The organism is Acinetobacter sp. NIPH 2699 (genome assembly GCF_022549355.1).
Taxonomy (GTDB): domain Bacteria; phylum Pseudomonadota; class Gammaproteobacteria; order Pseudomonadales; family Moraxellaceae; genus Acinetobacter.
Map to the genome: position 1 here is coordinate 1 of NZ_JAKZGL010000017.1, position 57,671 is coordinate 57,671.

54 protein-coding genes (1 of these 54 running past the window's edge) are annotated in these 57,671 nt (G+C 40.6%); 25 read left to right on the forward strand and 29 right to left on the reverse strand.

What is annotated here, in order from left to right; all coding sequences use genetic code 11:
- Positions 1-612: 612 nt before the first annotated feature.
- Positions 613-2,607 carry an Ig-like domain-containing protein gene (locus MMP72_RS13790; protein WP_241318311.1) on the forward strand — a complete coding sequence of 665 codons (1,995 nt, stop codon included), beginning with the start codon at positions 613-615 and terminating at the stop codon, positions 2,605-2,607.
- 60 nt (positions 2,608-2,667) lie between these two features.
- Here the strand turns inward: MMP72_RS13790 and MMP72_RS13795 are convergent, their stop codons facing one another.
- On the reverse strand, positions 2,668-3,003 hold the full coding sequence (locus MMP72_RS13795) for a TIGR01244 family sulfur transferase (protein WP_241318189.1): 336 nt from the start codon (positions 3,001-3,003) through the stop codon (positions 2,668-2,670).
- Positions 3,004-3,126: 123 nt separating this feature from the next.
- Between MMP72_RS13795 and MMP72_RS13800 the strand changes: the two genes are divergently transcribed.
- The 4 genes from MMP72_RS13800 (at position 3,127) to MMP72_RS13815 (ending at position 5,426) form a co-directional block, all read left to right on the forward strand.
- A complete protein-coding gene (locus MMP72_RS13800; RefSeq protein ID WP_241318191.1) occupies positions 3,127-4,023 on the forward strand; it encodes an alpha/beta hydrolase in 897 nt (298 codons plus the stop codon).
- The gene (gene trxC / locus MMP72_RS13805; RefSeq protein ID WP_241318193.1) at positions 4,024-4,452 is read left to right on the forward strand and encodes a thioredoxin TrxC; all 429 of its coding nucleotides are present in this window, start codon (positions 4,024-4,026) and stop codon (positions 4,450-4,452) included. It abuts the gene before it with no gap.
- A gap of 10 nt (positions 4,453-4,462) precedes the next feature.
- Entirely contained in the window at positions 4,463-4,879 is a 417-nt protein-coding gene (locus MMP72_RS13810) for an acyl-CoA thioesterase (protein ID WP_241318194.1), read from the forward strand.
- Between the two features lie 67 nt (positions 4,880-4,946).
- Positions 4,947-5,426, forward strand: coding sequence for a GAF domain-containing protein (locus MMP72_RS13815; protein WP_241318196.1), 480 nt, complete (start codon positions 4,947-4,949; stop codon positions 5,424-5,426).
- Between the two features lie 61 nt (positions 5,427-5,487).
- On the opposite strand, the gene MMP72_RS13820 is transcribed toward MMP72_RS13815, so the two are convergent.
- Positions 5,488-5,982 (reverse strand): DUF4442 domain-containing protein, encoded by a 495-nt coding sequence (locus MMP72_RS13820; protein ID WP_005198679.1) that lies wholly within the window; start codon positions 5,980-5,982, stop codon positions 5,488-5,490.
- Between the two features lie 14 nt (positions 5,983-5,996).
- Entirely contained in the window at positions 5,997-6,485 is a 489-nt protein-coding gene (locus MMP72_RS13825; RefSeq protein ID WP_130163112.1) for a YajQ family cyclic di-GMP-binding protein, read from the reverse strand.
- A gap of 90 nt (positions 6,486-6,575) precedes the next feature.
- Between MMP72_RS13825 and MMP72_RS13830 the strand changes: the two genes are divergently transcribed.
- Complete coding sequence (locus tag MMP72_RS13830) at positions 6,576-6,890, forward strand: rhodanese-like domain-containing protein (protein ID WP_241318197.1); 315 nt, start codon at positions 6,576-6,578, stop codon at positions 6,888-6,890.
- A gap of 77 nt (positions 6,891-6,967) precedes the next feature.
- On the opposite strand, the gene mnmC is transcribed toward MMP72_RS13830, so the two are convergent.
- From mnmC to MMP72_RS13850, 4 genes are read right to left on the reverse strand one after another with little or no spacing between them, the layout of a single operon-like run.
- Positions 6,968-8,887 carry an FAD-dependent 5-carboxymethylaminomethyl-2-thiouridine(34) oxidoreductase MnmC gene (gene mnmC, locus MMP72_RS13835; RefSeq protein ID WP_241318199.1) on the reverse strand — a complete coding sequence of 640 codons (1,920 nt, stop codon included), beginning with the start codon at positions 8,885-8,887 and terminating at the stop codon, positions 6,968-6,970.
- 18 nt (positions 8,888-8,905) lie between these two features.
- Positions 8,906-9,307, reverse strand: coding sequence for a hypothetical protein (locus MMP72_RS13840; RefSeq protein ID WP_241318201.1), 402 nt, complete (start codon positions 9,305-9,307; stop codon positions 8,906-8,908).
- A 3-nt stretch (positions 9,308-9,310) separates the two neighbouring features.
- The gene (locus MMP72_RS13845) at positions 9,311-9,613 is read right to left on the reverse strand and encodes a YciI family protein (RefSeq protein WP_241318204.1); all 303 of its coding nucleotides are present in this window, start codon (positions 9,611-9,613) and stop codon (positions 9,311-9,313) included.
- A 24-nt stretch (positions 9,614-9,637) separates the two neighbouring features.
- A complete protein-coding gene (locus MMP72_RS13850; protein WP_241318206.1) occupies positions 9,638-10,249 on the reverse strand; it encodes a septation protein IspZ in 612 nt (203 codons plus the stop codon).
- Positions 10,250-10,294: 45 nt separating this feature from the next.
- Here MMP72_RS13850 and MMP72_RS13855 point away from each other — a divergent pair, with 45 nt between their 5' ends.
- Positions 10,295-11,152, forward strand: coding sequence for a PHP domain-containing protein (locus tag MMP72_RS13855; protein WP_241318208.1), 858 nt, complete (start codon positions 10,295-10,297; stop codon positions 11,150-11,152).
- Here MMP72_RS13855 and MMP72_RS13860 read toward each other — a convergent pair.
- Both MMP72_RS13860 and radC read right to left on the reverse strand, forming a co-directional pair.
- Positions 11,144-12,055: a bestrophin family protein gene (locus MMP72_RS13860; protein ID WP_241318210.1), complete on the reverse strand. Its 912-nt coding sequence runs from the start codon at positions 12,053-12,055 to the stop codon at positions 11,144-11,146. The genes MMP72_RS13855 and MMP72_RS13860 overlap by 9 nt on opposite strands.
- Before the next feature lie 44 nt (positions 12,056-12,099).
- A complete protein-coding gene (gene radC, locus MMP72_RS13865; protein ID WP_241318212.1) occupies positions 12,100-12,834 on the reverse strand; it encodes a DNA repair protein RadC in 735 nt (244 codons plus the stop codon).
- 115 nt (positions 12,835-12,949) lie between these two features.
- Between radC and coaBC the strand changes: the two genes are divergently transcribed.
- The gene (gene coaBC / locus MMP72_RS13870) at positions 12,950-14,206 is read left to right on the forward strand and encodes a bifunctional phosphopantothenoylcysteine decarboxylase/phosphopantothenate--cysteine ligase CoaBC (protein WP_241318214.1); all 1,257 of its coding nucleotides are present in this window, start codon (positions 12,950-12,952) and stop codon (positions 14,204-14,206) included.
- Between the two features lie 31 nt (positions 14,207-14,237).
- Here the strand turns inward: coaBC and MMP72_RS13875 are convergent, their stop codons facing one another.
- The gene (locus tag MMP72_RS13875; RefSeq protein WP_241318216.1) at positions 14,238-14,720 is read right to left on the reverse strand and encodes a DUF4184 family protein; all 483 of its coding nucleotides are present in this window, start codon (positions 14,718-14,720) and stop codon (positions 14,238-14,240) included.
- Between the two features lie 142 nt (positions 14,721-14,862).
- Here MMP72_RS13875 and MMP72_RS13880 point away from each other — a divergent pair, with 142 nt between their 5' ends.
- Together MMP72_RS13880 and MMP72_RS13885 are read left to right on the forward strand one after the other, a co-directional pair.
- A complete protein-coding gene (locus tag MMP72_RS13880) occupies positions 14,863-15,702 on the forward strand; it encodes a methylated-DNA--[protein]-cysteine S-methyltransferase (protein ID WP_241318218.1) in 840 nt (279 codons plus the stop codon).
- The gene (locus MMP72_RS13885; protein WP_241318220.1) at positions 15,689-16,297 is read left to right on the forward strand and encodes an alpha-ketoglutarate-dependent dioxygenase AlkB; all 609 of its coding nucleotides are present in this window, start codon (positions 15,689-15,691) and stop codon (positions 16,295-16,297) included. The genes MMP72_RS13880 and MMP72_RS13885 overlap by 14 nt, the downstream gene beginning before the upstream one ends.
- A 59-nt stretch (positions 16,298-16,356) precedes the next feature.
- On the opposite strand, the gene secB is transcribed toward MMP72_RS13885, so the two are convergent.
- The 4 genes from secB to rsgA form a co-directional block, all read right to left on the reverse strand.
- Positions 16,357-16,815 (reverse strand): protein-export chaperone SecB, encoded by a 459-nt coding sequence (secB, locus tag MMP72_RS13890; RefSeq protein WP_004672663.1) that lies wholly within the window; start codon positions 16,813-16,815, stop codon positions 16,357-16,359.
- Between the two features lie 32 nt (positions 16,816-16,847).
- A complete protein-coding gene (gene grxC, locus MMP72_RS13895; protein ID WP_121930475.1) occupies positions 16,848-17,105 on the reverse strand; it encodes a glutaredoxin 3 in 258 nt (85 codons plus the stop codon).
- Positions 17,106-17,116: 11 nt separating this feature from the next.
- Positions 17,117-17,533, reverse strand: a complete 417-nt coding sequence (locus MMP72_RS13900; RefSeq protein WP_004672665.1) for a rhodanese-like domain-containing protein — start codon at positions 17,531-17,533, stop codon at positions 17,117-17,119.
- A 94-nt stretch (positions 17,534-17,627) separates the two neighbouring features.
- On the reverse strand, positions 17,628-18,686 hold the full coding sequence (rsgA, locus tag MMP72_RS13905) for a ribosome small subunit-dependent GTPase A (protein ID WP_121930476.1): 1,059 nt from the start codon (positions 18,684-18,686) through the stop codon (positions 17,628-17,630).
- A 124-nt stretch (positions 18,687-18,810) separates the two neighbouring features.
- Here rsgA and orn point away from each other — a divergent pair, with 124 nt between their 5' ends.
- From orn to MMP72_RS13920, 3 genes are all read left to right on the forward strand, one after another.
- Positions 18,811-19,365, forward strand: a complete 555-nt coding sequence (gene orn, locus MMP72_RS13910) for an oligoribonuclease (protein ID WP_004672669.1) — start codon at positions 18,811-18,813, stop codon at positions 19,363-19,365.
- Positions 19,366-19,495: 130 nt separating this feature from the next.
- Positions 19,496-20,224 (forward strand): Bax inhibitor-1/YccA family protein, encoded by a 729-nt coding sequence (locus tag MMP72_RS13915; RefSeq protein WP_241318222.1) that lies wholly within the window; start codon positions 19,496-19,498, stop codon positions 20,222-20,224.
- A 146-nt stretch (positions 20,225-20,370) separates the two neighbouring features.
- Positions 20,371-21,174 (forward strand): enoyl-ACP reductase, encoded by an 804-nt coding sequence (locus MMP72_RS13920; RefSeq protein WP_241318313.1) that lies wholly within the window; start codon positions 20,371-20,373, stop codon positions 21,172-21,174.
- Between the two features lie 183 nt (positions 21,175-21,357).
- On the opposite strand, the gene MMP72_RS13925 is transcribed toward MMP72_RS13920, so the two are convergent.
- Positions 21,358-23,991, reverse strand: a complete 2,634-nt coding sequence (locus MMP72_RS13925) for an AAA family ATPase (protein WP_241318224.1) — start codon at positions 23,989-23,991, stop codon at positions 21,358-21,360.
- A gap of 378 nt (positions 23,992-24,369) precedes the next feature.
- Between MMP72_RS13925 and MMP72_RS13930 the strand changes: the two genes are divergently transcribed.
- The gene (locus MMP72_RS13930; protein WP_241318226.1) at positions 24,370-24,801 is read left to right on the forward strand and encodes a hypothetical protein; all 432 of its coding nucleotides are present in this window, start codon (positions 24,370-24,372) and stop codon (positions 24,799-24,801) included.
- Between the two features lie 10 nt (positions 24,802-24,811).
- On the opposite strand, the gene MMP72_RS13935 is transcribed toward MMP72_RS13930, so the two are convergent.
- The 7 genes from MMP72_RS13935 to MMP72_RS13965 form a co-directional block, all read right to left on the reverse strand.
- Complete coding sequence (locus MMP72_RS13935) at positions 24,812-26,200, reverse strand: efflux transporter outer membrane subunit (RefSeq protein WP_241318228.1); 1,389 nt, start codon at positions 26,198-26,200, stop codon at positions 24,812-24,814.
- Between the two features lie 11 nt (positions 26,201-26,211).
- Positions 26,212-28,203 (reverse strand): MacB family efflux pump subunit, encoded by a 1,992-nt coding sequence (locus tag MMP72_RS13940; protein WP_241318230.1) that lies wholly within the window; start codon positions 28,201-28,203, stop codon positions 26,212-26,214.
- A gap of 1 nt (position 28,204) precedes the next feature.
- Positions 28,205-29,524 (reverse strand): efflux RND transporter periplasmic adaptor subunit, encoded by a 1,320-nt coding sequence (locus tag MMP72_RS13945; protein ID WP_241318231.1) that lies wholly within the window; start codon positions 29,522-29,524, stop codon positions 28,205-28,207.
- A 128-nt stretch (positions 29,525-29,652) separates the two neighbouring features.
- Positions 29,653-30,648: a DNA polymerase III subunit delta gene (gene holA / locus MMP72_RS13950; RefSeq protein ID WP_241318233.1), complete on the reverse strand. Its 996-nt coding sequence runs from the start codon at positions 30,646-30,648 to the stop codon at positions 29,653-29,655.
- A 9-nt stretch (positions 30,649-30,657) separates the two neighbouring features.
- The gene (gene lptE / locus MMP72_RS13955) at positions 30,658-31,167 is read right to left on the reverse strand and encodes an LPS assembly lipoprotein LptE (RefSeq protein ID WP_241318235.1); all 510 of its coding nucleotides are present in this window, start codon (positions 31,165-31,167) and stop codon (positions 30,658-30,660) included.
- Between the two features lie 50 nt (positions 31,168-31,217).
- Positions 31,218-33,842, reverse strand: a complete 2,625-nt coding sequence (leuS, locus tag MMP72_RS13960) for a leucine--tRNA ligase (RefSeq protein WP_241318237.1) — start codon at positions 33,840-33,842, stop codon at positions 31,218-31,220.
- 160 nt (positions 33,843-34,002) lie between these two features.
- Positions 34,003-34,326: a DUF4124 domain-containing protein gene (locus tag MMP72_RS13965; protein ID WP_241318239.1), complete on the reverse strand. Its 324-nt coding sequence runs from the start codon at positions 34,324-34,326 to the stop codon at positions 34,003-34,005.
- Positions 34,327-34,830: 504 nt separating this feature from the next.
- Here MMP72_RS13965 and MMP72_RS13970 point away from each other — a divergent pair.
- The 4 genes from MMP72_RS13970 (at position 34,831) to MMP72_RS13985 (ending at position 40,692) form a co-directional block, all read left to right on the forward strand.
- Complete coding sequence (locus MMP72_RS13970; RefSeq protein ID WP_241318241.1) at positions 34,831-36,558, forward strand: acetolactate synthase 3 large subunit; 1,728 nt, start codon at positions 34,831-34,833, stop codon at positions 36,556-36,558.
- Positions 36,555-37,046, forward strand: a complete 492-nt coding sequence (ilvN, locus tag MMP72_RS13975) for an acetolactate synthase small subunit (RefSeq protein ID WP_004672684.1) — start codon at positions 36,555-36,557, stop codon at positions 37,044-37,046. Before MMP72_RS13970 ends, ilvN begins: the two co-directional genes overlap by 4 nt.
- Positions 37,047-37,125: 79 nt before the next feature.
- A complete protein-coding gene (gene ilvC, locus MMP72_RS13980) occupies positions 37,126-38,142 on the forward strand; it encodes a ketol-acid reductoisomerase (RefSeq protein ID WP_241318244.1) in 1,017 nt (338 codons plus the stop codon).
- A gap of 486 nt (positions 38,143-38,628) precedes the next feature.
- The gene (locus MMP72_RS13985; RefSeq protein WP_241318246.1) at positions 38,629-40,692 is read left to right on the forward strand and encodes an EAL domain-containing protein; all 2,064 of its coding nucleotides are present in this window, start codon (positions 38,629-38,631) and stop codon (positions 40,690-40,692) included.
- A gap of 73 nt (positions 40,693-40,765) precedes the next feature.
- On the opposite strand, the gene MMP72_RS13990 is transcribed toward MMP72_RS13985, so the two are convergent.
- The 3 genes from MMP72_RS13990 to MMP72_RS14000 all read right to left on the reverse strand — a co-directional run bounded on the left by MMP72_RS13990 (position 40,766) and on the right by MMP72_RS14000 (position 44,515).
- Positions 40,766-41,911, reverse strand: coding sequence for an alpha/beta fold hydrolase (locus tag MMP72_RS13990; RefSeq protein WP_241318248.1), 1,146 nt, complete (start codon positions 41,909-41,911; stop codon positions 40,766-40,768).
- Between the two features lie 278 nt (positions 41,912-42,189).
- Positions 42,190-43,704, reverse strand: coding sequence for a hypothetical protein (locus MMP72_RS13995; RefSeq protein ID WP_241318250.1), 1,515 nt, complete (start codon positions 43,702-43,704; stop codon positions 42,190-42,192).
- Positions 43,705-44,128: 424 nt separating this feature from the next.
- Positions 44,129-44,515: a carboxymuconolactone decarboxylase family protein gene (locus tag MMP72_RS14000; RefSeq protein ID WP_241318251.1), complete on the reverse strand. Its 387-nt coding sequence runs from the start codon at positions 44,513-44,515 to the stop codon at positions 44,129-44,131.
- A gap of 366 nt (positions 44,516-44,881) precedes the next feature.
- Between MMP72_RS14000 and MMP72_RS14005 the strand changes: the two genes are divergently transcribed.
- The 6 genes from MMP72_RS14005 to MMP72_RS14030 all read left to right on the forward strand — a co-directional run bounded on the left by MMP72_RS14005 (position 44,882) and on the right by MMP72_RS14030 (position 53,188).
- Positions 44,882-46,471 (forward strand): peptide chain release factor 3, encoded by a 1,590-nt coding sequence (locus tag MMP72_RS14005; RefSeq protein WP_241318254.1) that lies wholly within the window; start codon positions 44,882-44,884, stop codon positions 46,469-46,471.
- Positions 46,472-46,746: 275 nt separating this feature from the next.
- Positions 46,747-47,574, forward strand: a complete 828-nt coding sequence (locus MMP72_RS14010; RefSeq protein WP_241318257.1) for a hypothetical protein — start codon at positions 46,747-46,749, stop codon at positions 47,572-47,574.
- A 105-nt stretch (positions 47,575-47,679) separates the two neighbouring features.
- Positions 47,680-48,591: an RsiV family protein gene (locus MMP72_RS14015; protein ID WP_241318259.1), complete on the forward strand. Its 912-nt coding sequence runs from the start codon at positions 47,680-47,682 to the stop codon at positions 48,589-48,591.
- Positions 48,591-49,403: a TatD family hydrolase gene (locus MMP72_RS14020; protein ID WP_241318261.1), complete on the forward strand. Its 813-nt coding sequence runs from the start codon at positions 48,591-48,593 to the stop codon at positions 49,401-49,403. The genes MMP72_RS14015 and MMP72_RS14020 overlap by 1 nt, the downstream gene beginning before the upstream one ends.
- 141 nt (positions 49,404-49,544) lie before the next feature.
- A complete protein-coding gene (gene acnA / locus MMP72_RS14025; protein WP_241318263.1) occupies positions 49,545-52,301 on the forward strand; it encodes an aconitate hydratase AcnA in 2,757 nt (918 codons plus the stop codon).
- Positions 52,302-52,396: 95 nt separating this feature from the next.
- Positions 52,397-53,188, forward strand: coding sequence for a tRNA threonylcarbamoyladenosine dehydratase (locus MMP72_RS14030; protein WP_241318265.1), 792 nt, complete (start codon positions 52,397-52,399; stop codon positions 53,186-53,188).
- Between the two features lie 22 nt (positions 53,189-53,210).
- On the opposite strand, the gene MMP72_RS14035 is transcribed toward MMP72_RS14030, so the two are convergent.
- Together MMP72_RS14035 and dusA are read right to left on the reverse strand one after the other, a co-directional pair.
- Positions 53,211-53,675 (reverse strand): CHAP domain-containing protein, encoded by a 465-nt coding sequence (locus tag MMP72_RS14035; RefSeq protein ID WP_241318267.1) that lies wholly within the window; start codon positions 53,673-53,675, stop codon positions 53,211-53,213.
- A 545-nt stretch (positions 53,676-54,220) separates the two neighbouring features.
- Positions 54,221-55,237, reverse strand: a complete 1,017-nt coding sequence (gene dusA / locus MMP72_RS14040; RefSeq protein WP_241318269.1) for a tRNA dihydrouridine(20/20a) synthase DusA — start codon at positions 55,235-55,237, stop codon at positions 54,221-54,223.
- 133 nt (positions 55,238-55,370) lie between these two features.
- On the opposite strand from dusA, the gene MMP72_RS14045 reads away from it, so the two are divergent.
- Entirely contained in the window at positions 55,371-56,519 is a 1,149-nt protein-coding gene (locus tag MMP72_RS14045) for a tyrosine-type recombinase/integrase (protein ID WP_241318271.1), read from the forward strand.
- On the opposite strand, the gene MMP72_RS14050 is transcribed toward MMP72_RS14045, so the two are convergent.
- Positions 56,503-56,775, reverse strand: a complete 273-nt coding sequence (locus MMP72_RS14050) for a pyocin activator PrtN family protein (RefSeq protein ID WP_241318273.1) — start codon at positions 56,773-56,775, stop codon at positions 56,503-56,505. The genes MMP72_RS14045 and MMP72_RS14050 overlap by 17 nt on opposite strands.
- Before the next feature lie 17 nt (positions 56,776-56,792).
- A protein-coding gene (locus MMP72_RS14055; protein ID WP_241318276.1) for a hypothetical protein crosses the window boundary here: on the reverse strand, positions 56,793-57,671 show its 3' portion. 81 nt of this gene lie beyond the right edge of the window; 879 of the gene's 960 nt are visible here — the last part of the coding sequence; its start codon lies beyond the right edge, outside the window; its stop codon occupies positions 56,793-56,795.

The window sequence follows — 57,671 nt, forward strand, 5'->3', positions numbered from 1 at the left end:
TCCCTTCCCGAACTCAGAAGTGAAACCTCTTCGCGCTGATGGTAGTGTGGCACTTGCCATGTGAGAGTAAGTCATCGCCAGCTTTTAATTCTAAACACCCCAGTCTCGAGAGAGGTTGGGGTGTTTCTTTATTGTATGTGGTTTAAAATCATAGAACTTTAGAAGCTCATAACGTTGCTGAGATCACCAATTATATTTTAATATCGGATTTGAATGCCTAAAAAATCATGTCATGGGCATAATCTTGATTCGGTAAAGAATGGCTTGAATAGCGTTTCTTAAATTTTGTTTGATGATTGAATTTTACTTACTCGCTATTTTTATATAAATAAGTGCCAATAGATCCTAATATGATAAGTCTACTTGCATCAACTTTAGGTCAAGAATTTGAACTCATCAATATATTTTCTATTTTTGGGATACTTGGATAAAGATTGTAAATGTAGTTCTCTTTTTACTTTAAAATATTGATTGGATTCACTTTAATAGTTTTTACTTAAAGATAAAGTATATTTACATAAAACAGATATTATGGTTACATTAAGCATATTTTTTATAATTAAAAAATCTTACCCTATTGCGGGTTTTGATTGGGGGCATAAAGGAATGATGATGAATAAAAAACAACTTACACTTAGGTTGTCAGCAATTACTATTTCGATCTTACTTGCAAGCTGTGGTGGCGGTGGAAGTAAAGGGTACTATAATAATGATAGTGGTTCTAATCCTGGTAATGGAAATGGCGGTGGTAGCGTAGAAACACCTTTATCAGAAGTGAATATAAGTGTTCTTCAACTCCTTAATACAAATGGTGATCCTACACAAGTCATTACTGTAAATGGTGCGATTGCTAAAGTAAGGGTAACCAATGCTAAAGGTGAAGGTATTAGTGGTGCTTTAGTGACATTCTCAGGCGATGGTATTACTTTTGGAACATCAAATGCTTCTGTTTTAACTAATGCTGATGGTGAAGCGAGTATTGCTGTACAGCCTACTGATGCGAATGCAACAGGTGCATATCAAATTTCAGCTATAGCAAATTATCAAGATGGAATTGCCAGTACAGCCCCTTACAATTTCCAGTTACAGGCAGCGAATATTGATTTAGTGGGTATGGTATTAACGACTTCGTCTTTAGAGTCTGGAGCATCAACTAATGTCACACTTAAAACGCAGGATAAAGATACCAGTGTTAATCAAAATAACGTCACGGTTAATTTTACTGCTAGTTGCGGTACGTTTGAACCTGCAACAGTTGTATCTTCAAATCAAGGTGATGTAACAACTTCTTATACTGCAATTGGTACAAATGGTCGGTTGTGTGAAGATGCACATACGATTACAGCAACGATTGGTAATACAGGTGTTACTCGAACACTTCCAGTGACAATTGCAGCAGTCAAACCAAATTCGATTGTTTATACTTCTGGTGATGTAACGCTGTTAGGAATTGAAAGCAGTGGTTCAGCATCATCAGGACAGATTGAGTTTACACTTTATGCAAATGGTGTTGTGGCAGCAGATAAAGAGGTTAACATTGAGCTAATTGATGCACCAGAAGATTTAAGTTTTGTTTCTTTAGGAAATCGTGATAAGAAAACAGTAAAAAGCAATTCTTCTGGTAAGGTATTTGTAAATCTTTATCCAGGCAATAAACCAGGTCCCGTAGAAATTAGAGCAACTTTGGCATCTGATACAAATATTACGGCATTATCTAAAGGTGTTGCGGTTGCGACAGGACGAGTCACTCAAAGTGGTTTAAGTTTATCTGTATCTAAGAACTCATTGCAAAATAGAATAGATGGTGATGAAGCAACCATTACGGCTAGAATGGTAGACCGTAATGGTAACCCTGTACCTAATGGCACGGTAATTAGTTTCGTTACCGAAGGTGGTAGTATTACACCAAATTGTGCATCATCTAATGGTTCGTGTTCTGTGACTTTAACAACACAAGATCCTCGTCCCTTAGATAATCGTGTAACAGTTTTGGCTTATGTCGAGGGTGATAAGTCTTATATTGATAAAAATGGTAACAATGTCTATGATGAAGGTATTGATGAGCTTGTCAGTAATATTGGTGATTTCTTCTTAGATAAGAATGAAAATAATACATATGATGCAAATGATGGCGAATATATTTATAGACGTAATGCAGGTACAGCAGCTTGTGCCGCATCAACTTTTAAACAGCCAAATATTGCAGGTACATGTAATACTAAATTAGGTGCTACCCTTCGTGAGCAATTAGTTTTTGCTTTTGCAGAGAATACACCAACGTTTACTAATGAGAAAGCAAGTGGAAACTTATTATCTTTTAATATGTATGGAAATAGCCAGTTAAGTGTTCCAATGCCATCAGGTACAACTATTAGCGTGACAGCAGAAGACAATACAGAGAATAGTAAGTCTTGTTCAGCAGAGTTAATGACAGGTAGTTCACCTGTGGCTAGTGTATTTAATTTTTTAACCTCATCAACATTTAGAGGAAATAGCCAAACGTATTATGGTTATCGTCTTAAAGATTGTTTTGTAGGGGATGAATTCAAAATATCTGTATCTGCACCTGATGGTAAGGTTTCGACTATTTTTGTTGATTACCAATAATAAATTAAACCTATTATAAAAACAGTGCTACGGCACTGTTTTTTATATATTAATTACCGATTAATCATCTAACAAATCCATTTGCTTAGCCAATTGATATAAATTATTTGAACGATTTCCTGTACGACAAAACATTAAGATTGGTTTTGGAAGTTCATTGTAGTGGTTTGCAAAAGTGCGAACATCAAGCTCTGTAATTTGACCTGCAACTACGGGTTGATAAACATAATCTAGCCCTGCATTACGTGCAGCTTCTTCAATTTGAGCACTACTTGGTTGTTCAGGGCCACCTTCCATATCTGGGCGATTATTAATAATCGATTTGAAACCTTTCTCAACCACTTGTTCGACATGCTCTGGTCCGATTTGACCTGCAAAACCAATATTCTCTGACATCTTGTCACTCCAAAAACAAACAAAACATTTTATGCTCTATCATAGCATTAAGCTTAATGTTGAGTTTAAATGTCTATAGTAAATAAACGATGAACCTAAAAAAGATAACGTAATGGAGCGCGCATGCACACCTACACCGTTGAGCCGTTGTATGTTCCAAGTGGTGATGAAACGATCGCTGCAGATTTTTATCTTCCTAAGGCAAATATTAAACCCGCTGTTATTTTGATGGCGCATGGCTTTGCAGGATTACGTCAATTTAAATTGATTCAGTATGCGCAACGTTTTGCTCAAGCTGGCTATGCCGTTATTCTATTTGACTATCGTTATTGGGGTGGAAGCACAGGAAAACCGCGTGAATTGGTTTCATTAAGTGCTCAGTTAGATGATTGGAAAACAATGATTCAGCATGCATCTAACTGCAAATTAATTGATAGTCGACGCATTGTTCTTTGGGGAACATCACTCAGTGGTGGTTATGCACTGAGTTTGGCGAGTGATCTCAAGAATATTCAAGCTGTGATGGTGCAGGTACCGTATGTCGATGGTGCGGAGACGGCCAAGCATTATCCACTACAACGCTATCCTGAGGCTTTAAAGCGCTCTAGTCAGGACTATATGGGCTCAAAGATGGGGTTAGTGCCTAAAACGTTGCCTGTTGTTGATCAATATAGCCTGTGTTTTTTACCAACTTCAGATAGTTATTATGGTTATTATTCGATTGTAAATCCTGATTATTACTGGAGTGGCGAGGTGCCTGCCCGGGTATTTTTCAATTTAATGCGTTATCGTCCTATTCAGTTCGTACGTAAGATTAATATCCCAGTTTTATTTATCGCAGCAAAGCATGATACATTGATTCCGCTTCAGTCCAGTCGTGAGGCTGCAACCAATATTGCTCCTTTTGTGAGCTACCATGAGTGGGATATGAAGCATTTTGATGTTTATCATGGATCTTGGTTTGAAAAAGCAGTCACAACCCAATTAGAATTTTTACATCAACATATTGGAGTGATGTAAATGATGATCGTCTGTGCATCCTGTGGTGCAAAAAATCGTGTACCTGAAGAAAAATTAGCTGTTCATCCCAATTGTGGCCAGTGTCATCAGGCATTGTTGCCTCAAGTACCTATTGAATTAAATGAACAAAATTTTAGTCACTTTATCAGCAATACTGATTTACCCGTTTTAATTGATCTATGGGCGGAGTGGTGTGGACCTTGTAAAATGATGGCACCACATTTCGCCCAAGTTGCTAAACATAACCCGTATGTGATTTTTGCTAAGATTGATACTGAAGCAAATCCTCGTTTAAGTGCTGCATTTAATGTTCGGAGTATTCCGACGCTGGTCTTAATGAATAAAACTACGGAGTTAGCAAGAATTAGCGGTGCATTGCGTACGCCTGAGTTACAGCAATGGTTAGATCAACAATTACAGCAACATTAAGAGAATGAACATGACGGAACACGTGAATCATCCAGAAGGCATTTTATCACTGCAAAATATTGCGATGCCAGCGGATACCAACTGGAGTGGTGATGTTTTCGGGGGCTGGATCGTGTCCCAAATGGATTTAGCTGGTGCGATTCATGTTGAGCGTTTTAGTAAAGGTCGTTGTGCGACGATTGCAATTAATCAGATGACTTTTCTTGTTCCCGTAAAAGTGGGCAATGTCATTAGTTGCTATACCAAAATTCTGAAAGTAGGCAATAGCTCGGTACAGGTACAAATTGAGGTGTGGAATAGTCACGATGATTCTCGTGAGCCAGTGCGGATTACCGAAGGGGTATTTACTTTTGTTGCTGTTGATGTGAATGGCAATAAACGTGTGATCTCTGATGAGATTAAACAAGCATTTATCGCAACTGCATAAAGTCAAACAGCATTATTGTTATAGTTAATCATTCTTATACAATATTTTTATTTGGAATATAGAGACGATGGCTGAAGAACTTGTTTTACAGCAGGGTCATAAAGTTGAGCAATACCAAAGTTTAATTCCACAGATTCAAGCGATTGTTGATGGTGAATCTGATGTGATCGCCAATCTCGCTAATATTTGTGCTGCATTAAAACAGCAATTTGATTGGCTATGGATTGGTTTTTATCTGGTGAAAGACAAGGAGTTGGTGTTAGGACCATTTCAAGGCCCGATCGCCTGCACGCGTATTGCAAAAGGTCGTGGTGTGTGTGGAACAGCATGGCAACAACAGCAAGTGATGATTGTGCCAGATGTGGATCAATTTCCAGGGCATATTGCCTGTAGTTCTGCTTCAAAGTCTGAAATTGTATTGCCGATCATTAAACAGGGTGAATGCATAGGGGTTTTGGATATTGATAGTGATGCGCTTAATCAATTTGATGAGATTGATACGGAATATCTCAAGCAACTCATTACCATTATTGAAAAATTTGTGTAGCGAATATTGAAATAAAGAAAGCCCAAATCAATTTGGGCTTTCTTTTTCATCATTCAAAAAACTATTTTTTACGTTTTGGCAACCAAGCCCAAAGCATTTGGCATTGGATTGGTTCATTTCCTGCATCATCAATGACGGTGACTGGAATCAATAACTCGCCTTTTTCATTCTCAGCAATAAACTTTTGTTGATCAGCTGATAATGTTGCAGTCGCTGTTAAGCCACCCTGAGCAACTTTTAAATAATCGACATGTAATGATTTGATCAGCAAAATGCGACTATCTGGTACATGTAGACCTGTTAAAAAGCCCGTTGCCGTTTCAGCCAATAATGCCATTGCTGCTGCATGAACACCTTTAATATGATTTTGCATATTACGTTGGTTTTCAATACGAACAGTCACATGATCTTTATCCACTTCTAAATAGCGAATATTTGCTGTTCCCACCATTGGAACAACACGACCAAAAGCTTTGCTCCATAATGTGCTACGGATGCCTTTAGGAAACTTAGACGTGGTTTTAACCAGCGTATAAAGACGGTTATCTTTTGCCATAGTGAACCTATTGCTTAGTCTTTGAAATTGTTAAATTGGAGTGGTAGACCAAATTGTTGTTCACGTAAAAAGTTCATGACTTGTTGCAAAGTATCGCGCTTTTTATCTGTGACACGGATTTTGTCTCCTTGGATAGAAGATTGCGCTTTGATGCCACTTTCTTTAATGGCTTTATTAATTTTTTTTGCGGTATCTGAGTCAAGTCCATCTTTCAGCTTGATAACTTGAACCACATTTTTACCAGAAGCAGTGGCTTTTTGAGGATCTAATGCTTGTACGTCAACCTTGCGTTTATAGAAATGGTTTTCGAGCATGCTATACACTTGTTCGCACTGGAAATCACTTTCAGTTGAGATTTTGATTTCCTTATTTTTTTCATTTAGCTCAATAGAAACATCCTGTCCACGAAAGTCAAAACGTGTCGCAATCTCTTTTTGAGTGTTTTGTACAGCATGATTGACTTCAAATAACTCTAATTCAGAAACAATATCAAAAGAAGGCATAGTTAGACCTTTACAAAGGGAAAGAATATTTGAGATGCTAAGGGGGTTTTCTTCATTTGCCAAGTGTTGTTTACATCAAAGGAGTGCACAATGATCCGTAAACAAGAAATAACAACTTTTGAGTTCCCTGAGGGCGCAGTCATTTGGGATGTCCGAGATACCAAAGCGTATACAGAGGCTCATGTCAAAGGGGCGATTAATTGTCCAATTGCTGAAATAACTGCGGATAGTTTGACTCAAGTTGCAGCGGATCAGCCGATTTATATTTTATGTGGTGGTGGTAGTAAAGCGCCACGAGCAGCAGAACTGCTAGACGGTTTAGATGGTTCTCGTGAGTATGTAGTATTAATGGGGGGCACACGTGCAGCGCGTGATGCCGGCTTACCTTTAGAGCAAGGTGCTTAAATCCCGTAAAAATTTGCCAAAATACGGAGGTATTTTGGCAAATTCAAAGAATCAAACTATATATCAATTATTTAAAATCATACTTTAGCCGAATAATACGGCTTTTTTGCTTTTACTTTCTTTTGGAAACGTTGCGGATTGAGTTTATCCAATAAATGTTGTGGAATTGGGCAAAGTTCGCCTAAAACCAATGCAGCCAAAACTTCACTGCACAGTGGTGCAAACAAGAAACCTTTAGAACCTAAACCTGCAAAGGTATAGATCTCATTATTATTTTGTATTTTTCCGACTAAAGGAAAATAATCCAGACTTTGAGCACGTACAGATGCACGGCCTTGCCATGTATCAACTGATGCAAGCTGCTGTGCATATTCAGGAAAGACACTGTGGATAAGTTCGTAGTTATGCACATGGTCGTCGGGCAGAACGTTTGAATCATCTCGATTTGGATAAAATGATGCGCCCAAGAGCAACTGTGACGCATTCAATTGCATGCAATAACCACCATAACTATAGGCTTGATCAAGGGGTAATGGTTGATTGCTATTCTCTAACCAACTCACTTGCCCACGAATTGGTTTTAATACAGGGTACTTTTCAAAGAGTTCAGCACTTTGTTTGGCACAACATACAATCACATGATCAGCCGTTGTGATCAGGTTTTGATCTTGCCATAGCTCTGTTTGGGCAGTTGCTGGTTTCAAGGCTGAGATTTTTGCAATTTTTAATTCGATATTGGGATGCTGCAAAATTTCATCACGGAGTTGATGGGGCGAAACCGCACCTGCTTGCTGTAAGGTTAAACTGGAAAATGCTGTTTGGGGAATAACAATAACCTCATGTGAAGCATGCGCAGATAAGACCGTTTCAGGATATTGCTCGGCCAGTCCCAGTAATTCTTCTGGATTCTTCAATGCAATTTGTTGAACCTGAATTGGTCTAAATGCTTTGAAACGTGGATAAAAATTCAAAGCATGTTGCCAGCTCAACGTCATCAAGTGTTCATGCGCTTGCTCAATTGGGCATAGTTTTGGATTCAGCAGGGCCAGAGGATTGCCAGATGCGCCCGAGAGTGGCTCATTTTGCTCATAGATCGTGACTTTATGGCCGCGTTGAGCAAATGCCCATGCGCTACTTAAACCAGCGATTCCTGCGCCAATGATGGCGATTTTCCGCTGTGTGATTGTTGCTTTTGATGCAGACTGTGGTGTTGCAACATTTTCTTCCGCATTTAGTACGGGTATATCAGTTTGTGACGCAACATCAAGCCAAATAGCTTTTAGCATTTCTCGTTTATGACCAAAACCACGTGGACGGCTGATGTGTATACCATGCTGTTTGAGTCCACGCTTCAGTACGCCCGCAACGCTAAATGAGGCGAAGGTGGTTCCTACGTCAGATAAACGGACAATATGATTGAGTACATTTTCTTGCCACATGTCTGGATTGCATGAGGGAGCGAAACCATCCAGAAACCATGCATTGACGGCTTGGGTTTTAGCAATACTTGGGAAAATGTCCTGAGCGTCGCCTAACCATAAATCAATGCTAAAGCGTTCTTCTGGGAAACAGAGACGATGACAACCTGCAATAGGCAATGGATATTGCTCAATTAGCTTCTCGGCCAGCGGTTGTAGCTCTGTCCAAACATTGAGGGCACGGATGAGATCAGCTTTGCTGAGAGGGAATTTTTCGACACTGATGGCATGTAAATGGCTGTGATTCTCTGGGCGAATTTGTCGCCAAAGTTGCCATAACGCTAAAATATTGAGCCCTGTACCAAAGCCTGTTTCACCCACGCAAAAGTATTGATAATCGTTGAGTTGGGAGAGACGCTCGCTTAGATCATTGCCATTTAAAAAGACATGGCGTGTTTCTAATAAGCCATTATCTTTGGAAAAGTAGACATCGCCGAATTGTTTAGAAATGGGAACTTCAATACCGTCGATGAGTTCCCAGTCTAGTGCTGCTGTTTGTAGTTTAGATGACTCAGACATAAATAAATGTGTTGTGGTTTACCACTGGCGACGACGTTTAGTATAAACATAACTCGCGATAAAAAAGCCAAGAATGACACCGACCGCAATGGTCATCGCACCGTAGAGGAACATTTGCGCACTACGTTCGCTTTGCAAAACTTGGACTTGCACGGTTAAATTGTCATTTTTTAACTGTAATTCTTGGTTTTGAGTCAGTGCTTCAAGATTGGCATGTTCAAGTTGTTTTAAACGACTGGCTTGATCTTGAATGAGAGCTTTGTTTTTTGCTTCTTGTTGCTGTTTGGCTTTGGCAATTTGTTCTGCTGTCAATGGCTTGGTTACTGCGCTTGTGGTAGTTTGAACCGCTGATGATTCAACAGCCCAAACACTAGAAGTGAGTAAACATAGAGCAAATAAGCTTTGGAATGCAATACGCATGGTTTACCCTTTTGGAAACGCTTTATTAAAAGGTTTTACATCAATCTTGGCGTAAATCCCTTCTTTTAAAAAAGGTTCTTCTTCAATCCACGCATCAAGTGTTTCACGACTATCAAATTCAACAATGATGGTGCTGCCAATAAAGCCTGCTTGTAAGTCATCAGGGTCTTTGGGATGCGCGCCAGCAGTAATTAAACGTCCTTCATCATCCAATTTTTGTAGTCGAGCTACATGTTGTGGACGAGTTGCTAGACGTTTCTCCAACGTACCTTCACGATCAGTACAAGTCAGTACAAAATAGGGCATAGCAGTTGCTCAATGATTTAAAATCTAGTCAGTGGTTTTAAAATGTTTTCGTAAGCAAAATAGTATAACAGCAAGGTAACTGAGCGACACGATAATATCGCCAAAAGCGGTAAATTCTCCCCAGTATTTTCCTTGTAAGAACATAAAACCAAAGAAGAAATGCAAAGCAGCTAACAAAAAGAACTGACCACACCACGCCCAGTTCAAGCGCATCCAACCTTTTTGACTTAACTCTAATACTGAACCGAGAATTTTTTGAATAATGGGCATACGTTCTTTGTTGAACAATGGCGTAACCAAAAAGCCGATACCGATACCGACATTGATAATGACTGCTTTCATTTTGATATAAGTGACATCACTGAAAACCAATGTGATTCCACCAAAAATGACCGACATAACCACGATAAACCATTGCATCTTTTCCAGTTTAAATTTTTGGAAAATGAACAGACAGCCGTAAACGACCAGTGTGGAAATGAGTAAGGCGCAGGTTGCAACAAGAATATGATTCTGATCGGTATTTCCAGCACTACCCACTAACTCTAATAATGGGTGATGACTATCTTTTGGATCGGTGGTTTTATAAAAATAAAAGAAGATAATAATCGGAAGATAGTCGAGCAACGCTTTCATGTTACAGTACGGCAATGAAATAGGTCAGATAGCATAATACAAACCATGTTCGGTGTCGATTTACATACCCATAGTCTAATTTCAGATGGTACTTTGTCTCCAGAACAATTGGTGCAGGCTGCCGTAGATGTAAAAGTTCATACCTTGGCTTTAACTGATCATGACACCATGGATGGGTTAGCTCGCGCTCGAAAGTATGCTCAAGATCATGATATTCAGATTGTTTCTGGTGTGGAAGTCTCTAGTCAATGGTCGAGAGAGAATACCAAAAAGAGTTATGGTGTCCATATTGTTGCGCTGAATATGCAAGACGCAACACCTATACAAATCATGCTTGAGAAGCAGAAAAAAATACGTGCTGAGCGAGCAAAGGCGATCTGTAGCTTATTAGAGAAATGTATAGGTTTTGATATTTATCCCGATGTGATTGCAAAAGTAGATGGGCAGGCGGATCGAGTGACACGAACGCATATTGCAAAAACACTGGTAGAAAAAAATATTGTCAGTCGTCCACAGCAAGCATTTGACCGCTTTTTAAAAGAAGGGAAAAAAGCTTTTGTAAAATTTGATGGTGTGGGCTTAAAAGAAACCATTGAGGTGATTCATGCCAGTCAAGGCTTTGCTGTTTTGGCACATCCGACACGGTATGATTTATCTGCGACCAATATTCGTTACTTGATTGAATTATTTGCGACCTTGGGTGGCGATGCGGTTGAATTACCCGCGAGTAGTGAGCCACTTTCTACGCGGCAAATGGTGGATCGAATGATTCAGCAGTTTGATCTGGCTGTTTCCATTGGCAGTGATTTTCATGGTGAAAATATGCCTTGGATTAAGCTTGGGCAAACGCCGCGAGTGCATGAAGGGCAGCGAGGCGTTTGGGAAAGTTTTAAATTACAATAAATTATGATCATGTGCCTGAATCGGTGGTGGTGTCGGACGACCGAGTGTACCGAGTAATTCAATTTCAATATTTCGAACCATGGCATCGAGTGGTAGATCATTACTTTGTGTGCCAAAAGGCTCTTCAATTTCGCTGCTCAATGCATCTAAACCCAAAAAGGTATAAGCCAAGATTCCAACCAGAAGTGGTGTCACTAGACCCAATAATGAACCTAAGCTAAAGGGCAACATCACACAGAAGAAATACACGGTACGATTCAATAATACTGAATAAGCAAAAGGAATCGGGGTATTGGCAATACGATCACAGCCTGTTTGCATTTCACTTAATGCGACAACATGCTGATTCATTTGCGTATAAATAATATCTGAGATCTCACCTTCTTTGAGTGCTTGTAAAAGCTCCCATTGAATTAGGCTCAGTGTGTATTGTGGCGCATTATGTTGTTGGTAGAGCTGCGTGAGTGCTTGTTGGCTTAAGCCGCTGGTTTCAGTCAACTCCGTTGGATTGGCAGTTTGGTGGCGTAAGCGATCTCGCAGCACATTCGCAAATACAATCACGTTTTGAATGACGCGTTCACGTCGTGCTTGGGTGAGGACGCGACAATCTCGATCAAAATGTCGAGCTGTGGCAATCAGAACACCCCATAGTTTGCGTGCTTCCCACCAACGTTCATAACAGGCGCTGTTCTTAAAGCCTAAGAAAATGGAAAGAACAACACCGATCAGCGTAAAGCCAACCAAAGGAATCTCTGGAAAACGAAATAACTGCACATATTCAACACCGCCAATAATGGCAGAGATGAGCATAACGAATCCGAGTGAAGGTAAAATTTTGGGTAAAATCGTCCCACGCCATGAAAATAAAACTTTAAAAATACTTGGCTGGTCACGAACAATCATGTTATTGGGATCATTAATTTTATCTGTTGATGTTCACGTTTGCTTTAACCTTTGTCAAGACGAGATTGTGTGATTTTAATAGGGTTGAGTAGTTGTTGTTCAGAAAATGAAAAATAGCCATCTGCTGAAATAATAAAGTGATCAATCAAGTTGATTTCAAGCAATTTACAGGCTTGTTTGAGTTGTTGCGTGAGGTAAATATCCTCTTGAGACGGTTGCGCGACGCCATTGGGATGATTGTGAGCAACCACGATTTGGCAGGCTTGTTGTTGTAATGCATAACGTAAGGTTTGATTCAGTGAAACACTACATGTGTGATGCGAGCCAAAAAATAGTTTTTTAAAATGCAACTTTCTTAATTCAGCATCTAAACACAATACGGCAAACACTTCTTGTTTTTCACCTTGCAGTTCATAACGTAAATAATCGAGTACGAGGTTTGAGTTGTCTAAACAGAGTCGTTGTTGATGAAAATGGTTATTTAGATAACGCCGTCCAAGCTCTTTTACTGCCATGAGTTGTGCATATTTGGTTGAGGCAATGCCATTAAATTGTGACAAGTCTTCAAGTGAGGCATCAAAAATTGGGTTTAAGCCACCAAAATGTTGTATCAAAATACGAGAAAGTTCGACCGCAGAATGTTGCTTCGAGCCTGAGCGTAAAAAGATTGCAAGCAGTTCTGCATCGGATAAACTTTGTGCCCCTTGAAGTAATAAACGTTCTCTTGGTCGTTCTTGTTCTGGCCATGCTTTGATGGACTGTTTAATCGATTGATTCATTGTTGAGTTCACTTTGATTTTATTGTGTTTATGACTTTTTTAAAAACCCATCACTTGGGTCTGATCGTATTTAATGCTATTGTGAGCGCCACTGCAACAGTAAGGTATCCTGTTTGTGAGCTTCGATCTAAGTGTTATTCCCCACAAAAACATTATATTAGCGGTCACGGGTGGCATTGCAGCCTATAAAAGTGCCATTTTAGTACGTCGTTTAAAAGACTTTGGTTTTGATGTCCGCGTGGTCATGACACATGGCGCACAAGCTTTTATTACGCCTTTGACCTTCCAAGCACTTTCTGGAAATCCAGTGCATACTGAATTATTAAATCCAGAGGCTGAAGCAGGTATGGGACATATTGAGTTGGCTCGTTGGGCTGATTTGATTTTAGTTGCGCCCGCAAGCTGTGACAGCATTGCAAAATTTGCCCATGGTTTGGCTGATGACTTGCTCAGTACCTTGTATTTAGCGACTAAAGCACCTGTTTGGGTTGCACCCGCAATGAATCAGCAAATGTGGGCTGCAAAAGCGACACAGCGTAATCTACAAACTCTGGTTGAAGATGGCGTGCATGTGATTATGCCTGATGCAGGTGAACAAGCATGTGGTGATGTTGGTTTGGGGCGTATGCCTGAGCCAGAAGATTTAGCTCGTCAAGTAGCAGCTTACTTCCATAAAGCACAGCGTGCGATTGCAGAGAAGTTTGGTTTACTGGCTGGTAAGCGAGTTACTGTTACAGCAGGCCCAACTCGTGAAGCAATTGATCCCGTTCGTTATATTTCAAATCACAGTACAGGTAAAATGGGCTTTGCTCTCGCAGCAGCATGTTACGCGGCAGGGGCAAAAGTCACCTTGGTTGCTGGTCCTGTGAGTTTAGATACACCCAATGGTGTACAACGGATTAATGTCAGCTCTGCCACGCAAATGTTAGATGTCAGTATGAATCAACTGAAAGAGGGCTGTGATATCTTTATTGCCACCGCTGCGGTTGCGGACTATCGTGTGGCGCAAGTGGCGGAACATAAGATTAAAAAAGCAGGGGATGAACTTGCAGTTGCTTTAGTCAAAAACCCTGATATTGTGGCGACCATTGCGCAACAACAACAACGTCCATTTATGGTGGGTTTTGCGGCAGAAACACAAAATGTTGAAGAATATGCCGCAGGTAAGCTGGTTGCGAAAAAACTGGATATGATTGCCTGTAATGATGTGTCACGTCCAGATATTGGTTTTGCTTCTGATGAAAATGCTATGACCGTATTCTTTGCCCAGTCTTACCACATGAAAAAGCGTGAGTTAGAAAAAGCATCTAAGCAGGAAATTTCTCAGCAGTTGGTTGAATCGATTGCCGATGCATTACGTCGCCGTTTGTAAACAAACATAAGAGGGTGTATTTTACACCCCCTTATTTTTTGTATCTAGAAAGATAAAGCCAAGATATACCCCCAAAAATCGCAGTGAAAATACAGCTATAAAAAATGAGAGAATAGGGAATAAGATGGAGTAATGGATTCTTCAAAATCCACGGATAAAAGAAATAAACATCGTGATGCATAAAAGCATCTAATAAAATATGACTAAAACTACCGATATATGCACTCATTGCTGCTGTTTTCCATGAAATTTTCCAATCTCTATATTTTAGAATAGATCTTAGTATCCATTGGCTTATCGGTTTACCGATGAGTAATGCCATGCCTCCAATCAGGGTTGCTCCTAATAGGTTGTGCGTGTAGATGTGTAGATATTGCCAGCCATAAATTAGACCAAGTAAGGGCTCAATATCCATTAAGATCTGTGTGCCACCAAAAATCATAAAGCTAAAGCGCTGTTGTGCTACCGCTTTACAGCAAGCACCAACGCCTAAGTGTAATGGTGTAAAGGGCATTATTATTCTCTCTTGTTTTGCTATAGCTGTGTGAGTATATGACATCATAAGGGAGTGTGGATATGTATAAATAGCATCTTTCGGATTTTCTTCTTACTGCAAGCTTGTTAATGTGGAGAAATAGCAACAAGAGGGCAGACAGATGCAACAGCAACGGAATTATGATCGTATTGCTCAAGCGATTGCCTATATACAGCAAAACTTCCAGCAACAGCCGCAACTTGATGAAGTCGCGGCTCATATTCATCTAAGCCCAGCCCATTTTCAGCGTTTATTCAGTGAATGGGTGGGGACCAGTCCGAAAAAGTTTCTGCAATATATCAGTGTGGAATATGCCAAAAATATTTTAAAGCAACAGGGCAGTATCTTTGATGCAACTTTTGCAACAGGACTTTCCAGCACCAGTCGGTTGCATGATCTCTTTATTCAAATCGAAGGTATGACACCAGCCGAATATAAACATGGTGGGCAGAACCTAAGCATCCATTATCAGTTTGCAGAGACACTTTTTGGTGAGGTGCTGATCGCCTCAACGAATAAAGGGATTTGTGCGCTCACCTTTGTACAACATCAAGCCGATGCGCTAGAACAATTAAAATCTCAATTTCCCCAAGCCATTTTTAAACAGCAAGCTGATCAGTTTCAGCAAAGTGCTTTAGTTCTTTTTCAAAAAGATCAGCGTCGATTGGCTGATATTAAATTGCATTTGAAAGGCACAGACTTCCAATTGAAAGTTTGGCAAAGTTTGCTCAAAATCCCAATGGGGCAACTTTCCACTTATGGCGCATTGGCCCAAGCCATTGAACATCCCAAAGCAGCGCGAGCAGTTGGCACAGCAATTGGCAATAATCCTGTGGCTTTTTTGATTCCTTGTCACCGGGTGATTCAGTCCACTGGAGCGTTTGGTGGCTATGAATGGGGAGCAACCCGAAAAATGGCAATGATTGGTTGGGAGGGAGTACAAACGTATGCAACTGTTTAATAACGAAGCTGATCCCAGCCATAACCATTTACCTTATGATGGCACAGTACAGTATTATGGAAAAGTCGTTGAAGGTTTGAGTGCGGATGATTATTTTGAGAAGCTGCTGCACAACATCGCATGGCAAAATGATCAGACCATCATTTTTGGTCGGCAGATCACCACCAAAAGAAAAGTAGCGTGGTACGGCGATCAAGCGTTTGAATATACTTATTCCAATATCAACAAATATGCTTTGCCTTGGACATCTGAGCTGATTGAACTAAAAGCATTAGTCGAACAATTAACAGGTGAAACATTCAATTCTTGTCTACTCAATCTTTATCATACAGGTGAGGAGGGAATGGCGTGGCACAGTGATGCGGAAACAGATCTTAAAAAAGAAGGTGCGATTGCATCGTTAAGCTTTGGTGCGGAACGAAAGTTCGCTTTTAAACATAAGCAGACTAAGGAAAAAGTAGAATTGTATTTAGAGCATGGTAGTCTGTTGGTTATGAAAGATACCACTCAACATTATTGGTGGCATCGTTTGCCGCCGACCAAAAAAGTGAGTACGGCACGAGTCAATCTGACCTTTAGAACAATTATTAACTAACATTAAAAAAAGGACTGAAAAATCAGTCCTTTTTTATATCGAAGCAATCGTTATAACGATTATGCTTGACCTTGTGCAGCACCTTCAGTTTGTAGGCGTTGCATATTCGCTTCAAACTCAGCATCAAAGTTGATTGGCGTAAGTAGCAATTGTGGGAAGCTACCTTTCGTCACTAAATCATTCACTGATTCACGTAAGAACGGGAATAGGATATTTGGGCAGTAAGCACCTAAGATGTATGGAAGACGATCTTCTTCTACACCATCAATCAAGAAGATACCTGATTGAGTAATATCAACGATGAACGCAGTTTCATTTTCGTTATTTGCTTGAACCACAACTTTTAAAGACACTTCATAGTGTGTTGGATCAATTTTTTCTGCGGCAGAAGATAAGTTGATATTCAGTTCTGGTTGCCATTGTTTGGTGAAGACGTGTGCACCAGGAACTTCAAATGAAATATCTTTTGTGTAAATACGTTCTAACGCGAGTTGTGGTTGAACTTGTTCTTCGCTCATCGTTTTTCCTTAAATTATGGAACTGTTGTTAATTAAGCCAATAATGGATCGAGTTTTCCTTCACGCTCTAAGGCATAAAGTTGATCAAAACCGCCAATAAACTGGTCGTTGATAAAAATTTGAGGCACTGTACGGTGATTGGTACGTTGCATTAACTCAATACGAACCTCAGGTGCTTCATTAGAAAGATTAATTTCTTTATAAGCCACACCTTTACGCTCAAGCAATTGTTTGGCGCGTACGCAATATGGGCAAGAAAGCGTTGAATAAATAGTGACATTGGATGTCATTTCATCTCTCCTTAAGCTTTGGTTTTACTTTTGACTAAAGGTAAGCCTTGAGCTTTCCAGTTGCTAATGCCGCCGTCTAAGCGGTAGCTGTCAGCATGACCCACTTTTTGCAATGCAGTGCCAGCCACTTGTCCTAAGTTACATATAAAGACCAATGGACGGTCACTTGCTTTGAGTTCATCAAGGTGGCTTGTGATCTGGCTATATGAAATGTTACGGCTGCCACTGATGTGGCCTTCACGGAAATCTTTCGCATCACGTAAGTCGATCAAGATCGCATTTTTCGCTTTGACCAAAATACCGAGAGATTGAGGTGAAATTTTACGACCATTGCGTTGTCCTTCTAAAACAAAGAACAATACGATGAGTACCGCAAGCGTACCAAATAAGAAGGGGTGATTCCCCATAAACTCAAACCAACGTTCCACAAGTCACCTAAAGTTAAAATCAAAACTGCCACTGAGTATAACTTATCTGTATGGTGATCAAAAACTTTAGTTCAAGGGCTCATTTGAATTTATGCTAATTTTTTTGCTGTGCTTCTTGAATCTCATCCAACAGGCGTAAATAACTGTCTAAACGACGCGGTAAAATTTCCCCTGCAACAACTGCTTGTTTCAAAGCACAATTTTTCTCATGGGTATGGGTGCAATTACGGAACTGGCAAAGTCCTAAATGTGCCTCAATCTCAGGAAATCCTGTACGTACTTTTTCTAAGCTTAAATGCCACAGCCCAAACTCACGAATTCCCGGTGAGTCGATCAATGCGCCGTTTGTTCCAAATTTAATCAAACGGGTGGAAGTGGTGGTATGTTGTCCCAGCGCTGAGTTTTCAGAAATGATATTGGTTTTTTGCGCAGCGTCAGGAACGATGGTATTAATCAGTGAGCTTTTGCCGACACCTGACTGCCCAACGAAAGCGACTGTTTCATTGTCTATGCGAGCTGAAAGCGCAGATAGATCACCGTATGAGTGGCAGATAAGGGTTTCATAGCCCAAAGTCTCATATTCACTTAACAGGGTCAGAATCGGATCATTTTCTTTGAGTAAGTCGGATTTGTTTAGCACCAATAAGGCGGGAATATTGGCATCGGCACAAGCCACCAGATAGCGATCAATCAGTGTTGGCGCGGGTTCTGGTAGCGGTGAAAATACAATGACAATCAAGCTGATATTGGCAGCAACAGGTTTTACTTTGTGATAACGATCTGGACGTGTCAATAGTGACTGTCTTGGATAGATCGCCGTGATAATACCAAGCCCCGTATTGGGATCCGCTTGCCACTTTACACGATCACCTGTGACCAATAATTCGAGGTTGGTACGAGTATGGCAGCGCCACACACTATCCAGTTCAATCGATTTCCAAAATGGTGCAGGCTCACCTGCGTTCACTTGTGGGGATTCTGGGTGCTGTTCAGGCACAGATAAAGCTTGTACTTCGAGTTGACGACCATAATGTTGAACAACCAATCCATCAAGGTCTTGCGACGTATCAATGTCGTCTTGACGCGATTTGTGTTGTTTTTCAATACGACGTTGCTGCTGGTCAGTTAAACGACGCTTACGAATTAAAGCCATTCATATCCCAAAAATCCACATGTATAAGACCGCAAAAATAGCATGAAGTGATGAGAGAGTTACAGTCAAGTTCGCATTAATTTGCTACTATTGATGTTTTTCACACCTATTAGAAATATTATCCATGAGCAGCACCCCTGATACACGATTAATCTGGATTGACCTCGAAATGACGGGTTTAGATACGGATAATGACCAGATTATTGAAATTGCAACAATTATTACAGATGATCATTTAAATATTTTGGCTGAAGGCCCTGTGTTAGCGATCCATCAATCAGATCGCTTGCTCAACGCAATGGATGAGTGGAATACCAAACAACATGGTCAATCAGGGCTGATTGAGCGTGTCCGTCGCAGTAAACTGACTGCTGAGGATGCGGAACAGCAAACCTTAGAATTTTTAATGAAATGGGTCAATGCAAAGACTTCACCGATGTGTGGCAATTCTATTTGCCAAGATCGCCGTTTCCTACACCGTTTAATGCCAGAGTTGGAACAATTTTTCCATTATCGTAATTTAGATGTCTCTTCAGTGAAAGAACTGGCTAAACGCTGGAGACCTGAAATTATGAGCGGTCTAAAGAAAAATGCCTCGCATTTAGCGATGGATGATATTCGTGATTCGATTGCAGAATTGAAATATTATCGTGAATACTTTTTTATTATGAATAAATAAGTTTTCTCGAAGAATTTAAATAAAGAGGCGAAAGCCTCTTTTTTATCGAACGTAAAAAAATATTTGGGGGCGGTGCTAAAATCGCTTAAACTCACATTTTATTTTCGTTAACTATAAAAAGAGAGCAGACATGCAAAGCGATAATCCTATTTTGACCCGAGTTGAAACCTATAGTGATTTGGCCGAGCCGATGACCATCCAAGGGGCTATTCAGAAATCAGTCCTGTTAACTGTGATCGCAGCAACGCTTGGTATCGGACTATTTTTATATTGTGCCTTCACTGCTAATTTTTCAATTGCTTATGCCGCAACCATCGTGGGTATTGTAGGCAGCCTTATTCTTGGATTGCTCACAACTTTTAAACCGAATACTGCACCTGTATTGGCGATTCCCTTTGCTTTATTTGAAGGCGCATTTTTAGGTGGTGTTTCTTTTATTTTCCAAGTGAAATTTCCAGGTGTACCGTTACAAGCATTACTGGCGACATTTGTCACCACATTGGTGTTATTTGCCTTGTATAAGTTCCAATTGATTCGTGCAACTGAGAAGTTTAAAGCAGTTGTGATTTCAGCTTCGATTGCGATTGCTTTGGTTTTTGTGGTGCAGATCTTTTTAAGTTTGGCATTGGGTTCTAGCATTCCTTATCTGTTTGAAAGTAATTGGTTAGGCATCGGTTTTGCGGCTTTTGTCGCGGTGATTGCATCGTTGAACCTGATCTTGGATTTTGATTTGATTGAACGTGCCACGGCGCAGGGCGCACCTAAAACATTTGAGTGGGTGTGTGGTATTGCATTGTTAGCCACTTTGGTTTGGATGTATTACTCATTTATGCGTTTATTGAGCCTGATCCAAAAGTAATGAACATGTATTAAGTCAGTAAAAACACCAAACGCCTTCAATTGAGGGCGTTTTTTTATGCAAGATTGTAAAAAAGATGCATTATGCAATTTCGGAAAATGCTGAATATTGGCATTATGGGTGAAAATTTTTCGAGTGAGAATAAGATGTCACAAGGACTTTTAACTGGTAAGCGTTTTCTAATCGCAGGTGTTGCAAGTAAGTTGTCGATTGCTTACGGCATTGCAGCGGCTTTACACCGTGAAGGTGCAGAGCTGGCGTTTACTTATCCAAATGATAAGCTGAAAAAACGTGTTGATGATTTTGCCGCACAATTTGGTTCAGACTTGGTTTTCCCTTGTGATGTTGCTGTTGACGCAGAAATTGACAACACCTTTGTTGAGTTAGCAAAACATTGGGATGGTTTGGATGGTGTAGTGCATTCAATTGGTTTCGCACCTGCACATACATTAGATGGTGATTTTACCGACGTGACCGACCGTGACGGTTTTAAAATTGCACATGACATCAGTGCTTATAGCTTTGTTGCGATGGCTCGTGCAGCGAAGCCATTATTACAAGTGCGCCAAGGTTGCTTATTGACCTTGACTTATCAAGGTTCTGAGCGTGTGATGCCAAACTACAACGTGATGGGTATGGCGAAAGCATCTTTAGAAGCAGGTGTTCGTTATCTAGCATCTAGCTTGGGTGCTGATGGTATTCGTGTGAATGCGATTTCAGCAGGTCCAATCCGTACTTTGGCGGCGTCTGGTATTAAGTCTTTCCGTAAAATGCTTGATGCGAATGAAAAGATTGCACCTTTAAAACGTAATGTGACCATCGAAGAAGTGGGTAATGCTGCATTATTCCTTTGTTCACCGTGGGCTTCGGGCATTACAGGTGAAATCATGTATGTCGATGGTGGTTTTAATACCGTGGGTATGAGCCAATCAATGATGGATGATGAATAATTAGATTGATCTAAATCATATGATAAAGCCGCTTTAATAGCGGCTTTTTTTTAGAAGGTAGAGGATTTCTAAAGAATATAATGCCTGTGTCTAGGCCAAGGTAAATGGCAAATCTCTTGGTGTAAGCAAAAAATAGTGACAGTTTCGAAAGGTAATTCGTATGTGCTTTTATGCCTCATGTAACTACCGCCGACCTTGAAGATCCGTTAACGCTTGATCTAAAGAACTAATAGCTTGAACAATAGTATCGACAGCGGCACGATCAAATTCACCAGTTCTCTGAGAATCATGAGTTCCACTATTTAAGTATCCCCACTCTATTGAACTTCCAGATACACCCAATAATGAATCGAGAGCTCCAATAGCGGTGGTAACCGCAGCAGTTTGATTTTGATTTCGTCTTAAGGCAGACCGAATCTTATTGCACTTATTATTTAACTCCCACGGCGAACGAGGCCCACTAAGTTTGAGCTCAATGCGCCCATCTCCTTGCCGTCCCATCCACGTCCATAGTCTATCAGTTAAGCTTTCTATCGCTGCTCTTGAGTAATAAAGGGCTTCTCGTTTATCTTGATTAGCAAAAGCCTGCTGAGACCTAAGAACATAATTCTTTGTGGGGGGATTTGTATCAATGCGCAAATGATGTTCCCCTTGATGTGGCAAGAATTTATACAGAGTTATATCATTTGCACGTGCTGAACCCAACTCTTGCTGAATTCTATGAAGAAATTCTTCGGCATGAGAAGTCAAAATCACCTGTTTCCTATCTAATAATCCATCTTCAAAAAATGTTCTCCAAATCCCATTTCTATGATCATCATCAATAGCGTTAACAACATCATCAAAGATAACTATGGAGCAGTCTTCCTCAATATTTTTTGCAAGTAATATTGCCAAGCCAAGACACTTAATATGTCCCTCACTGAGCAGGGTGAGCGCATCGAAACGAATACCTAATTGTTCTTGAAATTCGAGCTCAATTTTTCCATTTTCAGCAAGAGGTAACCAAAGATTGTGTAATAGGTCTACTGGTAAGTCATCTCTATTAAATGAGTTGTATAAGTCTCGTGCTCTTTGTCCTAATCCCTGAAGCAATTGCGATGGTAGATTGCGAAGATATAATTGGATTTCTTGTAAGAAACCATCATATGCTCTCTTAATCCTGGTATGGAACTCTACTACTTGTGCCTCAGTCGCCACTAGTTCAATTAGTTCTCGATTAGCTTCATCAAAGCTTGTAACAGTATTTCTTGCTTCAGTTAATTGATTTTCCGTTGTTTGTCGCATTAAATTTGCACGTTCTATCTCAGTGCGATACCCATCTAGTCTAGCTCTTTCTTCAACAAATTGTTGTCTTTGAGCTAAAACTTGCCGAGCTTCAATATCTGATCTTTCGATGTTTGCACTGAGATTTAGTAATTCATTCCAATATTTATGGTTATCATCTACCCAAACTTGAAGCCATTGACCAACTGAAGAGGGGGGCAATACTGGTAGTTCTTTCTCTTGGAGTTTTAGAGGACAAACAATGGCTGCCGCGTTAATTGTATTGACCATCAATTGATGTAGATTACGCATTTCGTCATTCAATGCATCTCTTTCGTCTGTTGCCCGTTCTTGCAGATTAGCTAGTTCACTAAGTTGCGCTAGACCAGCATAAGCGACTTCATACGGATTTTTAGCTACAGACTGAAGATCCGTACCGCACGCTGGACAGTGATTCGGCTTCAATGAAGATAGCTGGAGAACTGATTGATAAAGCTGTTTATATGAAACTTCACCAGAGCGGCGAGTCAACTCAGCGGTTATAGTATTCAACGTATTACTGATTGTGAATACTCGATTAAAAACTGCCGTTAGTTGTTCTGAAGTTAGTCCGTAGATTACAGGTGGAGATGCATCGAGAATAGATTGCACATATGAAAGGCGTCCTTGCTGCTCCTGATTCCCAAGCAACCAATTCGTTATAGTTTCATAGTTGCATCCAGACTGAATTCTTTCCGCAATTAAGCCTTCATTAATATTGATTTGTGTAAGTCGTAGAGGGTATTCTTGAATAATTTGTTCAGCACTTGCCAAAGCTTGCCTTCTTGTAGCAAGTTCGTTTGCTCGCTGGCCATTAAGGTTTAAATTTTCATCAAGCGATGGGTTGAAACCTCTTACAAATTCTGAAAATTGATCTATCCCGAATAACGTAGCAATTAATTGTCTTTGATCGCTTGGCGTTCTTGATGCAATTCGAGCGAAGTCATCCAACCTATTTTTCTCAATAAAACAGAACCTATACTTCTCCTCATTTGGCTCTAAATTAACTGGAGGATTATTATCATTTACTGTTGATATAACAGGATCAACATATTGCCCCAGTCTTGCGTTTCTACAGTAAGTGTTATGATTGATCCGCTTAACCTGAGCTTCACTTATCGATCCTAACAATGCTGTTTCTAGAGCTTCGCAAAAACTACTTTTACCTGTTCCGTTAGCTCCATATACAAGTGTTATTGGTTTGCTAAGATCAAACACTTCCTGATTTGTAAATCCCCTAAATGGGCCAACGGCTAATTGATGTAAACGGCCAACATTTTGGCCATTTACATCCAAATTATTAAATTCTGGAAGTTCTGTAGAAACTTCTAATATTTGATTTATTGCTAGAGGGGCCAGTCGAGATGATCGTGCCCTACGAGCAGCACCAACCTGTGCTAAATCATCTAGATTCAAATATATTAAATTTGCCATTCGACGAATATCTTCATCTACAGGCTTTTGTACTAGTGACTCTAAAAACCTTTGATATTCAGCGATAATGCTGGCCATGCTACTTCCTTATATTTTGATTATTAAATTTTTAATGTCGATGTTGTTAAGGCACATAACTACAACTATACGATATAGCGTCCACACAATCGAAATATCGCATAACTAATTAGATTTTCTATCTTATTAATCAGCATATGCAACAGCAATATTTACGTCAACACAAAAGCTATGGACAACATCACTTTATAAAGTTTGAACTTATATTTAATTCGACGATGAGCGATATATTGAAAATATATCAATAAGTATAATTAACCATTTGTCATCCCATACTTTATATGATAATTAATGCTGGTTTTTTGTTTAATCGAAAATTTTAAATAAAGTGTCGATAAAAATATTATTTTTTAACGCTTCGGGGAAGGTCGTCATAACGTGAAGAAAATTGTAATTGTATTGGGCTTAGCGATGCTACTTTCGCTACAAGGTTGTGCAGCGGTTATGGCAAGTAACCAACCTCATAAAAAGAACTTGACCGTTTTAGAGGTCGGAAAACATCGTAATCACGTGATTTCTGAACTTGGTGCTCCTGTGGTATCAGAAACACTCAATGGTGAACGCAAAGAAATTTATACTTTCCAGCAAGGCTATTCAAAAGCAGCACGAATCAGCCGTACCATGTGGCATACTACTGCGGATATTGCCACGATTGGTTTATGGGAAATTATTGGTTCACCAACGGAGATCTATTTTAGTGGTCAGCAACTCTCATATGAAGTTGTGTTTGATGCACAAGATAATGTGAAATCCGCTCAGTTGATTCAGACCAATGTTAATGTGGATGATAAAGAAGGATTAAAACAATAGTCTGGAACGACTATTGTTTGATCGGGCTTCCACCTAGCGCTTGCATTAACGTGACATAGGCATTGTATTGATTCTGCTTGGTTTCAACTAAGTTGAGTCGTGCATTGCGGGTGGTTGCTTGAGCATCGAGTACGTTTTTTAAAGCGATTGCCCCATTGCGATATCGCACTTCAGTTAAATGTTCAGTTTTTTCTGCCAGCTCTACATTTCGTTGTTGAAGTTGAACTTGTTGATCTAACTGCGTTCGATTCGACAACGCATTTTCGACATCTGCAAAGGCTTGATACAGGCCTTGACGATATTGAGTAATGGCTTTTTCATATTCAAGATCACTAATCGCAATATCTTTCTTCATATCATTATATTGAAGGAAGGGTAGACTTAAACTTGCACCCAAGGCTAAAGCTGGATTTTGCAGAAGTTGAGTCAAAGAGGTACTCGAAGCACCCACACTGCTTGTCAGATTAATCGATGGATAATAACTTGCTTTGGTGGCATCTTTATTGGCAAGGGTTTTACGTAAACGTAATTCTGAAGCTTGTAGATCTGGACGACGAGATAAGATTTCCGCAGGCAAACCCACTCCGATATTAGGCAAAGCATTCCGTGGTAGTTGAGCAGGTTCTTGAATATTCAATTGTTGTACAGGTTGATGCAGCAGTACCGCAATCGCTGTACGCGCTTCCACACGTTGTTGCTCAATTTGGCTGAGGCTGGCTTTTTGGCTTTGTACCGATTGTTCCGCTTGAGTTAAATCCAGACCTGAGACAGCACCTGCTTTATATTGTGATTGTACCAGAGCATAGATTTTCTGAGTGGAGGCTAAGTTTTGTTGAACCGTTTGATAGCGCTCATTCAGATAGCCAAGTTGCCAGTATAACTTTGCTGTTGTACCAACAAGACTTTGTGCCGTAGCCTGTAAGTCTTGTTCACTGGCTTGCGCTTCCCAACGACTGGCTTCAGTTTGATTTGCCAATTTTCCAAATAAATCTAACTCATAGCTCACACCCAAACTGGTTGATAGACCGCGATCACTGCCATCACCTGAGCGTAGGTCATAGCTATAACCTGTAGACACACTGGAGCTGGTACGCAGTCCTTGTCTGTTTTCTGCCAATCCCGCTTGTAAACGGGCTTGTTTTAAGGTGATACCCGCAACGATAAGATCACTGTTTTTAGCCAAAACCTGATCAACCAGTTGGTTGAGTTGAGCATCATTAAACAGTGTCCACCATTGATCGGTCAGATTCACATTTTGATTTTTTTGGGCATCGTATTGGAACTGTTGTGGTACTTGTACAGTGGGTGCGTTATAAGGGGTTTTGACGATAGCGGAACAGCCAGAGAATGAACTGGTTACTAAAATCGCGAGTCCTAATTTTTTGAAATGAAAAGACATATTTAAATTCCTTATTCTCTCGCTAAAGCGGCAACTGGATCGAGTTGAGCTGCATTTCGTGCAGGCAAGAAGCCAAAAACGATACCAATGAGACTTGAGCAGACAAAGGCTGCGACGATTGACGTGGTTGAGTAACTCATTTCAATAATGCCTTTGGCGAAATGCCCAATGATTTGTCCAATGCCCAAAGAGAGCAGTACACCGAGTACGCCGCCCAGTAAGCAGACCAAAATCGCTTCAATCAGGAATTGTTGCAAAATATCACTTTGTCGAGCACCGACCGCCATACGAACCCCGATTTCTTGGGTACGTTCAGTCACAGAAACCAACATGATATTCATCACGCCAATACCACCCACCACCAATGAAATGACGGCAATGGCTGAAATCAATAAGGTCATGGTGGCGGTGGTTTGCTGAATCGTTTCACGAATACTGTCAGAGTTTTGAGTGAAGACATCCTGAGCACCATGACGCTGTTCAAGCAGGGTCAGAATGGCATTTTCAGCGGCTGTACTTGGATATTCATCTTTAATTCGCACGATGATGCTACGAACATTGGATTGCCCTAACATACGACTCATCACAGTGGAGTAAGGGAGGTAAACATTGAGGCTGTCTGAATTTCCCATGAAACCTTGTTGAGCATCAATCACGCCAATAATTCGACTTGGTACGCTACCGAGGAGAATCACTTGCCCAACGGGGCTAGTACCATCAGCAAAAAAAGTTTTCTCGGTATTGGTATCAATCACCACGTCCTGTGCACGTTGGGTGACACCTTCTTTGTCAAAAGGCTGGCCTGATTTAAAGGTCATACCTCGCACATAGAAAAAGTCTTCACTGACACCATTGACCGTTGCAGAGGCTTCGGTATCTTTGAAACGTAGTGTCACGCTGGTATTGGCAGAAGGGCTGACCCCATCGACATAAGGTTGTTCGGCCAGTGCATCTGCATCGGCAGGTACAAGGGTTTTAACTTGTGAGGCTCTGGAGGTATCACCAAACCCCCGTCCTTGATAAACGGTGATGGTGTTGGTGCCGAGACTGCTAATATTTTCCAGAATTTGCTTTTGTGAACCATTCCCCAGCGCAACAACGGATACCACGGATGCGATCCCGATGATAATGCCCAGCATGGTCAAAAAAGTACGCATACGATGTGCATTCATGGCCAAAAGTGCCATACGGAATGCTTCACCTAGACGATCAAAGAAAGATCGCCAAGCGGAGGTTTTCTTTTGTGGGGCACGTTGTAAGGGGTGATGCTCTAAATCAGGATCCGTATTTTCAGGTGTGTTGGCACGATCTGAAATAATATTACCGTCACTAATTTCAATAATTCGTGTCGCATTTTTAGCGACATTCAGATCATGGGTGACCAGAATAATGGTATGACCTTTGGCATTCAGTTCACGTAAAATACGCATCACCTCAACACCGCTATTCTTATCCAATGCACCTGTGGGTTCATCTGCCAAGATGACATCACCGCCGTTCATCAAGGCGCGAGCAATCGAAACACGTTGTTGTTGTCCGCCTGAAAGCTGGCTCGGTCGGTGATCTAGGCGTTCTTCGAGTCCAAGTTCTGATAGCAATTCAGCCGAACGTTGTTGACGTAAATGACTATCTACACCTGCGTAAATGGCTGGAACTTCTACATTCCCTGACGCACTGAGATCACCCAGCAAATGATAGCGTTGGAAAATAAAACCAAAGTATTCGCGACGTAGTTGTGCCAGTTCATCGGGTTCGAGCTGACGCGTTTCGCGGCCACTCACCAGATAACTTCCTGAGCTCGGCTTATCTAAACATCCTAAAATGTTCATTAAGGTTGATTTGCCTGAACCTGACTGACCAACGATCGCGACCAATTCACCTGCATAAATTTTTAAATTAATGCCTTTGAGGATTTGTACCGTACCTTCACCTGCGGGAAATTCACGCGTGAGATCGGTGACCTCAAGTAGAGGCTGAGCTGAATGTATTTGATCTTGAGTCATATTACATTCTCATCGCACGTTGATTACTACGTTTCGCTGCTTCATTTGAACTATCCGTTGCATCCGCAATCACTACTTGATCACCTTGTTTGAGGCCTTTGATGACTTCTGCTGTGACACGATTATTAAGACCAATTAACACCGGTTGTGGCTGGATCGTACCATCTGCTTGCAGCACACGAATCATGCTGGTTGATGCTTTGCCTTGAGTAATCAATGTTTGTTCATCTGTGGTCAAATCTAGGCGTTTAGGCTGTTGCGATCTTGGAGCATCCGTTGTTTCGATTTTATCTGTTGTGCGCTCTTTTCGATTTGAACGGTTACTGGTTTGTAAGGCAGCGGCAGGGACGGTGAGTACATTTTTTGCCTCAGCCAAAACAATATAAACCTGCGCTGTCATATCAATACGTAATTTGCCATCTTCATTTGGCACATCAAAGAGCGCGTTGTAGTACACAGCAGTGCTAGAAGAAGAATTGGTGCTGGTGTTTTCGGTATTAATTGAATTTGGTGCAGGTTCGACTTGGCGCAATTTAGCGTAATGTTTTTTCTCACTGTTGCCTAAAGTGGTGAAATAAACCGTTTGACCTTTTTCAACTCGCATCACATCTGCTTCAGAAATCTGTGCTTTAACCGTCATGGTGTCTAGTGTTGCCAGTTTCACAATGGTTGGCGCAGTTTGATTGGCATTCACGGTTTGACCTTCTTCGGTCACAATCGCTACAATCGTACCATCCATTGGCGCGACAATTTGGGTATAACCCAAGTCTTCTTTCGTTGTTGCAAGGGTTAAACGCGATTGTTCAATCTGTGCATTGATGGCTGCAATTTGTGCTTGAGCCGTTTTGTAACTTGCCAATGCAGATTCAAGTTCTGCACGAGAAGTCGCATCCTGACTGAACATGGTTTGTTGACGTTTGTATTCTGCATCCACTTTCGTAAGATTGGCTTGTTGAACTGCCAATTGTGCTTGTTGATTTTTAATACTGGCTTCTGCGGTTTTTAATTCATTTTCTTGGCGAACTGAGTCGATTTGAGCAATGAGTTGTCCTTGCTTAACTTGATCACCAAGTTGCACATACATCTTTTTAACTTGACCAGAGACCTGTGCGCCGACACTGACCATTTTGGTGGCTTCCAATACACCTGTTGCCAAAACTGAACTTTCAAGATCGCCACGACTTACTTCAGCGGTGATGTATTGAGGTGTCGTTGCTTTCGGCTTTAATATCAGCCAACTGAGTAGGGCAATCACCAAAATGCTAACCACTATGATGATTATTTTTACAGGTTTAACTTTTTTAGAAATCATTTTTGGCATGGCACAAGCGCGTAATTAAAAATTTTATTCAGTATAAAAGTGAAATAAGGATAAAGCGTGAATATTTTTAATCTAAAATGAGCATTACGCTCCATATTTCTTGTTTTTATCGTGTGCTTTGCATGAGTTTACGAAGATTGAGTAAATAAAGTTGTACCACAAAGTTTGCTAATTGCTTGCAACATTAAGTGATCGGTATTCTCTTTGGACATGCCTTTAATGGCAGCGTCTATTTGCAATAATAAATCAGGCCATGTGAGGAATTGTTGCGGATTTAGGCGGCGCAAAGCCTGTTGATATTGCGAAACTTTGGTTTTCCAGATACCAAGTTGCAAAGCATTCTGAGGTTGCTCAAACAGTTGCATCAATAGACGCATTTCTTTACTCAGCGTCCATAAAATCAGGCTATCAGGCTCACCTGCTGCAAGTAGATACTGATAAATTTTAACAGATTGCGCTAAATTTCCTGCCAGTAAGGCATCGCTTAAATCATAAGTGCTATAGCGAGACTGATCCTGCAAACAAGCATATAGTTGTTCGGTCTGAATATGTTGGATATCAGGGTAGGTATCTGCAACACGCATCAAGCTATTTTTAGCAGCCAATAGATTGTGTTCATGATGCTGCATCAGCCATTGCCATGCGGCTTGATCCAACTGAATACCGAGTTTTTCTGCTTCAATCGTTAAAATACGTTGTCGATCTTGAGGATAAGTGGCGGTGAGTGGAACGACCACACCATTGGCTTCGACCACTTGGAAAAATGCAGATTTGAGATTGCCACTGTCTTGTTTCGGTAAAACAATCAGCAATAAATTATGCTCATTGTGTTGTATATAACTTTTAAGTTGCTTTAAGCCGTTGGCATCAGGTTTGATATTGCCATGAACTTCGATTGCCAATTGCTGAGAAAATAACGACAAACTATTCAGGGCATTAAAGACATTTTTCCAATCGTTGACACTGCTAATGTCGTAACGCTGGCGTTCAACTTCTTGTTGTTGCCAGCTTTTACGAAATGTGTCGAGCAGATTTTGCTCAAGTAAAGGCTCTTGACCATGAATGATCCATGCACCGCGAGCATCTTTGACTCTTTTTAACGCTTGAACATAATCCAGTTTCATAGATACAAATTATGGTTGAGCTTTGGGTAAGCGATTTGCTGCGATTTGACGTGTCACTTGCTGAGCCACATCATCAATGACAATACGGTTCAGATAGGCTTCTTGTTGGTTATCCGTGTTGACTGTTGCCACATCGTATTGGTAAGTGCGAGACGCTGTTAATGTGCGTGGTTCAGTCACTTTATTGCCTTGACGGTCTTCAATCTGAAAGGTCACCGTCAATCGAAGCAATACCTCGGTCAATTTTCCGTTGAGTAATTGGCGGCGAGGGGTGTAATCCAAAATACGAAGTACATAAGCATCATTTGAATTGCTTAGTTGTACACCTGTTGCACTGAGATAAATGCTGAGTCGGTTTTCAAGCTCATCGGTATTGTCTGGCAATACTAACGTTAATTTATTGTAGACCAGTGGTGTCGCTGCTGGATTGTTGCCTTTTAAGTGAAAGCCACAGCCGACTAAGCCTGCACTTAGACCTAAAGTTAAAACAATAGTAGCTAAACGTTGCGCTAAGTGCATATCCATTCCTCATAGAGACAATGAGGGCGTATACAATACGCCCCTATAGTTTAAACGACTAAATTCACCAATTTATTCGGTACAACAATTTCTTTCTTGGTCGGGCCAGTTAAGAATTGTTGAATTTCTGGTAATGCTTTTGCCTGAGCCAATAAATCATCTTTAGAGATATCGACAGCGACGTCTAACTTAGCACGAAGTTTACCATTCACTTGTACAACAATCGTTTGCGTATTACGTGTTAACGCAGACTCATCCACTTGCGGGAATTCAACTGCCGTTAATTCCACACCAAACTGAGTTAACAATGTTTGACTCAAGTGCGGTGCAAATGGCGCAAGCAAGGTGAGCAATGTCGTGATTGCTTCGCGAGCAACGGCAACATCATTGTCATCTTTTACTTCAAACTTATTGCTGGCGTTGAGTAATTCCATCAATGCTGCAATCGCAGTATTAAATGCATGACGACGTTCGATGTCATCACCCACTTTCTGGATGGTTTCATGGGTTTTACGACGTAAGTCTTGTGCATCTTTCGACAAGTTCGCAGTATCGATTGCAGTGGTTTGATTGCCTTTTTCCAAGAAGCTGGTCGTTAAACGCCATACTCGTTTCAAGAAGCGATTTGAACCTTCCACACCTGCATCAGACCATTCTAATGATTGATCTGGTGGTGCAGCGAACATCATAAACACACGTGCAGTATCTGCGCCGTATTGATCAATAATCGCTTGTGGATCGATCCCGTTGTTTTTCGACTTGGACATTTTTTCTTGTCCGCCGATTACAACTTCCTGACCATCACCTGAATATTTTGCTGAAAGAATACGACCTTTTTCGTCACGCTCTAATTCGATATCCGCAGGGTTGTACCACGTTTTTTTGCCATTCTCAGCTTCACGATAGAAGGTATCTGCCAAGACCATGCCTTGCGTTAACAAGTTGGTAAATGGTTCATTGCCTTGTACCACACCTTCGTCACGCATCAATTTATGGAAGAAACGTGCGTAAAGTAAGTGCAGGATCGCGTGTTCTACACCACCGATATATTGATTCACAGGAAGCCAGTTTTGTGCAGCCTCAGGTTTCACCATACCGCCAGTAAAGTCTGGAGACGCATAACGTGCATAGTACCAAGATGATTCTACAAAGGTGTCTAAGGTGTCGGTTTCACGACGTGCATCGCCACCACAGCTCGGGCATTTGGTTTCATAGAACTCGGGCATCTTGTTCAATGGGTTGCCAGAACCATCTGGAACCACATCTGTTGGTAAGACCACTGGAAGTTGATCTTCTGGAACAGGAACTTGACCACAGGTGTTGCAGTTGACCATTGGAATTGGACAACCCCAATAACGCTGACGAGAGACCCCCCAGTCGCGTAAACGGAATTGAACTTTAGCGTTTGCTAAGCCCTGCGGTTCTAATTTTGCAAGGAATGCATCAAAAGCCGCTTGGATGTCTAAACCGTCAAACTCGTCAGAATTAACCAATTTGCCTTCTTTAGAGCCGTACCATTCTTGCCATTCAGCAGCTGAGTATTCAGCATCGTCAGCGCCTTTAGCATCGATGACTTGTTTGATTGCAAGATTGAATTTATTGGCAAATTCGAAATCACGTTCGTCATGTGCAGGAACCGCCATCACGGCACCAGAGCCGTAAGACATTAATACGTAGTTGGCAATCCACACTGGCAATTCTTCACCAGTTACTGGATGCTTAACAAATAAGCCTGTTGCCATGCCTTTCTTTTCAGCAGTGGCTAAATCTGCTTCTGCAACTGAACCCATACGGCATTCTTCAATAAAGGCAGCAAGTTCTGGGTTACTTTCAGCAGCTTTAAGCGCCATTGGGTGTTCAGCAGCAACGGCCACATAGGTTGCACCCATGAGGGTATCTGCACGTGTGGTATAAACGGTTAAGCTATCTGCATAAAGGTCAGTATTTGCAGAAGGGAAAGTGATTTCCATCCCTGTTGAACGACCAATCCAGTTACGTTGCATGGTCAAGACTTGTTGAGGCCAGCCATCTTTTAAAGTATCTAAATCATCTAATAATTCTTGTGCATAGTCGGTGATGCGGAAATAGTACATTGGAATATCGCGTTTTTCGACCAATGCACCTGAACGCCAGCCACGACCATTTTCAACTTGTTCATTGGCTAAAACAGTCTGGTCGACAGGATCCCAGTTCACCGTTGAAAGCTTACGATAGATCAAGCCTTTCTTATAAAGCTGAACGAATAACCATTGTTCCCAGTGGTAATACTCTGGGGTACAGGTGGCAAATTCACGATCCCAGTCCACCGACAAGCCCAGTTTCTTTAACTGGTCACGCATATAGGCGATATTTTCAAAGGTCCATTGTGCTGGTGCGACTTGATGTGCAATCGCTGCATTTTCGGCAGGTAAACCAAACGCATCCCAACCCATCGGTTGTAAAACAGTTTCACCTTTTAAACGGTAAAAACGGCTAATCACATCGCCAATGGTATAGTTGCGCACATGGCCCATATGCAGTTTGCCACTTGGGTAGGGGAACATCGATAGGATATAGCGATGTTTACCCTCTACAGTGTCTGCAACTTTAAAAACTTTGCGATTGTCCCAGTCTTGTTGAACTTGAGGCTCAATGGCACTTGCTTGATATTCGGCGTCAATGTGAGAAGTCGTCATAGGGATATGCGATACAACAAAATAAGTGGAAAATAATTGCTGCACAGCATAGCGCAAAACTGGATGAAATGTCAGTGATTCGATGAGGATTTTATCATCAAAGCGACGCTATCAAGCGAACACCTTGATGATCGCTCTGCCATCATTATGAATCATTAGATTAACGCTCAGATGCTGTCGAAGCTGTAGATGCACTTGGTGTTACAGCTTCTTCTGTCACTGCTTCTGTGTGGTGCGGTGCATTTTGTGCTTCTTTGGTTGTGTCCTGTGTTTTTGTAGAGGGGCTGTGGGTATGATGGGTGGCATAAGTTGCCACTTTATCCAACCGTTTTGTACCTTTTGGTGGTGGCGTAGTAGTGTAATGGGTGGAGCCGTTCGCATCGACCCATTTATAATATTGTTGCGCCTGAGATTGACTCGTACAAAGTAATAATACGGTTGCTGAAACTGCATATGAGATTGTTTTAAAAAGAGATGCTTTCATTTTTTCTCCCCAAGAGAATGCTATCTATATTCGATCAACAGGTATAAATCAAAAAATCACAATGCCTAGTATTGTATAAAAAGAAAATCATTTTTGGACAAATGGACATTTAAAATGACCAAATTATTCTGTGAACTTTGAATAAAAAAACAACAGCCAAGAAATATTATATAAAAACTGTTGCTTTATTCTTGACTTTGTTTAAGAAAGCTACAAAAATGCTTGCTTTAGTTTTATATGCGCTTATTTGATCACCCTTCGAATAAATGTCATGGCTTGCAATGGACATTCTTTCTAGCCGAGAGAATGATTTTTTGAAATATGTTTATCCCAACATATTTTGATTCGAGATGTAAAAACAGCTTATACAGCTGATGAGTCAGAAAATTTTTCCTATTGCAGCAAAAACGAGTAGAATACGCACACATACAAAAAGTGCATAAGTTAATGAATGAAACACAATTTATGCCTCCCATAAATTGTGTAAACATAGGGTGAATCACGTTGGAACTTTTATCTGGTGGTGAAATGCTCGTTCGTGCCCTCGCGGACGAAGGCGTAGAGCATGTTTTTGGTTATCCAGGCGGCGCAGTTTTACATATCTATGACGCGCTATTTCAACAAGACAAAATCAATCATTACCTTGTACGTCATGAGCAAGCTGCTGGTCATATGGCAGATGCTTATTCACGTGTAACAGGGAAAACAGGGGTTGTTCTTGTTACTTCTGGTCCAGGTGCAACAAATACTGTAACGCCAATTGCAACTGCATACATGGACTCAATCCCAATGGTGATTTTGTCTGGTCAGGTTGCGAGTCATTTAATTGGTGAAGATGCCTTTCAGGAAACAGATATGGTTGGGATTTCTCGCCCAATCGTAAAACACAGTTTCCAAGTGCGTCATGCCAGCGAAATTCCTGCCATTATTAAAAAAGCATTTTATATCGCATCTTCTGGCCGTCCAGGTCCAGTTGTTATTGATATTCCTAAAGATGCAACCAATCCAGCAGAAAAATTTGCTTACGAATATCCTGAAAAAGTGAAGATGCGTTCTTATCAACCGCCATCTCGTGGTCACTCAGGTCAGATTCGTAAAGCAATTGATGAGCTGATTACTGCGAAACGCCCAATGATCTATACAGGTGGTGGTGTTGTTCAAGGTAATGCTTCTGGATTGTTGACGGAACTTGCACATTTATTGGGTTATCCAGTCACCAATACCTTGATGGGTCTAGGTGCTTTCCCAGGAAATGATCCACAGTTTGTGGGCATGTTGGGGATGCATGGAACCTATGAAGCCAATATGGCGATGCACAATGCAGATGTGATTTTAGCGATTGGTGCGCGTTTCGATGACCGTGTAACCAACAACCCAGCTAAATTCTGTCTCAATGCCAAAGTAATTCACATTGATGTAGATCCAGCAACCATTTCAAAAACCATTATGGCACACATCCCGATTGTGGGTGCGGTAGAGCCTGTGCTGCAAGAAATGTTGGCACAACTCAAACAAATGAATGTTTCTAAGCCAAACCCTGAAGCGATTGCAGCATGGTGGTCTCAGATTAATGAGTGGCGTAAAGTTCATGGTTTACGTTATGAAGCAGGTCAAAATGGTGTAATGAAACCTCAGCAAGTGGTTGAGGCATTAGATCGTGTGACCAATGGTGAAGCCATCATTACTTCGGACGTAGGTCAGCATCAGATGTTTGGTGCAAACTACTATAAATACAAACGTCCACGTCAATGGATCAACTCAGGTGGCTTAGGCACCATGGGGGTTGGTTTGCCGTATGCGATGGCTGCGAAGCTTGCATTCCCAGATCAACAAGTGGTTTGTATTACGGGTGAAGCGTCGATTCAGATGTGTATCCAAGAATTATCGACATGTAAGCAATATGGCTTAAATGTGAAAATTCTTTGCTTAAATAACCAAGCTTTGGGCATGGTGAAGCAGTGGCAGGATATGAATTATGAAGGACGTCATTCAAGTTCTTATGTCGATTCGTTGCCTGATTTCGCTAAGTTAATGGAAGCTTATGGTCATGTCGGTATTCAAATCGATCATGCCGATGAGTTGGAATCTAAACTTGCTGAAGCGATGGCGATTAATGATAAATGTGTATTCATTAATGTCATGGTGGATCGTACAGAACATGTTTATCCAATGCTGATTGCAGGTCAATCGATGCAGGATATGTGGTTAGGAAAAGGGGAGCGTACTGAATGAGACATATTATTTCTGTACTCGTTGAAAACGAAGCTGGTGCGCTTTCTCGTTTAGTGGGATTGTTTTCTCAACGTAACTACAACATTGAGACTTTAAATGTTGCACCGACTGAAGATGAAACCTTATCTCGTCTCACCTTAACCACGTATGGTGATGATCATAAGATCGAACAAATCACCAAACAGTTGAACAAATTGGTTGAAGTCGTGAAAGTGGTTGACCTGTCTGAAGGTGCACACATTGAACGTGAATTGATGTTGATCAAGGTAAAAGCGCTAGGAGCGGCTCGTGCGGAAATTAAACGTACTGCTGATATCTTCCGTGCTCAAATCGTTGATGTAACCCCAACGACTTATACCATCCAGATCGCAGGGACCACGGACAAGATTGATGGGTTTATTGATGCACTCGCAGAAAATACCATTCTTGAAGTGGTACGTTCAGGTGTATCGGGCATTGCTCGTGGTGAAAAAGTTTTAACAATTTAGGAAATAAAATTTCCCTAACCCCCTTTAAGAAAAGAGGAGGGTTAGTGGGATTCAAAAAGCATTTTAGCGGAGAAAACAGATGCAAATTTTTTACGATAAAGACTGTGACTTATCAATCATCCAAGGCAAGAAAGTTGCAATCATTGGTTATGGTTCACAAGGTCATGCTCATGCACTTAACTTGAAAGAATCTGGCGTAGATGTCACTGTCGGTTTACGTGCAGGTTCTACTTCTTGGAAAAAAGCTGAAAATTCAGGTCTTAAAGTATCTGAAGTACCAGCCGCTGTTGCTCAAGCTGATTTAGTTATGATCTTGACTCCAGATGAATTCCAATCACAACTTTATCGTGATGTGATCGAACCAAATATCAAAGAAGGTGCGACTTTAGCATTTGCTCATGGTTTCTCTATTCTTTATAACCAAGTTGTTCCACGTAAAGACTTAGACGTGATTATGGTTGCTCCAAAAGCACCTGGTCATACTGTACGTTCAGAATATCAACGTGGTTCAGGTGTTCCTGACTTGATCGCAATTCATCAAGATGCTTCTGGTAATGCACGTAACGTAGCACTTTCTTACGCTTCAGGTGTAGGTGGTGGTCGTACTGGTATCATCGAAACTTCATTCAAAGAAGAAACTGAAACTGATTTATTCGGTGAGCAAGCAGTTCTTTGTGGTGGTGCGGTTGAATTGGTGAAAATGGGCTTCGAAACTTTGGTTGAAGCTGGTTATGCACCAGAAATGGCGTATTTCGAATGCTTACACGAACTGAAGTTAATCGTTGACTTGATGTTTGAAGGCGGTATCGCGGACATGAACTATTCAGTATCAAACAATGCTGAATACGGTGAATATGTAACGGGTACTGAAGTAATCAATGAACAGTCTCGTGAAGCAATGCGTAATGCTTTGAAGCGTATTCAGTCTGGTGAATATGCAAAAATGTTCATCCAAGAAGGTGCGTTAAACTATCCGTCTATGACTGCTCGCCGTCGTCAAAATGCTGCGCATGGTATCGAAGTGACAGGTAATAAATTACGTGCGATGATGCCTTGGATTCAAGCGAATAAGATTGTTGATAAAGAGAAGAACTAAGTTTTAGTTTAATCTTGAAAAACCCTTGTTTTGACACAAGGGTTTTTTATTTGCGGTTGATAACAGAGTTATAACAATATAAATAAAAAATAGGCTTAATATTGTTCATGTTTTAATCGATTTAAGCATGTTTTTAATAGTTTGATTGAAACAATGTAGTTGCATACATTGGGGGTGTCTGCACGATTCACAGCATTAAAATAGTAATAACTGAAATTTAAAAAAATCGAGTAAAAGATAAATTAGTCTTTGGATAAAAATGGAATGGGGAAAACTCTATTTTCTATAGTAATAAACTGTATTTTAGGTTTTTATTCTATTGATTTATAAAGTGAAAAAGACTTGACCTTATGCTGGATGATGTTATTGTTAAGAAAAGTTTATGAAGATAAACTTCATATTTCTTTGAGTGTGAAGGATCGTTCTGATTTTGAGCAATTTGCTCAATAAATAAAAAAAAGTACTGAATAATCATGGAAGTCCTTTATGGTACACGTTGATTACGATAGCACATTGGTCATCGTTTCCATTTTGGTTGCAGTAGTGATATGTTACGCTGCGGTTTCAATGGAAGAACTCGTTTTTAAAGCTGCTTATAAAAAGTTTGAAAAAAGCATTTTAGTAACGAGTGGTCTGATCTTAGGCCTAGCGATATGGTCGATGCATTTTGTGGGGATGCTGGCTAGCCATTTGCCAGAAGGGTATCATTTTGATGTCGGTTTGACGCTTCTCTCTTATCTGATTGGAGCGGTTGCCTCTATTTTTGCGGTATGGTTGACTTCGCGTCAAACATTACCTCTTGCTCGTTTGATTCTAGGCGCTGTTTTTATGGGGCTTGGGATATCTGGCATGCATTACACGGGGATGATGGCGCTCACTGTTGAATATCATCAGATGTATTATGATCCATTGCTTGTGATCTGCTCTATCTTGATCGCAATTAGTGGCTCTGGCTTAAGTTTCTTTTTTATTTTTAAATATAAGGCTGCGGCGAATTATAGAATTACTTTAAAAGTGATTGTTGCGGTTCTAATGGCGCTTAGTATCGTTGGCATGCACTATATAGGCATGGCTGCAACTTACTTTAATGAGAGCTTGGTAAAAGTTGTTCCCCCTGCACAAACTGAACAAAGCGTTTTATTATTCACGATTATTTTCATTACCAGTTTGGTTTTTGTCGCAGGTTTTGCGGTTGCTCTATTGGAAGCCCGTTTAGAGCAACGAAATCAACAACTCAAATTAATCAATAAACAACTTGCGACACAGTCTTTGCATGACGCATTAACGAAATTGCCAAATCGTTTGTATTTAACGGATTATGCTGAGGTTGTTTTTACTCATCATCGGTTACGTGAACAGAAAGTGGCTTTTTTATATATTGATTTAGACCGCTTTAAATCCGTCAATGATGCTTTTGGTCATCATGTGGGTGATCAGTTGCTTATTCAAATGGCCAATCGTTTGCATAATCAACTTGAGGCAAATCAAAGATTATTCCGTATCGGTGGTGATGAGTTTGTCTTGATTTCGGAAAACACAGACAGCAATGGCGCGATGCAACTTGCAGAAAGTATTTTGTACTTCATTCAAGAAACCTACTTGATTGCGGGCAAAGATATTAATATTTCTGCGAGTCTTGGAATTGCAATGTATCCTGAGCATGGAAGCAATGTGCAAGATCTACTGATTAATGCTGATATTGCCATGCTGATGTCTAAAGATCAGGGACGTAATACCTATACGATATTTCATGCGATGACTGACCAAAAAGATGTGCGTAGTCAGTCAAAATTGATCAATGATTTGTATAAAGCGGTTGATGAACAGCAGTTCATTTTATTTTATCAGCCTAAATTTACAGCGAATTATGAAGTGTGTGGTGTTGAGGCACTTATTCGTTGGAATCACCCAAGCTTAGGTCTGTTAACGCCCCATATGTTTATTGATGGTGCGGAGAAAACAGGTTTAATCATTCCAATGGGGTATTGGGCGCTGGAACAAGCCTGTCAACAAATTCAGAAATGGGAACAAGAGAATAGTCCTTTTTATCCAATTGCAGTCAATCTATCGGCACTACAATTTGAAAATAAAAAATTATTCAGTGTCTTGGAACAGCTCATCGAACAATACAATATTCAACCCCAGCATCTAATTTTAGAAATTACTGAGTCAACCGCAATGCATCATATTGATTCGAGCATTCGGACCTTGGAGCGTTTACGTAAGCTGGGTATCCGTATTGCAATCGATGATTTTGGTACAGGTTATTCAAGCTTCTTATATTTAAAAGATTTACCTGTAGATGAGCTTAAAATAGATCGTGGTTTTATCATCGACCTACAACCTAACTCTAAAGAAGAAGCCATTTTAGAAAGTATTATTCATCTTGCTGCGAAACTCGGTTTGACGGTAACGGCAGAAGGTGTAGAAACCCAACAGCAAGCCGATATTTTAACCAAGCTGGGCTGCCATCAGTTACAAGGCTATTTATTGGGAACGCCTGTTAATATTGAAAGTTTGGTATTGCACCGCCAGCAAAACTTTGCTTAGGGTCTCGAGATTGAATAGTGGCAAGATTGAACTCTTTAAAAAGAATAACAATCTTGCCGATATATACGAATGATTAAAGAGAGCGTTGAGCCAACCAATCAGTCACAACAGGCCAAACGGTTTGAGGGGCTTGATTGCCTGAGACGAGACCCATGTGTCCACCTGCGACGATTTTAAACTGTTTATCTGTACTGCTGATGAGATCCATTAAGGGACGTATCGCTTCAGTGGTGACGATGATATCGGTGTTACCACCGACAGCGAGTACGGAGCAGTCGATATCTTTTAAGTTTGCAGTTTGCTCGCCAAACTTAACCAAACCCGTCGATAGTTCATTATCAATCCAAAAGCGTAAAATAATATCTCGCATCACACCGCCGGGATAAGCCAGCATGTTATCGACAAAAGAACTTGAGGTTGCATGGTTAATCACAAATTGGCGATCATTCAGGTTTCTGACCAATTCCCAATAATTTTTAAAGTTACCGATCGGGTCGGTGAGTTTAAAACCAAGGGTGTTCTGCCAACCATGGATGTGAAAGATATGGCTTGGAATTTGTTTAATACGAAAATTGGTGTTGTTGCGAATCCATTGAGCAGGAATGGTCAAACGTTGGTACAGCTTGCCCATATAGCCAGATTGATGTGTGTTAATCGGTGATGCCAAAATGACCATATTTTTAATATCTTGATCTTTAAATAACGCTGTATAGCACAGTGAAAGGGCGCCACCTAAACTCCAGCCATAAAGTGACAGTTGTTGCTGTCCGCTATGTTCTCGGATTTTTGCTATAAAGTCGGGCATAAACGTTTTAACGTAAGTACCTAAATTGTATTTGGCTTGGCGTAAGCTCGGTGTACCCCAATCGATGAGGTAAAGCTCGAAGCCTTGTGACTGAAAATAACGAACCAAACTGCGCGAAGGAAATAAATCGTAAATCAGCATATTTGCAGCTAAAGGCGGCACAATAACCAATGGAATTCGGTGTTTTTGCGCTGCGCCTGCGTCTGCTGCGTAATAACGTAAGCTAATGATTTCACGTTGATAAACAACTTCAAATGGTGTTTTACCTGATAAGGCAAGTTGATGTCCGCGTAACAAGCGATCTGCTGCATTGGAGAAAATATGGCGCGTTTGCTGACCAGTGTGACTATTCAGCAGTTTTTGAGCAGTTGGCGAATTAAGTAAATTACGTCTAACTTTTGGCAATTGAGTCATTGGAACTTAGAACTCTAAGGTTGCTATTCAGTAGCCGCATATTAAAAGAAAAATGAAATCAGCTCAGTGACTCATCTGCTTAACTTATCCCCCAAAATGATCAATTTGGGGTATTCATCAAGGAGATTTTCGCAAAAGGCTGCTATTTCGTGACTATTATTTAGCGAAGCATCAGTGAAATGGTCAGCGTATCCATTCTGCTCATTTTTATTGAATTGGAGTAAATCTTCTCCATTTTAAGACAAAGCTTTACTCCAGCTCTTTCTAAAAAAATAGTTTTATTCGAACTTCTCTCGTACCCAACCATAAGCGGCTGCAAAAGGTAAAGCGGTTCTTGCCAAATATGGCACATGCCATAAACCGCCGTGATTGGCATTTTCCATAATCAGTTCAAGTGGATGCTCTAATGGTTTATCAGGATTGGTTGCACTCTCTGGATTATTTAAATCATGCACCCAAAGTGCGGCCATAATCGCATTGGTGGTTTCAGGGCTAAATGTTTCGACTTTAAACAAATCAGCACCAGAGAAAGCTGCTTTAAGGATTGGGTTTTTCACAACAGAATGAGTGGTTGTAGAGGGTGCAATATTAATCACGGTCTTTTGACCACGCGCACGTGTGGAAATTGCAAACCATTGTTGTAGTCGTTTTGCGAGTGCGTAGTTTGGTCCTTGCTCAATCACCATACAATCAGAAATACCATATTGCTGACCATTGTCTGACCTGATTAACTGTTCGATATTGGGTTTAAAAAAGTTAGCCAAAGAGATACCGTGAATGGATTTGGTCAGTAGTTTTTCAAACATTGGGCGTTGTTTGATGTTCTGTTGGATTGATTGCACAACAGATTTTGGAATAGCGTAAATATCGGTTGGGGTCAGCATAAACATGATACTGCTGTCCGCTTTTAGACGACTGACTTGCTCCATGATGCTAATCATGGCGATGGAAACACGAACATGTTTTTCACCATCTAAATAAGCAATCCCCGCCAAATCTAAAGTTTCAGTAAAGGTGTTCAACCAATTGGCAATTTCAGGTGTTTGGGTGAGTAAGTTCGCGCCGAGTTGTTGCTCATTCTTCACCGTTGTGATTTGTGGGGCGATTAAGGTTGCATTGCCTTGTTTGACTGTATTGGTAATTTTTTCCCATATTGCTGGATTGGGTAAATCAATCGCAACAATATTGGCACGCCATTTTGCCAGCCAACTCAGCGGACCGGCTTCAGAAGCCGCACCGAATAGCACCATGGTACGTTTAGACAAATCAAACCATTCAGGATGTTCATTGAGTAGACGTAAGGCTTTAGCATGACTGGGTTCAATGACTTGTTGTTGCTCCCAAAGATCAATTTGCTGTAATAAAGCTGCACCTTGTAATTTCGTACCATTATAGGGAATAGACCAAGCTTCGATGTTTGGACTGCCTGTGCCTTTTAGGACGAAGTTTTCAAAAGGTTGCTCTTTAATATTCGCCATTGCATTGTTTAAAGTGTCACGTTTTTCAGCTCGATTGAAGTTAAATAATGCTTTGGCTGTATCTAATCCTTGCTGTGCAATACGTGCAGGATGATCTACTGACTCAATCCCCGTTTTGACCAATTCTTGAAAGTAAACAGGATAATTTTTTCTCCAGTTTTTTTCGGCAGCCAGTTTAGATACATAAGGTGAGTCAACACTTTGCAGCGCTGACCTTAGAATTTGCTTTGCGGTATATGTGGTGCTAGGTGTTTTTTTACCTGACTGTATCGGGAATTGTATGCCAGCTGGATTAGATTGTATTTTTTTGCTCAATTGATTGCTCCATTATCTTCAAAATTAATTCAAAACTTCATTTATCATCTGTCACATCTTAGTCACTCCATGCAGTAAAGATGATGGCAAAAAGTGTACTAATCACGCCTAATCTTTATTCGATTGATATTGGACGTAATTTAGTCAGAGAATAAACATGAAAAAATGAGATTAATTCCAAATATCGTTTCAGTTTTTTCTAAGTATTTAACCCAGATAAAATAAGATTTAGGATCTAACTGATTATTTTTAAAGAATAAATCTAAAGATAAAAATACAGCATAGCGTAAATAGGACATTTGACTGCTGATTTGGGGCATTGAATGTCATTTGGCTAGAAATTAAATGTAAAACGCCAAATGAAAAATCATTTGGCGTTCAAGTCTGTGATAAAGCAACTTGCTTTAGTGATTTAGATAATGTTCTAAGACTCGAGTTGATATTCATTGATTACTTCAAGTGCAGCCCGAAATGCTTCCTGAGTTGCGGGTGCGCCACAATAGGGGAGACTATGCAGTAGGACTTCCTGAATTTCTTCAACACTCGCACCGTTATTCAATGCACCACGAATATGACCTTTAAGCTCAGTCGGGCTTTTCAGTGCGGTTAAAAATGCAATGGTAATGAGTGAACGGTATTTGCGTGGCAATACACCTTCACGTTGCCAAGTTGAACCCCAAGCATGTTCATTAATCCAGTCCTGTAATGGCTGAGTGAAGGGCACCGTATTGTCCTGTGCGCGTTTCACAAAGGATTCGCCCATGACTTCAGTACGAACTTTTAACCCATTTTCAAAATCTTGTTGTGACATATTTTTTCTCTTATATAAGGATGAGAACAAAATTGGATGTGTCCATCGACATTTCCTTATGGTAACCAAATCATGGTAGAAGCTAAAGTCTTTGATTTTGACGTGATGTTTTAAAGTTAGAGGTGAGGTGATACATTAAAAAGCGTGATTAAGTGGAGGGTACTTAAACGTACATTAGAAAATAGAATTTAGGCTCTTATCATCAGAGTGACCTTAATTGTGGATAACTCAAGACCTATCAACAATCGATAAAACATGCTCTATAAATCTGCTACAATTGCGCCAATTTCAAATTCTTTCGAACCTCATTTGTTAATACTTTTGTTAGTGCTTACAAATGGACGGACAAAATTGTAGATTTTTCTCATGTTTAAAGATGAATTAGCGGCACAAGTTGCCCAACGACGCACATTTGCGATCATTTCCCACCCCGATGCGGGTAAAACCACCATGACAGAAAAACTGCTGTTATGGGGTAAAGCGATTCAAGTCGCAGGTATGGTAAAAAGCCGTAAGTCTGATCGCGCAGCAACGTCGGATTGGATGGAAATGGAAAAAGAACGTGGTATCTCGATTACTACCTCTGTGATGCAATTCCCTTATAAAAAGCACACCATTAATCTTCTCGATACACCAGGACATGAAGATTTCTCTGAAGATACCTATCGTACTTTGACTGCCGTTGACTCTGCGTTGATGGTCATCGATGGTGCAAAAGGGGTCGAAGATCGAACCATTAAATTGATGGAAGTGTGTCGTATGCGTGACACACCGATCATTTCGTTCGTGAACAAAATGGACCGTGAAATTCGTGAACCGTTAGAGCTACTCGATGAGATTGAAAATGTCCTGAAGATTCGCTGCGTACCGATCACATGGCCGTTAGGTATGGGGCGTGATTTTGCTGGTGTCTACAATCTGCTAGAAAATAAACTGTATGTCTACAAGGCAGGTTTTGGTTCAACCATTACTGATATCGAAGTGCGTGATGGATATGACTATCCTGATATTCGTGAAAAAGTGGGCGATTTAGCTTGGGCATCTTTTGAAGAGTCACTTGAATTGGTCCAGATGGCAAATGAACCATTAGACCGCGAGTTATTCTTACAAGGTAAACAGACCCCTGTTTTATTTGGAACCGCATTGGGCAACTTTGCTGTTGATCATGTCCTTGATGCATTTATCAACTGGGCACCAGAACCAAAAGCACATCCAACACAAGAACGTGTTGTTGATGCCAATGAAAGTGGCTTCACTGGCTTTGTATTTAAAATCCAAGCCAATATGGACCCGAAGCATCGTGACCGTATTGCCTTTATGCGTATTTGCTCGGGTAAATATGAAAAGGGTTTGAAAATGAATCATGTGCGTATCGGTAAAGACGTGCGTATTAGTGATGCATTGACGTTCCTTGCAGGTGAGCGTGAGCAACTGGAAGAGGCTTGGCCAGGTGACATCATTGGTTTACACAATCATGGCACCATTCAAATCGGGGATACCTTTACCAGCGGTGAGAATCTTCATTTCACTGGAATCCCTCACTTTGCGCCTGAAATGTTCCGCCGTGTTCGTTTACGCGATCCACTCAAATCGAAGCAATTACAGAAAGGCTTGAAAGAGTTGTCTGAAGAAGGTGCGACACAGGTCTTTATGCCACAAATGAGTAACGACCTGATTGTTGGTGCAGTGGGGGTGTTACAGTTTGATGTGGTTGCTTACCGTCTGAAAGAAGAATATAAAGTAGACTGTATTTATGAGCCAGTGAGTGTTCACACTGTTCGTTGGGTTCATTGTGATGATGAAAAAATCTTCAATGAATTTAAGAAAAAGGCGCATGATCAGTTGTCAGTGGATGGTGGTGGTCACTTAACTTACCTTGCCCCAAGCCGTGTCAATTTGCAGTTGATGCAAGAACGTTGGCCTGATATTCAGTTCAGCAATACGCGAGAACACTAATTGATAGGATAAGGGTGAATGATAGATTATATGGGAGTCTTACTGAGTTCTCATCAGATTTTAGGATAACCTGCGGTTCGCCCTACTTTTGTTTCGGCAAAAGTAGGCAAAACCATTGTCATCCACAAAACCTGTTCACTTCTTTCATTCATTTGAATCTTTCGCAGAAACATTATCTTGTTTAAATCACGCAGGTTGTGGATGACGTTTCTGCGTATCCAATATTTGTTTGAGTTTTAATAATCAAGAATTGAAGAAAAATAAAGGATGATGATATGAACGCTTTAAAACCCATTCTCAGTATAACTTTAATGATTGGAATGATGGCTTTAACGGCATGTGATTATCCGAAAAACAATGAATCTGATTCAGCAGAGTCGACTGAGTCGAAAACAGCAAAGACTGAAAAAGCAGAGATTCTTCCGTACTTAAATATCCAAGAAAGCAAAGCAAAATATGCTTTGCCTTTTTGTGAAAAGAAAAACTGTATAGATGTTGATATCCAAACCATTAAAACCCAAGATGCGTGGCTGAATACGTGGATTGAGAGAAACCAATCCATGGTTATTCAACAGCAAATAGAATTAAAACAAAGTATGACCTTACAACAAGCCATAAATGCTTACGTGAAAAAGTCTGATGAATGGCAGGATAAGTATTCGGAAAATAAAGCCTATGCATTGCACCTGAATACGCGAATGGCATCACAACGCAATCAGTATGTGTTGTTACAAGTGGGCGTGGATACCAAACAAGAAGATATCGAGGTCAAAGATCGTTATTATTTCTTTGTCGCAGATCGTAAACGACAAAAGCACTTAACGGTGTTAGATGTGATTCAAAAAAACCAGCAAAGTGCTATGCATGATGTGATTCAAGTCCATTATCAGAAATGGGTCGAACAGCAGTCTATCGAAGTGAAAAAGCAAGTGCCAAAGACCTTATACTGGGGGCAAGCAGATTGGTTCTTTGATGGCGAAGGAATTGGATTGCATTATCGTGCCAATGAAATCAGTAAAGATGCGCCACAACTGGCGATTTATTTCACAGCAGAACAAACTCAACAGATGTTACAGCCCGATATTTATCAACAAATGTTCTAACTTGAGTAAGATACGTATAGAAATTGCATGTGCTTATAGCAGATTTTCATGAAGTCAGATAGCATTTTAAAAAGCTTGTATACGAATAATGGTGATAGGTTCTAGATGAAAAATTTTTATAAATACAGTGTTCTTGCTTGTGCAATTTTACTTGCGGCATGCCAACCGAAATCAGAGCCAAAAGAATCACAAGATCAGCCACAAGACCCAGCGACGATACAGCAGCAAACAGAATCTATATTGCGTGGTGAAACTGTAAAAGTGGCGCTCACTTTACCCGAATGTAAGGGCAATACTTGCCCTGATTTTGTGGTTGAGCGTTTAAAGAGTAACTTTGTCTTTATTGATCAATTTCTGGATGAGGAAATCCTAGATCAACTCAGCAAAATGTTGGATGTTGTGGATGCAGATAAAGCAGTATCTACGGTACAAGCCGCTGAGCAAAAGTCGAATTTAGAGGTACAAGTACAGCAATATGCCAATGCTTTTATTAAAATTGATGAGGAGTTAAAAGCCCTGAGTATTAGTCATCAGATTAGTTTGTTGGTTAAACCAAAGATATTACAAACAGAAGGTATGTTAGCGACGGTGGTACTCAATAGTAGTAGTTATATGGGGGGCGCGCACGGTTCGACTTCACAACGTTACTATAATTTCGATTTGGTCAATCAAAAGAATATTCACTTAAATGATTTACTGTTACCAAAACAGCAAGCGACTTTAAAAAAACTGACACATGAAGCATTTAAGGCATGGATCGTCGACTCTAAACTTGCCAATAATCCTGAAGAATATGAGCAAGCTTGGCCATTTGAAATGACGGATAATTTCTTGTTAGGCGAAAATGGTTTAATCCTACAATATAGCGAATATGAAATTGGTCCTTATGTGGTCGGTTTACCGCGCTTGGTGATTCCATTTGATCAATTACAAGGGGTTTTAAAGCCTGAATATTTGCCCAAAGTCGATGCGCCAGCAGCTTCGACAGTTGTTGCAGACACTAAAAGCAAGACCTAATGCCATTATTTGATACCCATACCCATTTTGATGTTGCCGATTTTGATCATGATCGGCAGCAGTTGGCTGTACAAGCCAAACAAGTGGGGGTAGAGGCTTTGGTTCTGATCGGATTTGTTGCATCTCGCTTTGATGAACTCATTCAGACCCATCAACAATTACAACATTGGGAAAATGTCCCTCAATCTTATCTCGCACCTGGTTTACATCCTTTTTATATCGAGCAACATCAGCTAGAACATTTACATCAGTTGGAACAGGTTTTAAAGCAGCATCATTGTGTTGCTGTGGGCGAGATTGGTTTAGATACTTTTTTAAAAGCACATAAACAGCCAGAATTATTTGCTAAACAACAGCATTATTTTATTGCGCAATTGGAACTCGCAACACAATATCAAAAACCAGTGTTATTACATATTCGCAAAGCCCACGCAGAAACCCTTGCGATCTTAAAAGCGCAAAAATTCAAATTGGGTGGCATCGCACATGCGTTTAGTGGTGGCGTTGAAGAAGCGAAGGCATGGGTTAAACTTGGGTTTAAAATTGGTGTAACGGGACAAATCACCAATCCAAATGCGAAGAAATTACATCAAGTGGTACAAGCGATTGGGGTTGAAAATCTGGTGATAGAAACAGATTGTCCTGATATGACGCCTTTATGTTGTCAGACATCAACTGAGCATCGAACCCGTAATACCCCTGTGAATTTACCTTATGTCTTAGATGGTTTGGCACAAGCACTTCAGTTGCCTCAAACGCAGCTTGCCGCGCAATTGTGGCACAACTCTTCTGAGGCGTTACATCTCAGATAGTGCCTATCTCTAATAGAATAATAATCATGTAATTTTAAATAAGATAACTAAAAGGGAACACAGCATTTCCCAAACTGGCTTACATTAAATAAAGAACTTGATAATAAACGAATGAAATCGCCAAACTGGGAGGATTGTCCTATGGCCAGATATAGCAAAATCAATAGTTTTAATGCATTACAAACACTTACTGTCGATTCAAAACAATATCAATTTTTTAGCTTGAAACGTGCAGCACAGACACTTGGCAATATTGAGCATCTACCTAAATCCTTAAAGGTTTTATTAGAGAATTTATTGCGCTTTGAAGACCAAAAAAGTGTAAAAGTTGAACATATTCAAGCCTTAGTGGATTGGCAAAAAACACGTAGCTCCGATCAAGAAATTCAATACCGACCAGCACGAGTGTTGATGCAAGATTTTACGGGTGTACCCGCTGTGGTTGATCTAGCAGCCATGCGTGCAGCAATGGCAAAAGCAGGCGGTGATCCAAATCGAATTAACCCATTATCACCTGTTGATTTGGTGATTGATCACTCGGTCATGGTTGATCATTTTGCCAATCAAAATGCATTTGCTGTAAACGTGAGAATTGAAATGGAACGCAATGGCGAGCGTTATCAATTCTTACGTTGGGGACAATCTGCATTTGATAATTTTAGTGTGGTTCCACCGGGTACAGGTATTTGTCACCAAGTCAATTTGGAATATTTGGCTCAAGCGGTTTGGCTGGGTGAAGAGGATGGTCAAGATTTTGCTTTCCCAGATACCTTGGTCGGGACAGATTCACATACCACTATGATTAATGGACTTGGGGTGTTGGGTTGGGGTGTCGGCGGGATTGAGGCAGAAGCCGCAATGCTAGGACAACCTGTTTCAATGTTGATTCCTGAAGTGATTGGTTTCAAATTGACAGGTAAACTGAATGAGGGCATTACCGCAACAGATTTGGTGCTCACTATTACCCAAATGCTACGTCAAAAAGGTGTGGTCGGTAAGTTTGTCGAATTCTATGGTGATGGTTTAGCCGATTTACCACTCGCTGACCGTGCCACGATTGCCAATATGGCACCTGAATACGGTGCAACCTGTGGTTTTTTCCCAATTGATGAAGTCACACTGGCATATTTGATACTGACAGGTCGCCAACAAGAACGCATAGATTTGGTTGAGGCGTACAGTAAAGAGCAAGGTCTATGGCGAAATGCTGGAGATGAGCCAGTATTTACCGATACATTGAGTCTTGATATGGGTACGGTTCAAGCAAGCATGGCTGGTCCTAAGCGTCCACAAGATCGTGTGTTACTGGCAGATGTACCGAAAACCTTTCATGCACTCATGGAGCTGACATTAAAACCAGCCCAAGAGATGAAAGAACAATTGGAAAATGAAGGAGGTGGCGGCACAGCCGTTGCAGCTCATCAAGCCAATCTTCCACATGAGAGTCCATCCTGTACCATTGATGGGCAAATATATCCTTTAAACCATGGCGATGTGGTGATATCAGCAATCACGTCATGTACCAATACCTCTAATCCAAGTGTCATGTTAGCCGCAGGTTTATTGGCGAAAAAGGCGATTGAGAAAGGCTTACAACGCAAACCTTGGGTCAAAAGTTCGCTTGCACCAGGTTCAAAAGTGGTGACCGATTATTTGGCTGCGGCAGGACTAACACCATATCTCGATCAGCTTGGTTATAACCTTGTGGGATATGGCTGTACCACCTGTATTGGTAATTCTGGTCCTTTGCCCGATCCTGTTGAAGAGGCGATTCAATGCCATGATTTGAATGTTGCCTCGGTACTTTCAGGCAATCGTAATTTTGAAGGTCGCGTACATCCATTGGTGAAAACCAACTGGTTGGCTTCACCACCACTGGTGGTTGCGTATGGTCTGCTTGGTAATATTCGTACTGATTTAACCACACAGCCGATTGGTACTGGAAAAGATGGGCAAGATGTTTATCTAAAAGACATTTGGCCAAGTCAGGCAGAAATTGATCAAGCATTACAACAAGTCACCACTGCGATGTTCCATAAAGAATACGCAGCCGTATTTGATGGCGATGCTACATGGCAAGCGATTCAGATTCCGCAAAGCCAAACTTATGCATGGCAGGATGACTCTACTTATATTCGCCATCCACCTTTCTTCGAGGGGATTGAGCAACCGCCTCAAGCAATCACCAATATTGAACAGGCACGTATTTTAGCAGTGCTGGGTGATTCGGTAACAACAGACCATATTTCTCCAGCGGGGAATATCAAAAAAGACAGTCCAGCAGGTCGTTATTTACAGGAACAAGGGGTAGATCCGAATGACTTTAACTCCTATGGTTCCCGTCGTGGTAATCACGAGGTAATGATGCGAGGCACCTTTGCCAATATTCGAATTAAGAATGAAATGTTAGATGGTGAAGAAGGGGGTTATACCATCCATATTCCGAGTGGTGAAAAACAGTCGATTTATGATGCCTCTATGCGTTATCAACAGGATCAAACACCGCTGATTATTATTGCTGGTAAAGAATATGGCACAGGTTCTTCACGTGATTGGGCCGCCAAAGGCACCAATTTGTTGGGTATAAAAGCAGTGATTGCAGAAAGTTTTGAACGGATTCATCGTTCTAACCTTGTTGGGATGGGCGTATTAGCACTTCAGTTTATTGACGGGAAAACACGTCAGTCTTTAAATCTTACTGGTCGAGAGATTCTTTCAATTTCTGGGCTGTCTGATGAGATTCAACCACATCAGGCTTTAGAGGTGAGTGTGATTCGAGAAGATGGAAGCCAAGATTCATTTAAAGTGTTGTGTCGAATAGATACCTTAAATGAAGTGGAATACTTTAAAGCAGGGGGAATTCTGCATTATGTATTACGCAACTTGATTGCATCGTGAGTAAGAAAGAAGCCCTGTAACTTACAGGGCTTTATTCAATCTAAGTCAGGATTCAGGTAAAATAAGCATGATTTTACCGATGTTAGATGTGACACATGACTGATCTCCAAAATGATGAATATGACCGCCGTTTTGCTGGCGTGGCTAAGATTTATGGAGAGAGCACATTCACGCATTATGAAAAAAGTCACGTCATGGTGATCGGGATTGGTGGGGTTGGGAGTTGGGCTGTTGAAGCGCTGGCCCGTACTGGCATTGGTGAACTCACGCTCGTCGATATGGATGTGATTGCCGCATCCAATATTAACCGTCAACTTCCAGCAATAAGCTCTACACTCGGACAAGAAAAAATTGAAGTGATGGCAGAGCGTTGTCGTCAAATCAATCCAAGAATCAAAGTCAATGTCATAGATGATTACTTAACACCTGAAAATGTTCAGGACATTCTAAATCCTGTTCCTGACATCATTTTAGACTGTATTGATGATGTCAAAGCCAAGCTAGCGCTGATGTTGCATTGTCGTTTTAACAAGATTTCATTGATTGTATCTGGTGGTGCGGGTGGCAAGCTTGATCCGCTCAAAATTCGAGTCGCAGATTTGTCTAAAACTGAACAAGACCCAATGTTGGCAAAATTACGCGCACAACTTAGATCAAAAGGTATCTGTAAAAAACCAAAAGAAAAGTTCGGGATTAGCTGTGTTTATTCAATCGATAATCCATTTTCAAGTGTGGAGCTTTGCGCTACGTCAGAAAACGCCACTTCTTTTAATCCAAGCGCAGGCTTGCGTTGTGGTGGGTATGGGTCAGCAGTCGTTGTGACTTCTAGTTTTGCGATGGTTGCTGTGGCGGAAGTGTTGAAAAAGCTAGATTTAAAGAAGGGCTGATTATTCCAGCCCCTGTCTTCGATTAGATGTAGTTTGAACCTAAACGGTAGTAACTATAAGTCACATTTTTATCTTTATAAATATCATGGCTGCGTTGCTTAAAGTCTGAAATCCACTGTGTGCCAGAGAAACCAGCAATATGCCCATAACGGTGTTTCTGTGTGCGGTGAATAATATAAATATCACCCTTTTGCGGTTGATCAAAAGCTGGAGTGATTTTCTTATAACCAATTTCTTGTAAAGTTTTGCCCCAATCTGAGGCTGCAACAGGATGATTGACGATTTTTGCGCCCGCAGACTGTAAAGCAATCCTGACGAACTTCGCACATTGCGATGAACTACGATAAGACGCTCTACGTGTTAACTTTTGTGCAAAGGCCATGACATCGACTGAAGGATGTTTTGGTACATCTTTGGTCGTCACAATCATTTGATGAGGTGGGGTGTGAACCATGCTGTGATCAACTGAGGGTGCATCATAAATCATCTTTAAACTCTATCGCATTTCTAAATAACCGAATGAATGCCAGACTCTTGGCGAAAGACATGGTAAGCGAAAAAAGATATAAAAACCTCTTTGTAATGTAATAATGTATCATTTGTGCTGGCTTGGGGATAACTTAGCGTAAATCGTCTAACAATTATTTTATTAATTATCAAAAATTTAGCGAGTGTTAACTTTTGATAAATTGATTTGTAATATTATATTTCAAAATCGTGCATTAAATGATCTTTTGGGGGCGAAAAAAACAAGAAATCGTTGGTTTTTTAAGGTTCAAGTGGTTGTTTTATATTTGAATAATTTTTATCTTGGGAAGTGGGATAACTTTCCTCATTCATTAGAAAAATTAACAAGTGATTCACTTATGTGCATATTCATGGTGAACGTTTGAATTCTAAAGCTCTGATTTGACCTTATTCAACTTTGTGTGGAGTCAAATGAAAATATCACAAGATACTGTTATTAAATAACTTTAAATACTCAAAAGGATGAGCTTCATGCATCATCCTTTGAGTCTAAACAGGATGGCTTTAGTGTTGCTGTTCTCGGATATAGTCCTCGGTGCGTTGCATCGCTGTTTGGATATTTTGAATTGCACTTTCAATATCATTGATGGTTTTTGCATTGCCACCACTGAGTGCTTGGCGCCATTTGCGAGCACCCGGTAAATTTTGAAACAAACCGAGAATGTGGCGTGTGATAATGGAGAGCGGCGCACCTTCAGCAACGCGTTGATGAATATACGGCATCATCTGTTGCATGATGTCAAAACGGTTAGGTGCTTCTAAATTCCATAATTGGCCCATTTCAGCCAATAAATAAGGGTTGTGATAGGCCTCACGACCAATCATGACACCATCGACATGCTGTAAGTGTTGTTGTGTTTCTTCAAGGGTTTTGATGCCACCATTTATTTCAATGGTCAGGTGTGGGCGTTCTTGTTTCAGGCGGTAGACATCTTCGTAGCGTAACGGTGGCACTTCACGATTCTCTTTCGGTGATAAGCCCTGCAAAATGGCAATCCGTGCATGTACGATAAAATGGGTGCAGCCTGTTGCAGCCACGGTATCGACAAAATGCAGCATTTCTTCATAAGAGTGCATATCATCGATGCCGATACGATGTTTTACTGTCACGGGAATAGATACTGCCTGTTGCATGCTGTGAATACATTCAGCAACGAGGTTTGGCTCAGCCATTAAGCATGCACCAATTTTATTGTTTTGAACACGATCACTTGGGCAGCCGACATTTAGGTTGACTTCATCATAACCCCAGTCCTCAGCCATTTTGGTACAGGTGGCTAACTCTTGTGGATTGGAACCACCAAGCTGTAGCACGATCGGATGTTCTTGTTTGTTAAAATCTAAATGACGATTTGCTCCGCCATAAATGATGGCACCTGTGGTCACCATTTCGGTATATAGCACTACATTGGGATTAAATAAACGTGCGAAAAAACGGTAATCTTTGGTTGTCCAATCCATCATCGGAGCTACACTGATTCTTGGGTTACTAATGGTTTCAAGGTTTTTGTTAATAGTCATTTAAAATCATACCTTTAAATCGAGTATTTGAATCTGCGTAAACGCATGGTAACACCTGTGAATGTGGGTTTTGCTGTTTGCATTTACACCAAATTTTACACCATAATGAGAAAAATAGTTCATGGTGTAAATTATGGGGTCGGTTACAGTTAGAAAAGGTGCAGATGGTAATGTGAATTACCGTGCTGCTATCCGTATCAATCGAAAGGGATATCCTGTCTATTCTGAAAGCAAAACGTTCCATTCAAAGAAAATGGCGGAGAACTGGCTTAAGAAAAGAGAAGTTGAGATTCAAGAAAATCCAGACATTTTGTTAGGCAAAGAACAACTTATAGACCTAACCTTGGCAGATGCCATTGATAAATATTTGGAAGAAGTTGGGAGCGAGTACGGAAGGACGAAACGCTATTCTCTACACTTAATTAAGAAATTTCCGATAGCGCGCAATATTATCACAAAAATAAAATCAGTACATTTAGCTGATCATGTTGCTTTAAGAAAGGCAGGTGTTCCTCATCTTGATTTAGAACCAATTGCAGCAAGTACACAACAGCATGAGTTACTACATATTCGTGGTGTATTGTCTCATGCCGCTGTCATGTGGGATATAAATATTGATTTAAATAGTTTTGATAAAGCTACAGCGCAACTGAGAAAAACACGTCAAATATCCTCTAGTAATAAACGAGATAGGCTGCCATCCAATGAAGAGTTAATAGCTTTAACTAAGTATTTTGTTGAACGATGGAAGCTCAACAAATATGGGACGAAGTATCCAATGCATTTAGTGATTTGGTTTGCGATTTTTTCTTGTAGGCGTGAAGCAGAATTAACTCGATTAAGTTTATTTGATTATGATCAGCATCATTCATTTTGGAAAGTCCATGATTTGAAGAATCCAAATGGTTCGAAAGGAAATCATAAAACTTTCGAAGTCTTGGAACCTTGTAAAATGATTATTGATCGATTAATGGATCGTGAGGTTCGTAGTAGAATGTTGAAATTAGGTCATGATGAAAATTTACTTTTGCCATTAAATCCTAAAAGCTTAGGTAAGGAGTTCAGAGAAGCTTGCAAGATGCTAGGGATTGAGGATTTGCGCTTTCACGATCTAAGACATGAAGGGTGTACTAGACTTGCAGAACAAAGTTTTATGATTCCAGAGATTCAGAAAGTAAGCCTGCATGATTCTTGGAGCAGTCTGCAAAGATACGTGTCAGTCAAGGCTCGAAGGAATGTCATGCAGTTGGAGGAGGTGCTACGCCTCATTGATGAAACGTAGCAAAATCTTTGGAAGCTTGTGAATACTGTTTATCTAAAACATCAGCAAAGTCATTAAGGTGCACCAAAAATGGTGCACGCTTACTTTTATCTATTTTGAACACTGAGAAAGGAAACTCACAATTATTAGCCTTCCTGAGTGCTTCAGCCTTACTTAAATGAGGGTAGTAGTCATTGACTATCGTCATCAAGTCGATTGCCATAGTGCGATATTTCATAAACAGGTAATCCGCTGTATTAAGCTGGAATGCACCCATTTAAAACCACCTCTCTATTAAGCTTCATTTATCAGATACAAAACACTAAACGTCGAATCAGTGCTACCAATTCTGTACAAGCTATCAGTACCGACAAGGTAAATTTTTAGCTGCATAATCTGCTCTTTGAACGTGCGACTCTTCTTGTGAAAAAGATTGCTCGCCATATACCTATTCAATAGAGATGTATCATAAAAGAGCTGGTAGTTATGTACTTGTTCAAAATCCAGTTTAATTCTTTCAAAAAAGCCTAGATTATTGAGTGATACAGGGTCATCTATGAAATCACGACGTAGTAAGATGATGAAACGTAGTCTTACTTGGTTATTCAAGATCGGCTCTTTTTTCAAGAAGATTGCAAGTAGCTGTTGATCTTCAAAACTATTCATAAATTCACTGCTGACTGCTTCAATCGCCCTATTTAACTGGGGCGAACCAATTTGGGTTGTATCCGTGGTAATCACGAACTCATGACTCGTAAAACCGTTGGCTGCTTTCGTAACCACCTTAAACGTATCAGTGAACTTTTGAACACTAGCTTTCAATGTAGCCTCCCATTCTTGGTTTGCTGCATTGTAGTGATGCGTTTGTAACTGATCTTGAAATGCATAAACAAAGCTAATCAGTCTATTTGGATCAATGCCAAAATCAGAATTGGGGGGAGTAAGTCCATATTGATTAGCCATTTGTCCGCACAAAAATAATTTTGGGTTGAGCGTCAATGAAGGCATCTGACCATTACACCAAGGCGAAGATGGTAAGCAACGTAATGTATTAACCAGTGTCCCGAAAACCTCATGCACCTTTGGGTGGGGGTAAGCATTTGCTTGACCTGCATTAGGGATTCGTAGCTTGGATATTTCCTCTGTTACCTGATGGAAATCACATGGGCTAGG

Bases quoted from the DNA above. Each gene is read 5' to 3' on its own strand.
- MMP72_RS14015 (WP_241318259.1), top strand. From the start codon at position 47,680: ATGAAAAATTTTTATAAATACAGTGTTCTTGCTTGTGCAATTTTACTT.
- MMP72_RS13860 (WP_241318210.1), bottom strand. From the start codon at position 12,055: ATGATTGTTCGTGACCAGCCAAGTATTTTTAAAGTTTTATTTTCATGG.
- holA (WP_241318233.1), bottom strand. From the start codon at position 30,648: ATGAAACTGGATTATGTTCAAGCGTTAAAAAGAGTCAAAGATGCTCGC.
- MMP72_RS13885 (WP_241318220.1), top strand. From the start codon at position 15,689: ATGCAACTGTTTAATAACGAAGCTGATCCCAGCCATAACCATTTACCT.
- MMP72_RS13830 (WP_241318197.1), top strand. From the start codon at position 6,576: ATGATCCGTAAACAAGAAATAACAACTTTTGAGTTCCCTGAGGGCGCA.
- ilvN (WP_004672684.1), top strand. From the start codon at position 36,555: ATGAGACATATTATTTCTGTACTCGTTGAAAACGAAGCTGGTGCGCTT.
- MMP72_RS13945 (WP_241318231.1), bottom strand. From the start codon at position 29,524: ATGCCAAAAATGATTTCTAAAAAAGTTAAACCTGTAAAAATAATCATC.
- MMP72_RS13815 (WP_241318196.1), top strand. From the start codon at position 4,947: ATGGCTGAAGAACTTGTTTTACAGCAGGGTCATAAAGTTGAGCAATAC.
- leuS (WP_241318237.1), bottom strand. From the start codon at position 33,842: ATGACGACTTCTCACATTGACGCCGAATATCAAGCAAGTGCCATTGAG.
- trxC (WP_241318193.1), top strand. From the start codon at position 4,024: ATGATGATCGTCTGTGCATCCTGTGGTGCAAAAAATCGTGTACCTGAA.
- MMP72_RS13810 (WP_241318194.1), top strand. From the start codon at position 4,463: ATGACGGAACACGTGAATCATCCAGAAGGCATTTTATCACTGCAAAAT.
- dusA (WP_241318269.1), bottom strand. From the start codon at position 55,237: ATGACTATTAACAAAAACCTTGAAACCATTAGTAACCCAAGAATCAGT.
- MMP72_RS13800 (WP_241318191.1), top strand. From the start codon at position 3,127: ATGCACACCTACACCGTTGAGCCGTTGTATGTTCCAAGTGGTGATGAA.
- ilvC (WP_241318244.1), top strand. From the start codon at position 37,126: ATGCAAATTTTTTACGATAAAGACTGTGACTTATCAATCATCCAAGGC.
- secB (WP_004672663.1), bottom strand. From the start codon at position 16,815: ATGAGCGAAGAACAAGTTCAACCACAACTCGCGTTAGAACGTATTTAC.
- MMP72_RS13795 (WP_241318189.1), bottom strand. From the start codon at position 3,003: ATGTCAGAGAATATTGGTTTTGCAGGTCAAATCGGACCAGAGCATGTC.
- MMP72_RS13985 (WP_241318246.1), top strand. From the start codon at position 38,629: ATGGTACACGTTGATTACGATAGCACATTGGTCATCGTTTCCATTTTG.
- MMP72_RS13790 (WP_241318311.1), top strand. From the start codon at position 613: ATGAATAAAAAACAACTTACACTTAGGTTGTCAGCAATTACTATTTCG.
- MMP72_RS13915 (WP_241318222.1), top strand. From the start codon at position 19,496: ATGCAAAGCGATAATCCTATTTTGACCCGAGTTGAAACCTATAGTGAT.
- MMP72_RS13820 (WP_005198679.1), bottom strand. From the start codon at position 5,982: ATGGCAAAAGATAACCGTCTTTATACGCTGGTTAAAACCACGTCTAAG.
- MMP72_RS13920 (WP_241318313.1), top strand. From the start codon at position 20,371: ATGTCACAAGGACTTTTAACTGGTAAGCGTTTTCTAATCGCAGGTGTT.
- MMP72_RS14045 (WP_241318271.1), top strand. From the start codon at position 55,371: ATGGGGTCGGTTACAGTTAGAAAAGGTGCAGATGGTAATGTGAATTAC.
- MMP72_RS13990 (WP_241318248.1), bottom strand. From the start codon at position 41,911: ATGACTCAATTGCCAAAAGTTAGACGTAATTTACTTAATTCGCCAACT.
- acnA (WP_241318263.1), top strand. From the start codon at position 49,545: ATGGCCAGATATAGCAAAATCAATAGTTTTAATGCATTACAAACACTT.
- MMP72_RS13850 (WP_241318206.1), bottom strand. From the start codon at position 10,249: ATGAAAGCGTTGCTCGACTATCTTCCGATTATTATCTTCTTTTATTTT.
- MMP72_RS14010 (WP_241318257.1), top strand. From the start codon at position 46,747: ATGAACGCTTTAAAACCCATTCTCAGTATAACTTTAATGATTGGAATG.
- MMP72_RS13840 (WP_241318201.1), bottom strand. From the start codon at position 9,307: ATGCGTATTGCATTCCAAAGCTTATTTGCTCTATGTTTACTCACTTCT.
- MMP72_RS13925 (WP_241318224.1), bottom strand. From the start codon at position 23,991: ATGGCCAGCATTATCGCTGAATATCAAAGGTTTTTAGAGTCACTAGTA.
- MMP72_RS13855 (WP_241318208.1), top strand. From the start codon at position 10,295: ATGTTCGGTGTCGATTTACATACCCATAGTCTAATTTCAGATGGTACT.
- MMP72_RS13825 (WP_130163112.1), bottom strand. From the start codon at position 6,485: ATGCCTTCTTTTGATATTGTTTCTGAATTAGAGTTATTTGAAGTCAAT.
- MMP72_RS13935 (WP_241318228.1), bottom strand. From the start codon at position 26,200: ATGTCTTTTCATTTCAAAAAATTAGGACTCGCGATTTTAGTAACCAGT.
- MMP72_RS14000 (WP_241318251.1), bottom strand. From the start codon at position 44,515: ATGTCACAACAAGATTTTGAAAATGGGTTAAAAGTTCGTACTGAAGTC.
- grxC (WP_121930475.1), bottom strand. From the start codon at position 17,105: ATGACATCCAATGTCACTATTTATTCAACGCTTTCTTGCCCATATTGC.
- mnmC (WP_241318199.1), bottom strand. From the start codon at position 8,887: ATGTCTGAGTCATCTAAACTACAAACAGCAGCACTAGACTGGGAACTC.
- MMP72_RS14035 (WP_241318267.1), bottom strand. From the start codon at position 53,675: ATGATTTATGATGCACCCTCAGTTGATCACAGCATGGTTCACACCCCA.
- orn (WP_004672669.1), top strand. From the start codon at position 18,811: ATGAGCAGCACCCCTGATACACGATTAATCTGGATTGACCTCGAAATG.
- MMP72_RS13845 (WP_241318204.1), bottom strand. From the start codon at position 9,613: ATGCCCTATTTTGTACTGACTTGTACTGATCGTGAAGGTACGTTGGAG.
- MMP72_RS13875 (WP_241318216.1), bottom strand. From the start codon at position 14,720: ATGCCCTTTACACCATTACACTTAGGCGTTGGTGCTTGCTGTAAAGCG.
- MMP72_RS14005 (WP_241318254.1), top strand. From the start codon at position 44,882: ATGTTTAAAGATGAATTAGCGGCACAAGTTGCCCAACGACGCACATTT.
- MMP72_RS14050 (WP_241318273.1), bottom strand. From the start codon at position 56,775: ATGGGTGCATTCCAGCTTAATACAGCGGATTACCTGTTTATGAAATAT.
- MMP72_RS14020 (WP_241318261.1), top strand. From the start codon at position 48,591: ATGCCATTATTTGATACCCATACCCATTTTGATGTTGCCGATTTTGAT.
- MMP72_RS13965 (WP_241318239.1), bottom strand. From the start codon at position 34,326: ATGAAAGCATCTCTTTTTAAAACAATCTCATATGCAGTTTCAGCAACC.
- MMP72_RS13880 (WP_241318218.1), top strand. From the start codon at position 14,863: ATGCAACAGCAACGGAATTATGATCGTATTGCTCAAGCGATTGCCTAT.
- MMP72_RS13940 (WP_241318230.1), bottom strand. From the start codon at position 28,203: ATGACTCAAGATCAAATACATTCAGCTCAGCCTCTACTTGAGGTCACC.
- MMP72_RS14030 (WP_241318265.1), top strand. From the start codon at position 52,397: ATGACTGATCTCCAAAATGATGAATATGACCGCCGTTTTGCTGGCGTG.
- lptE (WP_241318235.1), bottom strand. From the start codon at position 31,167: ATGCACTTAGCGCAACGTTTAGCTACTATTGTTTTAACTTTAGGTCTA.
- rsgA (WP_121930476.1), bottom strand. From the start codon at position 18,686: ATGGCTTTAATTCGTAAGCGTCGTTTAACTGACCAGCAGCAACGTCGT.
- radC (WP_241318212.1), bottom strand. From the start codon at position 12,834: ATGAATCAATCGATTAAACAGTCCATCAAAGCATGGCCAGAACAAGAA.